Raw genomic sequence first — 46,025 nt, 5'->3', positions numbered from 1 at the left:
ACCGAGTCCGAGCAGATGGTCAGGCAACTCCGGGCCCAGGGCGCGGAGGTCTGGTACGTGCTCGCCAAGGACGAGGGCCACGGCATCTACAAGAAAGCCAACCAGGAGGCCGTGCGGGCCACCGAGGCGGTGTTCCTGAAGAAGGTGCTAGGCGTCGAGTGACGGGCCCCTTTCCCCCGCGCTCGGCGGAAGGGAGGGCCTACGCCTCGCCGACGGTCTCGAACATGCAGGCGGCGATGGCCTCCTGCGGGGTCTTGGCGCCGCGGAGCAGGAAGTCGAACGCCGGGAAGAAGCGGTCGGCGGCCTCGACGGCCACGTCGATCATCGCCGCAGCCTGGGCCAGGCTGGGCTGCTCGCCGGTCATCAGCGCCATGCCGTGCCGGAAGATGATCTCGCCCTCGTCCCACAGCTCGAAGTGGCCGAGCCAGACGCGCGGGTTGATGGTGGCGATCAGTTCCTGGGCCGTCTGGCGCTGGGCTTTCGGAACCGTGAGGTCCATCGACAGGCACAGTTGCAGCGTGTCGCCCTCGGGACGCCAGGCGAACCACAGCTCGTAGTCCTTCCAGTCGCCGGCCAGCGTGAAGGCGAGGTCGCCGTCTTCGGTGCGGTCGAAAGGCAGATTTTCGGCTGTCAGAACGTGCTCGACCACATCGAGCGGATCGTTCGTCAGGACGACGCTGTCGTCGGTCTGTGAGGTGTCCATCAAGACCCCTTTCGACACGGACGGGAGACGGAACGCCGCCCCCGAATCGTCCGCAAGGTCGAACTTAAGCTGTTTCGCGATTCAAGTGTCAGCGGGTTCTTGCGACAAGCGAGCGCGTTTCGCGCGCCGTGCGACGTTTTCACGACGACTTCGCTGCTTTTCCGCTCGCCCTGGCCGGCTTCGCCGCCTTCAACGCCTCGATTTCGGCCCGCAGCGTGGCGATCTCCGCCTTCAGCGCATCGAAATCCTCGCGGCGCACGAGGTCCATCTCGGCGACGAGGCGGTCTGCCTGACCGCGGAAGGCGGCCTTGGCTTCGTCGCCGGCGGCCTGGGCCAGGCCCATGGCGGCGGTGCTCAGCTTGGCGATCTCGTCGAGGATCGGGTTTTGAGTCTGCATTCGTCTCTTTCGGACCCTGTAGGTCAGGTCCCTCCGCGCTTCTATATGGGCCTTCGGGGATGAAAGCGAAGACCTTCTCCGCTAGACCCTCAGCTCCCCGACGCCGCAGCAGGACAAGCCGTGCCGTTCCCGAACATCGACCCGATCCTCGTCCACCTCGGGCCCTTCGCCATCCGCTGGTACGCGCTGGCCTACATCGCGGGCATCCTGCTGGGCTGGCGCTACGCCGTCGGGCTCCTGAAGAACGAGAGCCTCTGGACGCGGCGCCCCCCGCCGCTCACGCCCGATCAGATGGACGACCTGATCCTCTGGATCGCCATCGGCGTGATCGGCGGCGGCCGGCTGGGCCACGTACTGTTCTACACGCCCTCGATGATCTGGACCGATCCGATCGGCATCTTCCGAACCTGGGAAGGCGGCATGAGCTTCCACGGCGGGGCGATCGGCGTGGCGGTGGCGCTGGTGGTCTTCGCCTGGCGCAACAAGCTGGACCTGCTCCGGATCGCCGACGTGGTGGCGCCGGCCTATCCGATCGGCCACTTTCTCGGCCGCTGCGCCAACTTCATCAACGGCGAACTCTGGGGCCGCGAGGCCCCGGCGGACCTGCCCTGGGCGATCCGCTTCTGCAACGAGCAGATCAAGGCGACCTTCGGCTACTGCCCGGCGGGCGACGTCCCGCGGCATCCCAGCCAGCTCTACGAAGCCCTGTTCGAGGGGCTCGTCCTGTTCCTGATCCTGCGCTGGGCGACGCACGTCGCGAAGCTGGGCAACCGGCGCGGCGTCATCGCGGGCATGTTCGTCATGTTCTACGGCCTGTTCCGGATCGCCATCGAGACGGTGCGCGAGCCCGACGCCGGCATGCCGGACTTCCCGCTGGGCCTGACGATGGGGATGATCCTGTCGATCCCGATGGTGCTCGCGGGCGCCTGGCTGATCTGGCGCGGCATGCGTGAGGCCCTGCCGGAACCGGCCGCGCAGGCGTCTTGAGCCTGAAGGACAAGCTGGCGGCGCAGATCGCCCAGACCGGGCCGCTCACCGTGGCCCAGTACATGAGCGCCTGCCTGCACGACCCGCAGTTCGGCTACTACGCCACGCGGCCTGCGCTGGGCGAGGCGGGCGACTTCCTGACCGCGCCGCTGGTCAGCCAGATGTTCGGCGAACTGATCGGCGTCTGGGCCGCCTCGGCCTGGACGCTGATGGGCGAGCCCGAGCGGTTGACGCTGGTGGAGATGGGTCCGGGCGACGGCACGCTGATGGACGATCTCCTGCGCGCCGGACGCGCCCTGCCCGGCTTCCTCGAGGCGGCGGACGTGTGGCTGGTGGAGACCTCGGCGCCGCTTCGGGCGCGACAGGCCGAGACCCTGGGCGGGCGGGTGCGCTGGGCCGAGAGCCTCGACGAGGTTCCGGGCGGCGAGCCCATGCTGGTGATCGCCAACGAGCTGCTGGACTGCCTGCCGGCGCGGCAGTTCGTGAAGACCGCCGTCGGCTGGGCCGAGCAGGTGGTGGGCCTGGGCGACGGCTGGGCGCTGGCGTTCGGCCGCGTGCCGACCGGCGAGCCGCTGCCGGACGCGCGCGAAGGCGCGGTGGCCGAGATCTCCGGGCCGCAGATGGCGCTGGGCGCGGCGCTGGGCGCACGGCTGGCGCGGGACGGGGGCGCGGCGCTGCTGATCGACTACGGTCGCGACGCGCCGGGGTTCGGCGACACGCTGCAGGCGCTCCGGCGCCACGCGAAGGTCGACCCGCTGGACGGCCCCGGGGAGGCCGACCTGACGGTCTGGGCCGATTTCCCGGCCGTGATGGCGGCCGCGGAGCGCGAGGGCGCGGCCACGGGGCTCATGAGCCAGGCCGCGTTCCTGGCCCGCATGGGCATAGGCGAGCGCGCCGAGGCGCTGGTGCGCGCGCGGCCCGACAAGGCGCCGGTGATCGGCCGCCAGCTCCACCGCCTGGTCGGCGGCGACCAGATGGGCGACCTCTTCAAGGTCTGCTGCCTGCATTCGCCGGACTGGACACCGCCCGCGTTCGAGGAGGATTGAGCGCCCATGAGCGCGCTCCCCGTCCTGACCTCGCCGCTGCTGGACCTGCCGGGCGTCCGGCATGCGTTCTTCACGCGGCAGGGCGGCGTATCGCAGGGGATCTACGCGTCGCTGAATGTCGGCGTGGGATCGAAGGACGATCCGGCCGCGGTGACCGAGAACCGGGCGCGGGCGGCGGCGCACATGGGCGGGCCGCTGGTGAGCGCCTATCAGGTGCATTCCGCCACAGCGCTGGTGGCCGACGGGCCCTGGCCGGCCGGGCCGCCGCAGGCCGACGCGGTGGTGACGGCGACGACCGGCGTGGTCTGCGGCGCGCTGGCGGCGGACTGCGCGCCGATCCTCATGGCCGACCCGCAGGCCCGTGTCGTGGCAGCCGCCCACGCCGGCTGGCAGGGCGCGCTGAACGGCGTCGCCGAGGCGGCGCTGGCGCGGATGGTGGGCCTGGGCGCCGACATCGGCCGGATCGTCGCGGTGGTCGGGCCCTGCATCGGGCCCGACAGCTATGAGGTCGGCCTGGAGTACGTGGCGCGCTTCACCCACGTCGAGCGGCGCTACGAACGGTTCTTCTCTGGCGGCGCCACACCCGACAAGCGGCAGTTCGACCTGCCAGCCTTCGTCCTGATGCGGCTGCGCGAGGCCGGCGTGACGCGCTGCGAATGGATCGGCCGCGACACCTGCGCCGAGGCCGGCCTCTTCTTCTCGAACCGCCGCGCGTTCAGGCAGGGCGAGCCGGACTACGGCCGCCTGCTGTCGGCGATCGTGCTGACCTAGAACCCTCGGCTGCAGACCTCGGACCGGCCTGAGCGCCGGATCGCCTAGTAGACCGGCGCGTGCGCCGCCTGCCGCGCGCCGGCGGGCGTCAGCGCCACGCGTTCGCCGTCGAGGGCCGCCAGCAGGTCCTTGGCGGCCAGGCCCGCGACGGCGCTCGCCAGTTGTTCGGCGCCGAAATCGCCGATGCGGCGCGCCCCTTCGAAGAGCTGCTCCTGCGCCACCGCCTGGCCCGCGGCGAGGTCGTCGAGGCGCGCGGCCGACAGCAGCGCCCACTCGGCGTCGTTCAGCAGCATCTGCGGCGGCGGCGCGGGGGCCGCGACCGCCAGCGGCGGCGGGCGCTCGGTCCCGGGCTGCAAGTGAGCGAGCATGGCGGCGGCCAGCTCCCGCTCCCCGGAGACCGGCCTGTCGCAGCCGTGCTTCCTGAGATGCTCGACCTCGGCGTCGGAGTGCGCCCGGGCGATGATCTCCAGCTTCGGGTTGACGCGCCGCGCCTCCTCGGTGACGCCGCCGGCCTCGAAGCCGTCGGGGGCGGTGCAGATCAGCCGGTGCGCCGCGCCCACGCCGGCGATGGCCAGGACGCGGGGATCGGCGGCGTTGCCGTCGATGACCTCGAAGCCAGCGTCCCGGGCGCGCTGGCCCGCCTTCTCGTCGACTTCGATGACCAGGAACGGCCGGCCGGCGGTCTCCAGGCCCTCGGCCACCGCGGCGCCGACGCGGCCGAAGCCCACGACGACGACATGCTCGGTCAGCGCGGTGGGCAGCGGATCGTTGGCAGGGGCCGGCTCCGCGACCTCGGCCGCGCCCGGTCTGGCCGCCTTCGCGCGCATGCCCAGGACGGCGGCAAAGATCAGCGGGTTCAGCAGGATCGAGACGATCGCGCCGCCCAGGATCAGGTCGCGGCCCGCCTCGGGCAGCAGCTTCAGCTCGAAGCCGAGCGTGGCCAGGATGAACGAGAACTCGCCGATCTGGGCCAGCGAGGCGGCGATGGTCAGGGCCGTGGCGTTGTCGTGACGGAAGCCACGGACGATGAGCCAGGCGGCCAGCGACTTGCCGACCACGATGATCGCCACCGTGGCCAGCAGCGCCCACGACTGCTCGACCAGGACCATCGGGTTGAACAGCATCCCGACCGACACGAAGAACAGCACCGCGAACGCGTCGCGCAGCGGCAGCGTCTCTTCGGCCGCGCGCTGGCTGAGTTCGGACTCGGCCAGGATCATGCCGGCGAAGAAGGCCCCCAGCGCGAACGATACGTCGAAGAGCAGGGCCGCGCCGAACGCCACCCCCAGCGCGATGGCGAAGACCGCGAGCCGGAACAGCTCCCGCGAACCCGTGTGCGCGGTCCAGTGGAGGACCCATGGAATGACCCGACGCCCCACGATCAGCATGAAGGCCACGAAGGCGACCACCTTGCCGATGGTGGTCGCGAGCGGGACGAGCCATCCGGAGAAGACGCCGGTCGATGCGCCGGAGGCGGTGAGCGCGCCGGCCAGGGCCGGGATCAGCACCAGGGCCAGCACCATCGCGAGGTCTTCGACGATCAGCCAGCCGACGGCGATGCGGCCGCGTTCGGTCTGGACGATGCGGCGCTCCTGCAGGGCGCGGAGCAGCACCACGGTCGAGGCGACCGAGAGGGCGAGGCCGAAGACGAGGCCCGCCATCGGCGTCCAGCCCAGTGCGTAGGCCAGCCCCATGCCGAGCGCGGTCGCGACGGCCATCTGCCCGACGGCGCCGGGGATCGCGATCCTGCGGACCGAGAGCAGATCCTTCAGCGAGAAATGCAGCCCCACGCCGAACATCAGCAGGATGACCCCGATCTCCGCGAGTTCCTGCGCGAGGTTCTGATCGGCCACGAAGCCGGGGGTGAACAGTCCGACCAGGACGCCCGCGGCCAGGTATCCCACCAGCGGCGAGATGCGGAACCGGTGGGCGAGCGCGCCGAGCCCGAACGCGATGGTCAGACCGGCGACGATCGTGGCGATCAGGGGCGTGTGGTGGGGCATTGGGCTCCGGGGGCGAGGCGTCGATGCGTGGCGTCGATTTCCCGCTTAGCCGTCCCGGGCGTGCGTGGCCAATAGCGCCCCCGTGATCGGGTCGCGAAATCCTCTGGGCGCAAGGGCTGGACTCAGGCGAAGGCGCTGGTATTAGCCCGCGCATTCAAGCCCTGGGGTTCCGATGAAGCTGCTCGCCGGCAACTCGAATCGTACGCTGGCCCAGGCGGTCGCATCCCATCTGGATGTGCCCCTCTGCCGGGCCCAGGTGAAGCGGTTCGCCGACAACGAGGTCTGGGTCACCATCGACGAGAACGTCCGCGGCGAGGACGTCTTCATCCTGCAGTCGACCAGCTACCCCGCGAACGACCATCTGATGGAGCTGCTGGTCTGCATCGACGCCCTGAAGCGGGCGTCGGCGCGGCGGATCACGGCGGTCACCCCCTACTTCGGGTATGCGCGCCAGGATCGGAAGACCGGCGGCCGCACGCCGATCTCGGCCAAGCTGGTCGCCAACCTGATCACCCGCGCCGGCGCCGACCGGGTGCTGACGATGGATCTGCACTCGGGCCAGATCCAGGGGTTCTTCGACATCCCGACCGACAACCTCCTGTCGGCGCCGCTGCTCGCGGCCGACATCAAGGACAACTACGAAAAGCCGAAGGACATCCTGATCGTTTCGCCCGACGTGGGCGGCGTGGTCCGGGCGCTGGCCGTCGCGAGCCGGCTGAACGCCGACCTGGCCATCGTCGACAAGCGCCGCTCGGGGCCCGGCAAGAGCGAAGTCGCCAACATCATCGGCGACGTGACGGGGCGCCGCTGCATCCTCTTCGACGACATGATCGACGGCGGGGGCACCCTCTGCAACGCCGCCCAGGCCCTGGTCGACGGCGGCGCGGCCGAAGTCAGCGCCTACTGCAGCCACGGCGTGCTCTCGGGCGCGGCGGTGGAGCGGGTGGAAGCCTCGGTGCTGAAGGAACTGGTGGTCACCGACTCCATCGGCGCGCCGCAGCACATCGAGTCGTCGACCAAGATCCGCTACGTGAGCTGCGCCAGCCTGATCGGCGAGGCGATCCGCCGCATCGCCAACGAAGAGAGCGTGTCGAAACTGTTCGACTGAGGGACCCGCTCGGGTGAACCGGCTCCGGCCGAGCTTGCCCGAACCGGCGAACGGCGGTTAAGCCAGGGACCGTTCGGGGGCGAATGTCTGAGAATCACCGCTCGCAAGAGGGGGAAGGTCGCCTGATGCTGCTCCGTATTCCGCTCCGCTCCGCCGTTCCGGCCGTGCTGCTCGCCGCAGCACTGGCGAGCTGCGCCGAGGCGCCCCCCCCCCGGATCGCGCCGCCGCCGCCGGCGGCGCCTTCGGTGTCGCTCTCGCCGCGGCTGGTGGAGATGGCCAGCGCCTACAAGAGCTACATCGACCGAACGACGGCCATCGCGCCCACCTTCTCCGACGCCGACAGCGTGCAACGCTCGCTCACTACGGGCGTCGCCTCCGAGCCGACCCAGATGGCGAGGGGCGCGATCGCCTACGCCGCCGTCGTCGCCCTGCAGGACCGGACGTTCGTGGAAGGCGTTCGCGTGTACGCCAAGGACACGGCCCAGCGACGCCAGATCGCCTACGAGATCCTGAAGGACCCGGCCTATGCGGTGGGCATCCAGGGCTCGGCCAGCGCGGCGGGCCTGGTGATCGCCGCGCTCGGCGGCGAGGCCCAGCGGCTCTATGACGGCGGCAAGGCGGTCAAGCAGTCGGCTTACGACGTCCAGAAGCAGCCCTGGTCGAAGGGCGACATCCCCGCCCGTGAAGCGCGGCTCGCCAACGCCAAGAGCGCCGGGGCGTCGGCGATGCGCGGTGACGTCGAGCAGACAGCGCGGCTGCAACAGGCCTCGACCGGGTCGCCTACGCTGGGCGTGACGGCGACCACCGCGTCGCCGCCCTACACGCCCACGGTGATCCGCGGACTCGCCGTGGCGGCGCTCGCGGCGCTGGGAGAGGCCGGCGACGCCAATTTCGACCAGGTCACCGCGCTGGTCGCCGAGCCCAACACCGGCCAGTGCATGAACATGGCCAAACTCAACCTCTATCAGTGCCTGGCCGTGGCGCGCCCGAACTACGAGGACGTCTTCTGCCTGGGGCAGCACGCGATGATGGACACCGGCCGCTGCATGATCCGTGCGGCCGGCCTGCCCGAACCCTACGAGGCCAGGTTCATCCCCAGCGCCGCCTCGGTGGCGAAGGGCTACAACCAGCCCAAGAAGCCTGCGCCAAAGAAGAAGCGGAAAAGCTAGGGCCGTCGGCGGTTCGCTCGAGCGTCGAAGGCTCGGGCCCCGGCTTGGGAACAGACCATTCGGCTTCCCGACCTCGGACCGGCCTGAACGCCGAAGGGTCCAGGCGAAACGCCGCGGGACGGCCGGAGATCGCCCCCACAAAGGCCGGACTGGGCCGTTGCGCCGGCCGGACGTTTTGTGTATCTACGCGCACCCAATTCGACCCGTAAGGGTGTGAAGCCCGTCGCCGCGCGCGAGTCGCGCGGCGGTTTCGTTTTGAAGGCAAGGCCATGGCCGAGATCGTTTTGAATGTTGAAGTGCGCGAGCAGACCGGGACCGGCGGCGCGCGTGCGACGCGCCGCTCGGGCATGGTGCCCGGCGTCCTGTATGGCGGCGCCAAGGATCCTGTGGCCATCGCCGTGAAGTCCAACGAGTTCCGCAAGGCGCTCTACACGGGCAAGCTGCTGGGCCACCTGGTGACCCTGAAGTACGGCAAGGAAACCCAGCCGGTCATCGCCAAGGCGGTCGACATGCACCCGGTGACCGACGAGCCGTGGCACTTCGACCTCTACCGGGTCGACGAGCACCAGCAGATCAAGATCGACGTCAACGTCCACTTCTCGAACGAAGAGGCCTCGCCGGGCCTGAAGCGCGGCGGCGCGCTGGGCGTGACCCTGCACTCGGTCACGGTGTCGTGCCACGCCGACTCGATCCCGGAAGAGATCGTGGTCGACCTCACCGGCCTGGAAATCGGCGACACGGTGCGCGTCTCCGACCTGAAGCTGCCCGCGAAGGTGGAAGCGGCGATCGACGGCGACCTGGTCGTGGCCTCGATCAGCGCGCCGAAGACCGGCCTCGAGGAAGAGACGGCCGAAGGCGCCGAAGGCGAAGGCGAGGCGTAAGCCCTCGCCCTTTCCGAGGGGCTCATGCTGCTCATCGCGGGGCTGGGGAATCCCGGCCCGACCTACGCGAAGAACCGCCACAACATCGGCTTCATGGCCGTGGACGAGATCGCGCGCCGCTGGGGATTCTCCGCGGCGCGTTCGCGTTTCCAGGCCCAGGTGATGGAAGGCGCGATCGACACGCCCGCGGGCGCGGTCCGCACGCTGCTGATCAAGCCGCAGACTTGGTACAACGAGAGCGGCCGCTCGGTGGGCGAGGCGCTGAAGTTCTTCAAGCTGGACCCGGCCCTGGACCTCGTCGTGTTCTACGACGAGATCGACCTGGCCCCCGGCCGCTTCCGGATGAAGGCCGGCGGCGGCGCGGCCGGCAACAACGGCGTGCGCTCGATCACCAGCCAGGTCGGGCCGCACTTCCGCCGTGCGCGACTGGGCACCGGCCATCCCGGCGACAAGGCGCTGGTCCACGGCCACGTCCTCTCCGACTTCCACAAGGCCGACATGCAGTGGGTCGAACCCCTGCTGCAGGCCTGCGCCGACGCCGCCCCCCTGCTGGCCGCGGGCGAGGACGAGAAGTACCAGGCGGAGGTGATGCGGCTGGCCCCGGCGGAAAAGATGGATCCGCGGAAGCGTCGGGACGAGGACTGATGGGCGCGCTGCTTTCGATGTTCCCGCTGTGGATGGTGGGCCTCTGGCTCCTGGCGTGCATCGCGCTCTGCGTTCACGCGGTGCGGACCGGCCGCGAGATGTTCTGGCTCTGGGTCATCCTGGTGTTCCAGCCGATCGGCGCGATCGTCTACATCGTGGCCATCCTGCTGCCGGAGCAACTGCGCGGCGCAGGCGCCCAGCGGCTGGGCGCGGCGGCGCGCGACGCGCTGGACCCGGGCCGGGAGTACCGCGAGGCCAGGCAGGCGGTCGAGGAGACGCCGACGGTCCGCAACCAGTCGCGGCTGGCGCACGCCGCGGCGGCGCTGGGGCGGTTCGACGAGGCCGAGCGGCTCTATGCCGAGGCTGCCCATGGCATCCACGCCGACGACCCCGCCCTGCTGCTGGGCCGGGCGAACGCGCTCCTGGAACTGAACCGCGGCGAAGAGGCGGTGGCGACGCTGGAGCGGTTGACCGCAGAGCCCGAGGGCCACACGCCGGCCGCCACCCTGGCCTTCGGCCGCGCCTACGACGCCGTGGGCCGCACGGCCGAAGCCGAGACCTTCCTGCGCGACGCCGCCGAGCGCGTGCCGGGCTTCGAAGGCATGGCGCGGCTGGCGGCCTTCCTGCGCCGCCACGGCCGCCGCGCCGAGGCGCAGGAGATCGTCGCCGACCTGGACCGGCGGATGGCGAAGCTGCGGGGGCCCTTCCGCAAGGAGGCCCACCACTGGCGCGAGCTGGCGGCGCGGGACGCCTGAGGGGCGAACCCGCGCCGGTGCTGCATCACATGCGGTGCAGGGCGCAGAGCTTGTTGCCGTCGGGATCGCGCAGGTAGGCGAGGTACATCTTGCCCATGCCGCCCTCCCGCACGCCAGGCGGCTCCTCGCAGGACGTCCCGCCGGCCGCGACGCCGGCGTCGTGCCAGGCCTTCGCCTGCTCGGGCGACGAACAGGCGAAGCCGATGGTGCCGCCGTTGGCGTGGGTGCAGGGCTCGCCGTTGATCGGCTCCGACACCGCGAAGACGCCGCCGTTGTGCATGTAGAACATGCGATGGCCGTCCACCATCGAGGGGCCGGCGCCCAGGGTGGCCATGAGCGGGTCGTAGAACTTCTTGGCGCGGGCCAGATCGCTCGTGCCGACCATGATGTGCGAGAACATGTGGGTTCCTCCGGTTGGAAGCGGACCATGCAGGGTTCACCCGCGCGGAAGGCAAGGGCCGCTCGCAGCCGCGTGGCGCCACGGCGGTAGGACCGCGCCGCGGGCTGTGCTAAGCGCGGCGCCTCTCAGAAGGAACTCAAGCTACCCATGGCCCTGAAAGTCGCCATCGTCGGCCTGCCGAACGTGGGCAAGTCGACGCTCTTCAACGCCCTCACCCAGACCGCCGCGGCGCAGGCCGCCAACTATCCGTTCTGCACCATCGAGCCCAACACCGGCGACGTGGCCGTGCCCGAGCCGAGGCTGGACAAGCTGGCCGCCGTCATCCCGTCCAAGGAGATCATCCCGGCGCGGATGAACTTCGTGGACATCGCGGGCCTGGTGCGCGGCGCGTCGAAGGGCGAAGGCCTGGGCAACCAGTTCCTGGCCAACATCCGCGACTGCGACGCGGTGGCCTTCGTCGCCCGCTGCTTCGTCGACGACGACATCACCCACGTCGAGGGCAAGATCGACCCGCTGGCCGACCTGGAGACCGTCGAGACCGAGCTGATGCTCGCCGACCTCGAGAGCCTGGAGAAACGCGTCGTCAACCTGGAGAAGCGCGCCAAGGCGGGCGACAAGGAGAGCGCCCAGACGCTCCGCATGGTCCAGATGGCGCTGAAGGAGCTGAACGCCGGCCGGCCGGCCCGCAAGGCCGAGGTTTCCGCCGAGGACGAGAAGGCGTGGCGGATGCTGCAGCTCCTGACGTCCAAGCCCGCCCTGTACGTCTCCAACGTCGACGAGGCGTCGGCGGCCACCGGCAACGACCTCTCGAAGGCCGTGGCCGAGCGCGCGAGCCGCGACGGCGCCGACCATGTGGTGATCTCGGCCCAGATCGAGAGCGAGATCGCCCTGCTGGACGCCGAGGAGCGCGCCGAGTTCCTGGAGACCATGGGCCTCAGCGAACCCGGCCTGAACAAGCTGATCCGCGAGGCCTATCACCTGCTGGGCCTGCACACCTACTTCACGGTCGGCCCGAAGGAGGCCCGCGCCTGGACGATCCACAAGGGCGACACCGCCCCGCAGGCCGCCGGCGTGATCCACACCGACTTCGAGAAGGGCTTCATCCGCGCCGAGACCATCGCCTACGAGGACTATGTGAACCTCAAGGGCGAAGCGGGCGCCCGGGAGGCCGGGAAATTCCGTCAGGAAGGCAAGGAGTATGTCGTCCGCGACGGGGACGTGATGAACTTCCGCTTCAACGTCTAGGACGGCTTCGGACCGCAGGAGAGGATTTCGAGATGGGCGAGACGATCAAGCTGGCCGGCGCCGACGGTTTCGAGTTCACCGCCTATCACGAGCCCGCGTTCACGCCGCACAAGGGGGGCGTCATCGTCATCCAGGAGATCTTCGGCATCGACCGCCACGTGCGCGCCGACGTCGAGCGCTGGGCCAAGATGGGCTACGAGGCGATCGCGCCGGCGATGTTCGACCGCCTGCAGCGTGAGTTCCACGCCGAGCACGACGACGCGGGCATCAAGGCCGGCATCGAGAAGGCGCGGGCCACGCCGCTGGAGCAGGCGCTGGGCGACATCGCCGCCTGCCGGGACTTCCTGGCGAAGCATGGCGGCAAGGTCTGCGTGGTGGGCTACTGCTACGGCGGCTCGCTGACGTGGCTGGCGGCCTGCAACGTCGAGGGGATCGCCGCGGCGTCCAGTTACTACGGCTCGATGGTGCAGGCGAACGCGGCGCTGAAGCCTGGGTGCGCGACGATCGTACACCTTGGCCGCACCGACCCCGGCATACCGGCGGACGACGTCGCCACAGCCGTCGGCCAGCACAATCCGGACGTGCCGGTCTACATCTACGAAGGCGCCGGCCACGGCTTCAACAACGACAGCCCCGAGCGCTACAACGCCGAAGCCGCCGACCTGGCGCGCCACCGCACCCTCGAGCTGTTCGACAAGGCCTAGGCGCGGTGGGCGAGACCGTCCAGGTCGCGAGCCCGGTCGACGGCTTCCGCTTCGACACCTATCGCGCCGCGCCGACCGAGGCGAGGCGCGGCGGGCTCGTCATCTGCCACGCGATCTGGGGCGTGACCCCACACTTGCGGGACCTCGCCGACACGTTCGCCGCGATCGGCTACGAGGTGCTGCTCCCCAGCCTGTTCGACCGCAGCCGGCGCGGCTTCGCCGAACGCGACACGGATCCGGCCCTGCAGACGCGCCAGAACGGCATGGCGCAGGCCAGCGGCTGGGGCGTGGCCGTCCTGGATGCGGTGCAGGGCGCGATCGACGCGCTCGCGCCGCCGGTGTTCGCCATGGGCTTCTGCTTCGGCGGCAACGTGGCCTGGCTGGCGGCGTCGCGCTGCGGTGGGCTGGCGGCGGTCTCGGCCTTCTACGGCGGCCAGATCGCGACCTTCCTGGACGACACGCCGAAGATCCCGACCATCCTGCACCTGGGCAAGACTGACCCGCTGATCCCGCCCGCCGACGTCGAGGCCATCCGCGCGGCGCATCCTGACCTGCCGGTCTTCGTCTACGAGGCCGGCCACGCCTTCATGGCCCCGAACGGGTTCCATGAGGACTCGGCGCGGCTGGCGCGCCTGCGGACCCTGCAACTCTTCGCACGGAGCGGCGGCGCGCGCGGCGAGGCGTAGGCAGCGCCGCCGACAGCCCCCGGCGCGCGCGACGGCGCCGGGGGCTCAGTCCTGCGCCTCGATCTGCTTCTTCACCTCGGGGTGGCGCTCCAGCACGCGGACCAGAAGCGCCTGGGCGGCCAGGATCCCGATGCCCGCGGCATAGCCGGAGAAGACGCCCGCGGGATATCGGCCGCCGTTCGCCGCGTTCGAGATCTGCCAGTACATGAAGGCCGCGGCGGCGGTCAGCAGGACCACGCCGCCGACGATCGAGCGGACGCTCTGCCCAAAGCCGGCCTGGAAGCTCATCCAGACGTAGCGCGTGAGCGGACGGCGGATGACGCCCAGCGCCAGCGGGAGCGCGAGCGAGAGGCTGAGGAAGATGCCGGGCCAGAGCAGCGTGCGCTGGGCGATCAGCACGGTCTCGCCCGGCAGGCGGTTGAAGGCGTGAACCACCGCCCCGGCATAGATCAGCGCCGCCGTCGCGACGGTGAGATCCTCGGTGCGCTTGAAGTTCCGCCAGGCGGGCGTATGGGCCATGCCCTCGAATGTAAGGCCTCGCGCGGCGGGTATAAGGCGGGAAAGCCCCGCGTCCCGCGGTATGGTGAGGCCGGTGGTCCGGTTGAGTCTCCTCGGTGTCGGATGGATCGCGGCGGCGGCAGGGCCCGCCGCCGCGGGCGAAGTCGCGTGCCGCTACGAGGCGGGCGTGATCACGGCGCCTTCGGTCGTCGCAGGGATCGCGGGGGACTACATCATCGACACGGGCGCGCCGCTCACCACGCTGGACGAGACTCAGGCGCAGGCGGCGGGCTTCGACGGCGCGACGGCCGCCGGCGACGTGCAACTGGCCGGCGCGCGGATGGTCGCGCGACCGCTCAGGATCGCGCCGCTGGACATCCGCACCTGGAACCTGCCCACACCGGCCCCGGGCGTGATCGGGGCGGACGTGCTGAAAGGCTATGTGGTCGACGTGACCTACGCGCCGTGCCGCCTGCGGCTGTCGCCGCCCGGCGAGGCGCCGGCGTTCAGGGGCGAGGCGCTGGCGCTTGGCTGGGACGCCGGTCGCCCGACGGCGGAGGCCGCGGTGGCGGACGGCGCGCACGAGCTCGTGGGCCGCTTCGTGATCGCCACGGGCATGAACGCCCCGATGCGGTTGGCCGACGACGTGGCGGCGGTGCCGGGCGCCGCCAGGCCGGCCGAACTCTATCCTGACGGCGTGTGGCTCGCGCGGCTGCCGGTCGTGCGGTTCGGCGGGGCGGTGGGCCTGGACGTGGCGGCGGGGCTGATGAAGCCCGACGGCGAGGTCGCGGGCGCGCTGGGCGGCCAGGTGCTCGCCAACTTCCGTCTGCGCTTCGACTTCCCGGCGGGAAGGCTGATCGTCGCGCCGGCAAGGTAGCGAGCCTCGCCCGCCTGCTGGTCTTCCGCGGACAAACCCGGGGAAGCGTCCAAACGAAAAGGCCCCGGAGCGATCCGGGGCCTTCGTGTTCCTGCGCGGGGGCCGCCTCAGTGGGCGACGTTGCGCCAGACGCGGCGGTAGCTGAAGTACAGGATGACCGTGAAGATCAGCAGGTAGATCATCGCGCCCAGGCCGAACTGCTTGCGTTCGGTCTGCTTGGGCTCGGCGGCCCAGGCGAGGAAGGCGGTGACGTCCTCGGCCTGTTGCGCCACCGTCGACGGCTTGCCGTCGTCGAAGGTCACCTTCCCGTCGGCCAGCGGAGCCGGCATGGCGATGAAGCCGCCCTTCGGCGCGTGGCCCTGGCCCTTCCAGTAGGGCGCGAGGTCGCCGGCCATGTAGGCGTTGTAGTGCTGGGTCGGCGTCATGGTGAGGCCGGCCGGCGGCGCCAGGTATCCGGTCAGGATCGAGTAGATGTAGTCGGGGCCGCCCTCGCGCGCCTTGGCGATGACCGAGAGGTCCGGGGGCGCCGCGCCGCCGTTCGAGGCGCGCGCGGCCGCCTCGTTCGGGAACGGCTTCGGGAACCTGTCGGCCGGGGTGGCCGGACGCTGGATGACGTCGCCGGTCTCGGAGTCGATGTCCGGGACCTGGATGTCCTTGGCCAGCGACTTCACATAGGGGTTGTCGTTCGGGTTCTTGTACTCCGCGTCGTAGAACGGCCCCGACGATTGCCCGAGGTTGCGGAAGTACATCAGGTCCATGGCGTGGCAGGCCGCGCAGACCTCCCGATAGACCTTGTAGCCCCGTTGCAGTTGGGCGGGATCGAACTTCCCGAAGGGACCGGTGAAGGTCCACTTGGGGTGACGCAGCTCATAGCCTTCGCCCGTGTTGGCCGCGGCCGGACCGGCGACGAGAGCGATCCCCAGAGCAGCGAGCGCGATAGCTTTGCGCAGCATGAGGCTCAGCCCCTCTTTTCAGGCGACGCCGCAGCGCCGGTCGGCGTCGTGGCGGGATGCGACAGGACAGGTTCCGAGATGCCCTCCGGCACCGGCAGCGGGGTTTCCGTCAGGCCGAGGACCGGGAGGATGATCCAGAAGTAGGCGAAGAAGTAGAGCGTCGCCACGCGGCTCAGCCACACCATCGAATTCACGTCGGCGTCGAGCAGCATGAGGCCCGTCGGCGCGCCGATCACCGGATTGTCCGGCAGTTGGCCGCCGCAGTAGCCCAGCACCAGGGCCGCGAGCACGAAGATCCAGAAGTACCACTTCGCGGTCGGGCGGTAGCGCATGGAGCGCACCTTCGACGTGTCGAGCCAGGGGAGCACGAACAGGGTCGCGATGGCGCCGAACATCAGGAGCACGCCGCCCAGCTTGTCCGGAACCGCCCGCAGGATCGCGTAGAACGGCAGGAAGTACCATTCGGGCACGATGTGCGCCGGGGTCACCAGCGGGTTGGCCGGGATGTAATTGTCGGCGTGGCCCAGGACGTTGGGGTTGTAGAACACGAAGGCGCCGAACAGCAGCAGGAACACCCCGATCGCGAAGCCGTCCTTCACCGTGTAGTACGGATGGAACGGAACGGTGTCGGCCTTCGACTTCACGTTCACGCCGGTCGGGTTGTTGTTGCCCGGCACGTGCAGCGCCCAGATGTGCAGGATCACCAAGCCTGCGATCACGAACGGCAGCAGGTAGTGCAGCGAGAAGAAGCGGTTCAGCGTGGCGTTGTCGACCGCGAAGCCGCCCCACAGCCAGGTGGTGATCGGCGGGCCGATGATCGGCAGGGCGCCGAACAGGTTGGTGATCACGACGGCGCCATGGAAGCTCATCTGGCCCCAGGGCAGCACGTAGCCGATGAAGCCCGTGGCCATCATGGCGAGGTAGATCAGGCAGCCCAGGATCCAGAGCACCTCGCGCGGCGCCTTGTAGGAGCCGTAGTAGAGGTTGCGGATCATGTGGAGGTAGACCGCCAGGAAGAACATCGAGGCGCCGTTGGCGTGCATGTAGCGGATGAGCCAACCGTAGTTGACGTCGCGCATGATGCGTTCGACCGACGCGAAGGCGTAGTCCACGTGCGGCACGTAGTGCATCGCGAGCACGACACCGGTGGCGATCTGGAGGCCGAGCATCAGCGCCAGGATGCCGCCGAAGGTCCACCAGTAGTTCAGGTTCTTCGGGGTCGGGAAGTCGAGCGCCGTGTCGTACATGAAGCGCACGATGGGAAGGCGCGTGTCGAGCCAGCGCTCGATGCCGGTCTTGGGCTCGTAGGTGGAAGGTCCGCTCATCGGTTTCAGCCCACCTTGATCTTGGTGTCGGAGAGGAAATCCCAGTCCGGCACGGCCAGGTTCTTGGGCGCCGGACCCTTACGGATGCGGCCGGAGGTGTCGTAGTGCGAGCCGTGGCAGGGGCAGAACCAGCCGCCGTAGTCGCCGCCCCCGAACGTAGGCACGCAGCCCAGGTGCGTGCAGGTGCCGATCAGGACCAGCCACTGGGGCTTGCCCGGCTTGTGGCGCGCCTCGTCCGTCTCGGGGTCGCGCAGTTCCGACAGCGGGGTCGCGACCGCCTTCTGGATCTCGGCGGCGGTGCGGTTGCGCACGAACAGCGGCTTGCCGCGCCACTTGATCACGACCTGCTGGCCCTCGACGACCTTGGAGAGGTCGAACTCGATGGACGCCAGCGCCAGCGTGTCGCCCGCGGGGTTCATCTGGTCGATCAGCGGCCAGGCGATGCCCGCGACGGCGCCGGCGGCGCCCGCGACGGCGGCGATGTGGATGAAGTCGCGCCGGCTTGGATCGGCGTGCGGGTCGGGATTTGCGCCCACGACGGTGTCGGCCACCTTGAAGCTACCCTTCGAAAGGGGCCCGCCGGGCGGTTTGCCCATGAGACCCGAAAGCTCATTACGGCCATCGCCGCCGCGCAAGCGGAAGCGGGCCGTTTCCCGGGACGGTCGGGGGCTGGGCACGCTACACAGAGACGATGCGAACCCTTTGGCCGCGCCCCCGTGATTCGTGCCCCGTCGCCCCGGCCACACCCGATGGCGAGAGGCCTTAGAATGCGTTTGGCGCTTTTTCAACCGGACATTCCGCAAAACCTGGGCGCGGCCATCCGCTTGGCCGCCTGCCTGGGCGTTCCGCTGGACGTGATCGGGCCCTGCGGCTTCCCCCTCAGCGACGCGGCGATCCGCCGCGCGGCCATGGACTACGCGGCCATCGCGGACGTCCGCCGCCACGCCGGGTGGGCGGATTTTCGAGCGGATTCCGCCGGCAAGGGCCGGCTGGTGCTGTTCACCACCAAGGCGGCGGAGCCGTTTCACCGTTTCGCGTTCGAGCCCTCGGACATCCTGCTGTTCGGCCGCGAGAGCGCAGGCGTTCCCGACGACGTCGACGCCGCCGCGGACGCCCGCGTCGTGATCCCGCTGGCGCCCGGCGCCCGCTCGCTGAACGTGGTGACGGCCGCGACGCTGGCGCTGGGCGAAGGGTTGAGGCAGATCAAGGCCTTCCCCGCCCTCCCGGCAGAACAGGCGTCATGACCAACACCACCCTGCCCACCGAGATTCTCGAGCGCCGCGAACGGGCGAAGACCTGGTTCGAGGCGTTGCAGACGCGCATCTGCGCCGAGCTGGAGCGGCTGGAGGACGAAGCCCCGGCCGACCTGTTCCCCGGCGAACCGGGCCGCTTCGAAATGCGGCCGTGGACGCGCGAGACCGGCGTCGGCGGTGGGACCGGCGGATTCCTGAGGGGCCGGCTGTTCGAAAAGGCGGGCGTCCACACCTCGGCGGCGCTGGCCCGCTTCTCGCCCGAGATGGCCGCGACCATGCCGGGCGCCGACAAGGATCCATCCTACGTCTCGGCCTCGATCAGCCTGATCGTCCACCCGCGCAGCCCGCGGGCGCCAACCGTACATATGAACACCCGCTTCCTCTCGACGGCCGAAAGCTGGTTCGGCGGCGGGGCCGACCTCACGCCGATGGTCGACGAGCAACGCAGCCAGGACGCCGACGACGCCAAGCTGTTCCACGCCGCGATGCAGGCGGCCTGCGACGCCTTCGATCCCGAGTGGCACGCGAAGTACAGGGCCTGGTGCGACGAATACTTCTACCTGCCGCACCGGGGCGAGACGCGCGGCGTGGGCGGCATCTTCTACGACCGGCACAACACCGGCGACTTCGAGAAGGACTTCGCATTCACCCGGGCCGTGGGCGAGGCGTTCCTGGACGTCTATCCGAAGATCGTGCGCCATCGCATGGCGGAGCCGTGGAGCGAGGCCGACCGTCAGCAGCAACTGGTGCGACGCGGCCGCTACGTCGAGTTCAACCTGCTGTACGACCGGGGCACGATGTTCGGCCTGAAGGCCGGCGGGAACATCGAGACGATCCTGTCGTCGATGCCACCGGTGGCGGCGTGGACCTGAGACCTGGATGACGACGCTGGCCGAGCGACTGGGCTACGGCCCCGACGAGAAGCTCCTGATCGTCAACTGCGACGACCTGGGCAGCTCCGCTTCAGCCAACCGCGCGATCGCCGATGTCGTTGACCGCGGGCTGGCCACCAGCGCGACCCTGATGGTCCCCTGCCCCTGGGCGCTGGACGGCGCGGCGCGGGCCAGGAACGGCGGCATCGGCGTGCATCTGACCCTCACCTGCGAGTATCCGGCCTACCGCTGGCGCTCGCTGACGAACGCGGCCTCGCTGCACGACGAGACGGGCTACATGCCCGCGACGATCCAGGCGGTCTGGGACAATGCCGACCTGGCCGATGTGCGCGCCGAGTGCCGGGCGCAGATCGAGCAGGCCCACGCCTGGGGCGTCGACGTCACGCACCTCGACGCGCACATGGGCACCATGCAGCTCGACCCGCGCTATTCGGCGATCTTCCTGGAGCTGGCGGCCGAGCATCGCCTGCCGGTGCGGATGTTCGGGACGCGGGTCGAAGAGACGTTCGGGTTCGCCGCGCGGCAGCCGGCGAGCGACGCGGGGGTGGTCTACCCTGACCACACCATCGACATCTGGGCGCGGTCGCGCGGGGCGTTCGCCGAGCGGATGGCGCGCCTGAAGCCCGGCGTGACCGAGGTGTTCTTCCATCCGGTCGAGGACGGGCCCGAGTTGCGCGGCTACGACCTGAGGGAGCCGGACATCCGGGTCGGCGACTACGCCGAGATGCTGTCGCCCGGCTACCGCGAGGCGATCGAGGCGGCCGGCGCAAGGCTGATCAGCTTCGCGCCGCTGCGCGACCTGATGCGGGCCGCCTGATGGTCGAGGTCCGTCCCTACCGCGGAGGCGACCTGCCGGCGCTCTACGACATCTGCCTCAAGACCGGCGACGACGGCGCCGACGGCACGCACCTCTACGCGGACCACCGGATCATCGGCGAGATCTTCGCCGCGCCCTACGGCCTGCTGGAGCCGCAGCACGCGTTCGTGGCCGAGGACGAGCAGGGCGTCGCCGGCTACATCCTGGGCACGGCCGATACGCGCGCCTTCGAGGCGCGGCTGGAGGCCGAGTGGTGGCCGGCGCTGCGGGCCCGATATGCCGACACCGCCGGCGTGCCGCTGCGCGAGCGCACCCGCGAGCAGTGGGACGCCTACTACATCCACCACCCGCCCGCGAACCCGCAGGCCGTGGTCGATCTCGCGCCGGCGCACCTGCACATCGACCTCTTGCCGCGGCTGCAGGGCAAGGGCGTCGGCAAGCGGCTGATGGACACCTGGCTCGCCGCCATCGGTGGGCGCGCCCACCTGGGCTGCCAGCCGCCCAACGTGCGGGCGCAGCGCTTCTACGAGCGCTACGGCTGGCGCAGGCTGGACGAGATCGGCCCGAAGAGCGTGTGCTGGATGGTGTTCGGCGCCTGAGCGGCCGGCGACGCCTGCGTGGCCTACGAGCCGCGCAGGAAGGCGTTGATCCAGGCGCCGACCCTCGCGCGGTCGTCGGGGCGGCCGAAGCTGGCGATGGCGGCGTCGGCCTGGGCGTCGGGATAGACCCTGCCGCGGCGGGCTTCGATGAGGGCGGCGGCGTAGGCCGGGTCGAACTCGGGATGCGGCTGCATCGAGATGGCCGGCTGGTCGCGCCAGGCGAGCGCGGCGAAGGGCGTGAAGGCGCTGCGGGCGACGACGTCCGCGTGCGGCGGCGCGGCGATCACCTGGTCCTGGTGCGAGGCCGGCAGGCGGATGGCGGTCGCGCCGTCCATCCAGGACTCCTGCGACACCACGTCGTAGGCGTGCTCGCCGATGCCCCAGCCCTTGGGCGACTTGGTCACCTCGCCCCCGAACGCCTGCGCCATGGCCTGGTGGCCGAAGCAGACGCCCACCAGCCTGGCCCGGCCCCTGGCGGCGCGCAGGAAGGCCATCAGTTGGCCGATCCACGGATCGTCGTCATACACGCCGGCCGCCGAGCCCGTGACGATGTAGGCGTCGCAGTCGTCCGGGGCGGCCGGATACTCGCCCTCGTCGGCGGCGTAGGTGACCCAGTCGTAGGCGTCGGGGCCTAGCAGGTTCATGAACATGTCCGGGTAGGTCCCGAACTGCGGGATCGCCGGCTTCGGCGGCCGGCCGGTCTTGAGGATGCCGATCTTCATGGAGGCGCGGGCCGCATCAGTACGCCATCCCCTGGGCCACGGCCTTCAGCTTCTCGATGGCGGAGAACCTGTCGTCGAGGAAGTCGTGGTCGATCCACCAGTCCTCGACCTCCTTCAGCACGCGGCCGACCAGCGGGCCCTTGGGCACGCCGGCATTCATCACGTCGGCGCCGGTGAGCGGCATGGCCGGCGGGCTCCAGCTCTCGGCCAGGGCGATCAGGCCGCGCCACTGCATCGCCGCCGCCGTGCCGGGCGCGGACGCCCAGGCCAGCTTGGCGCGGTCGCGCACGGTCTCCTGGCCCACGGCGTAGACGGCGCGGCGGATCTCGCGCGGGCTCATCCAACTCCTGAGCTCAGGCATCGGCGCCAGCGCCGCGAGGATGCGGTCGCGGTCGTCGTTGGAGAGGCGGACGCGACCGGCGAACCCGCCCGCGGCGACCTGGTCGTCGGGCAGCAGGGCGGCGAGGCGCAGGGTCGGGTCGCAGTCGAAGAGCTGGTCGGCTTCGATGCCCACCAGGCCGTCGAAACGGTCGAGGTCGGCCGGCGCCTTCAGGATCACCTCCAGCACGCCGGCTCCGGCCATAAGGCGCACCGCGTCCCTGGGGTCGTCGGCGGCCAGAAGCTTCAAGAGTTCCTTCGAGATGCGTTCGGCGGCCAGGTGGTCGATCTGGTCCTTGAGCTTCGCGCACGCCGCCAGCGCCGCGGCGTCGGGCGCGCCCCTGCCGAACCAGGCGTGGAAACGGAAGAAGCGCAGGTTGCGCAAGTGGTCCTCGGTCAGCCGCTGCTCCGGGTCGCCCACGAAGACGATCCGGCCGGCGCGCGCGTCGGCCACGCCCTGTCCGGTGGGGTCGAAGATCGAGCCGTCGCGGCGTGCGTAGAGCGCGTTCAGCGTGAAGTCGCGGCGCTGTGCGTCCTGCGCCCAGTCGTCGGTGAAGGCCACCGTCGCACGGCGTCCGTCGGTCGAGACGTCGCGGCGAAGCGTGGTGATCTCGTGCGGCAGCTTCTGATTCACCGCCGTGACGGTGCCGTGCTCGATGCCGGTGGGAACGGCCCGGATGCGGGCCGCCTTCAGGGCGGCCGTCACGCGCTCTGGGGTGAGCGTGGTGGCGATGTCGATGTCGTCGATCGGCCGCCCCAGCAGGGCGTTGCGGACGCAGCCGCCGACGAAGCGGGCGCAGTCCGGCCCGCCCTCGGCTTCCAGGGCGTCGAAGACCGCCGCCGTGGCCGGCGCGGTGATCCAGGGGCGTAGGCCGAGGCTGTCGGTCATGGCTCCCGCCTACTAGGCCAGGGCCGCGCCGTACAGGCGCTCGTAGAGGGCGCGCAGGATGCCGGCGGTGGCGCCCCAGATGTACTGCTCGTCGTGGGTGGTCGCATAGAAGCGGCGCTTCTCGCCGGTGGGCAGCTCGCGCTCGTGCTCCTCGTAGTTGGCCATGTCCATCAGGAAGGCGAACGGGGTCTCGAAGATGTCGGCCACCTCGCCGGGGTTGGCGATGAGGCTGAAACCGGGGCGCACCAGGCCCACGACCGGCGTGATCAGATAGCCCGTGCCGGTCTGGTAGGGCGTCGACAGGCCGATGGGCGCCACGAAGCGCGGCTCCAGTCCGACCTCCTCGTGGGCTTCGCGAAGCGCCGTCTGGACGGCGGTCTCGCCGGGATCGCGGCGTCCGCCGGGCAGCGCGACCTGCCCGGTATGGCGGCGCAGGGTGTCCGCGCGGCGGGTCAGCAGGACGTTCACGCCGGCGTCGCGCTGGACGAGGCCGATGAGGACGGCCGCAGGCGTCAGGTCCCCGATCTCCTGGCCCGACCAGCCGCCGGGCGTCAGGTCGAAGTCGGACCGGCGCCGCCCGTCCGTCGCGGTTTCGTCGTGCAGCGGGTCGAGGTGCTCGGCGATCCAGTCGGCGAGCTCGTGGACGGGGCCGTGGGCGTTCATGCCTCCCTCACGCCGGACCGAGCGCGAACCAGGCGTCGCCGGAGCCGACGCCGAGCATCGGGCCGGCGGGCGTGTCGCGTTCCTCGGCCATCTCCACCAGTTCGTAGAAGACCGGCCGCGCGATCAGGGCCTCCAGGCCGCGGCGGACATGCAGGTAGGGGCGCGGCTCGCCGTCCGGCGCGGTTTCGACGCGGATGGCGTGGTCCGGGCCGGCCACGACCTCGTCGCCGACGTTGGTGAGGAACTTCAGCGCCTCGCCCCCCTTCTCGTCCTGGGCTCGGTCGACGCGGACGGCCACGAACGGCGCATCCTCGACGGTGATCCGCATCTTTTCGACCGGCGTCACGAGATGGAAGCCGTCGGGGTCCTTGCGCAGGACGGTCGAAAAGAGCCGCACGAGCGCCTCGCGCGAGATCACCGCGCCCTCATGGATCCAGCGGCCGTCGGTCTTGATGACGATGTCGATCTCGCCAGCGTGGGCCGGGTTCCAGAGATGGACGGGCGGCAGGCCGCGACCCGGGGCCTGTTCGGCCGCCCGGGCGAAGCCTTCGAGGTTGGAATGGCCGCCGCTCACCCGGGGAAGGTAGGGGCCGGAGGGAGTCGCCTCAAGCTCGGGGGCGAACCGCGCCGTCCAGGGGCACGTCCCGGAACCTGAGCGAGAGAACGCGGTTCGGGTCGACGGGACCGGGCATCGCGACGCCCGGGGCCACGGAGAACCCGGCGCGACCGAAGTAGGGGATGTCGCCGACGAGGACGACGGCGACCTCGCCCGCGGCCCTGGCGGCGGCGCAGGCGCGCTCGACCAGCATCATGCCGAGGCCATGGCGGCGGTCGCCTTCCTCGACGGCGATGGGCCCGAAGAAGGCCACAGGCTGCTCGCCCACGGCCGCGCGCCACATGCGCACCGTCCCGATCACGCGGCCGGCCTCCAGGGCGACGAACGACATCTCGGGCGCGAAATCGGCGAACTCGCGGACCCGCTCCGACGACTTGGCGAAACGGCCGGGGCCGAAGGCGCGGTTCAGCAGCGCCTCGATCTCGGCGGCGTGGGCCGGAGCCTCGTTGGCGAAGGTGAGCGCCGGCGCGGGCCGGCTGGAGCCGGAGGACGTGGGCTCAGGGGGCATGGGCTTGTCTCGGATGCGAGGACGACGTCGCGACGGGGGCGCCCGCCGGGCGGATCAGATGGCGCGCTGGGCCAGCGGACGTCGTCGCATCTGAAGGGCCCTCCGGGCCGTTGGACAAGGACGGCGCAGATAGGGCGAGAGCCGGCCTGCGTCAACGGGATTGCGACGAAGTGCGGCGCAAGGCAGGGTCACCGGCGCCCCATGTCCGAGACGCCCGCGCCACCCGACGCCTCCAGCGACGACGATGTCGTCCCCTCCGCCCGAGCGCTGCTGAAGGAGCGCGACTACCTGGTCTTCTGGGGTACGCGGTGGACCGGCAGCTTCGCGAGCCAGATCCAGAGCGTGGCGATGGGATGGCAGATGTACACCCTGGCCCGGCAGACGCGGTCGGTCGAGGAAAGCGCTTTCCTGGTCGGGATGATCGGGCTGGCGGCCTTCATCCCGGTGTTCCTGCTGACGCTGCCGGCCGGCGAGGCGGCCGACCGCTACGACCGCAAGAAGGTACTGCTGCTCTGCCTGACCGGCGAGATCGTCAGCGTGCTGGCGCTGGCCATCGCCACCGTGAACCAGGTGGCGACGCCCGCCCTGCTGCTGGCGATCGCCGCGCTGTTCGGCGCCAGCCGGGCGTTCTTCGCGCCCGCCAACACGGCGCTTGGCCCCATGCTGGTGCCGCGCAAGCTCCTGCCGCGCGCCATCGCCTGGAACTCCCTGGCCTGGCAGACCGCCTCGATCGCGGGGCCGGCGGCGGCGGGCCTGCTCGTCGCGCGCTCGGCCGAGACGGCCTACTTCACCACCTTCGCCCTCTACGGCCTCTCGGCGACGCTGGTCGTGATGATCCGCGGCAACGCCAAGCCCGACGTGACCCCAGGGTCCCGCTGGCAACTGGTGAAGGAGGGCCTGGCCTACGTCTGGCGGCAGAAGATCGTGTTCGGCGCGATCTCTCTCGACCTGTTCGCCGTGCTGCTGGGGGGCGCCACCGCGCTGCTCCCGGTCTTCGCCCGCGACGTGCTGCACGTCGGACCCGAGGGCTTCGGCATCCTGCGCGCGGGCCCGGCGATCGGCGCGACCGCCGTCGCGCTCTATCTGGCGGCCAACCCGATCCGCCGGCACGCCGGGCGGATCATGTTCCTGGGCGTCGCGGCGTTCGGCGTCGCGACGGTGGTCTTCGGCCTGTCGAAGTTCATCTGGCTGTCGGTCGCCGCTCTGGCGGTGCTGGGCGGGGCCGACATGCTGAGCGTCTACGTGCGCCAGACGCTGGTGCAACTGGTGACGCCCGACCACATGCGCGGGCGCGTCGCCTCGGTCTCCTCGGTGTTCATCGGCGCCTCCAACGAACTGGGCGAGTTCGAAAGCGGGATCGTGGCCCGCCTGCTGGGTCCGGTCGGCGCCGCCGTGTTCGGCGGCGTGGGCGCCGTCATGGTCACCGCGATCTGGGCCCGCCTCTTCCCCGACTTGCGCCGGGCCGACCGCCTCGAATAGAGGTCTCCCATTCATTTGGGAGGATTTCGGTCATGGGCGCATTGGACGGACGCGTGGTCCTGGTCACGGGCGGCGGCAACGGCATCGGGCGGGACTGCGCCCTGATCGCGGCGCAGGAAGGCGCCATGGTGGTGGTCAACGACCTGGGCGGCAGCCTGAAGGGCGAGGACGAGGGCTCCGCGGGCCCGGCCGAGGCGGTCGCCGCCGAGATCCGCGCCGCCGGCGGCAAGGCGGTCTCCAACTCCGACAGCGTGACCGACCTGGACGCCTGCTACGGCATGCTCGAGCAGGCCAAGAAGGAGTTCGGCGGCCTGCACGCCGTGATCAACCCGGCCGGCATCCTGCGCGACGTGATGTTCCACAAGATGAGCGAGGCGGAGTGGGACGCGGTGATCAGCGTCCACATGCGCGGGTCGTTCAACGTGGCGCGCGCCACGATCGAGCACTTCCGCGACCAGAACGACGGCGCCTACATGTTCTTCACCTCGACGTCGGGCCTGTTCGGCAACATCGGCCAGGCCAACTATGGCGCGGCCAAGATGGGCATCGCCGGACTCTCGCGGATCATCGCCATGGAAGGCGCCCGCAACAACGTGCGCTCGAACTGCCTGGCTCCGGTCGCCTGGACCCGCATGACCCAGTCGGTGCCGGTGAAGGACGAGGCCGCGGCGGCCCGCCGCGCGGTGATGGCCGAGAAGGTCCGCGCCGACCAGCCGGCCCGTTTCTCCGTCGCCATGGTGACCCCGGCCGCAGCCCACGTCTCGGGCCAGATCTTCGGCTCGTCGGGCGAGAACATCATCCTCTACAGCCAGCCCCGGCCGGTCGAGACCGTCAGCAAGCCCGAAGGCGAGAGCTGGACGGTGCAGTCGATCCTGGACGAGGCGGTGCCGAAGATGGCTCCCAAGTTCTTCGACCTGAACCGCGGCCCCCTGCCCGGCAACACGCCGGCGCAGAAGCAGCCGGCGTAGGCCCCGGACCTCAACCTCCCGCCCCTGCGTCGGCAGCGGCGGGAGCGTCCGCCATCGCGGCCGCGCCGGGCAGGCGCGGGCGTTTCGTGGCGCCCGCGTTGCGCCGCCTCGCGCGATGAACCTCGGCCTGTCCCACATCGGCACAACGCCCCGCGCCGCAGCCTCCGCGCTGACGCCGGCTGCGCGCGCGCCGGCGGCGGCCGTCGCGACCGACCTGGCGACCGCGGTGACGGCGGTGAAGCCGGTCGTCGCCGTTTCCAGCGCCGCCGCGGCCCGGCAGCAGACCCGCGACCAGGTGATGGCCGAGCAGGGCATCGACCAGCTCGGCCTCTTCCGGATGAGCTCGCAGGATCGCATCCGCGCCGAGACCTCGATCCTGGTCGAGGCGGCCCGCCGCGACCTGGCCGCCGGCAACCAGCGGCGCGCCGAGATCCGACCGAACGGCAACTTCCTCGATCTGCGCATCTGAGCCTTTGGCCCGCGGGGGCGGGTCGGCTATCAAGCCTGCGCCATGAGCCACAACACCTTCGGACACCTCTTCCGCGTGACGACCTGGGGCGAGAGCCACGGGCCGGCGCTGGGCTGCGTGGTCGACGGCTGTCCCCCGGGCCTCCCACTCAGCGAGGCCGACATCCAGCCGTGGCTGGACCGACGCCGCCCGGGCCAGGGCAAGTTCGTCACCCAGCGCCAGGAGCCGGACGCGGTGCGCATCCTCTCGGGCGTGTTCAGCGACGAGCGCACGGACGGACAGGTGACCACCGGCACGCCGATCTCGATGATGATCGAGAACGTCGACCAGCGCAGCCGCGACTACTCCGAGATCGCCCAGGCGTTCCGGCCGGGCCACGCGGACTACGCCTACTTCGCCAAGTACGGCGTGCGCGACTATCGGGGCGGCGGGCGCCAGTCGGCGCGCGAGACGGCGGCGCGGGTCGCGGCCGGCGCGGTGGCGCGCAAGATCCTGGACGGCGTCACCATCCGCGGCGCCGTCGTGCAGATCGGGCCGCACGCGGTGGACCCCGGACGGATCGACTTCGGCGTCACGACCGACAACCCCTTCTGGGCGCCGGACCCTGAGGTCGTTCCCGTCTGGGAGGACCACCTGGAGACGGTGCGCAAGTCCGGTTCGTCGACCGGGGCCGTCGTGGCCGTCGAGGCGACCGGCGTGCCGGCGGGCTGGGGCGCGCCGCTCTATGCCAAGCTGGACGCCGAACTGGCGGCCGCGCTGATGTCGATCAATGCGGCCAAGGGTGTCGAGATCGGCGCGGGGTTCGCCGCCGCCGCGCTGTCCGGCGAGGAGAACGCCGACGAGATGCGGATGGGCAACGACGGCCCGATCTTCCTGTCGAACCAGGCCGGCGGCATCCTCGGCGGCATCTCCACGGGCCAGCCCGTGACGGCGCGCGTCGCCTTCAAGCCGACATCATCCATCCTCAGCCTGCGCCGCAGCATCAACGAGGCCGGCGACGAGATCGAACTCAGGACCAAGGGGCGCCACGACCCCTGCGTGGGCATCCGCGCCGTGCCCGTGGTCGAGGCCATGGTGGCGTGCGTCCTCGCGGACGCATTTCTGCGACACCGCGCTCAACTTGGGCGCGAAGCGTTCGTTCCACCCCGCGGTTGAAACCGACCGCCCGGACTACCCAGCCGGGCAACCGACTGAAGCTTCATAAGAATCTGTTCAGATACCCGCGCTATTCCGTTGACGGAGTCGCGCGGCGCGCCTTATCCACTGTCCCCGTTCACCGAGCGCCGTTTTCGAATTTTCAGTATCCCAGGGAGCCGCGTGCGTTACGAACTCCTCCGAATTCTGGTGGTGGACGACAACCACTACATGCGCGTGCTGCTGGCCGAGATTCTGCGCGCCATCGGGGTGGTCCACATCTTCGAAGCCAACGACGGGGCCGAGGGCCTCCAGGCGATGCGGGACAACACCATCGACATCGTGATGACCGACCTGTCGATGCAGCCCCTGGACGGGATCGACTTCGTGCGGCTGCTGCGCAACTCGCCCGACAGTCCCAACCAGCTCTGCCCCGTGATCATGGTCACCGGCCACTCCACCTTCCAGCGTGTCAGCGAGGCGCGCGATGCGGGCGTCAGCGAGTTCCTGGCCAAGCCGCTCACCGCGCGCGGCGTGATCGAACGGATCCACCAGGCGGTGGAGCATCCGCGCACCTTCGTCCGCACCGGGGACTATTTCGGTCCCGACCGGCGGCGACGGAACGACCCGGGCTACGTGGGCAGGCGCCGTCGCTCGACCGATCCGGTCGAACAGACGGCCGGGTAGGCGTCAGAGGTTGAGCGCGCAGCTCTCGCCGATGGTGGGGCGCGAGACGAGCACGCGCGACAGGCCGGGGAACTGCGGCGTGAGGCGTCCGGCGAAATAGAGGCAGATGTGCTCCAGGGTCGGCCGCTCGAGGCCGGGCTTCTCGTTGAGCAGACCGTGGTCGAGTTCGGCCGCGACGCCCTTCAGCGCCGACTCCAGGTCGGCGAGGTCGGCGACCCAGCCCACCGGTTCCCGGGTCTGGCCGCGCACCGTGGCCTCCACCCGGAACGAGTGGCCATGCAGGTTCGAATAGGGCCTGTGCTCGGGCCCGTCGGCGAAGTAGTGCGCCGCGTCGAAGGTCGCGGCCTTGGTGATCTCGAAGATGGGTTGGGTCATCGCAACGAAATGGGCGGTCCCGAGGTCCGAAGCCTCAGGCGATGCCGAGGTATTTGTGAGTTTGCACGCTTAAACGCCAGCGAGGGTGTTCGAGGCAATAGGCGATGGCCGCATCGGTGTTCGCCTGCCGGTCCGGCCCATCCATGGGCTGCAGCAGGAAGCGCTCGAAATCGAGTCCTTCGAAGCGCTCGGGCGGGGCCTTGGTCTGCGGGAAGACGAGCTTCAGTTCCTGACCGCGCGTCTGGACGACCGGCGCGTCGGCCTTGGGGCTGACGCAGATCCAGTCGACGCCGCCGGGCGCGGGGAGCGTGCCGTTGGTCTCGAGCGCGATCGCGAAGCCGCGGGCGTGCAGCGCCGCGATCAGGGCCTCGTCGACCTGCAGCAGCGGCTCGCCCCCGGTAAGCACCGTGAGACGCTGGTCCGGGCCGCCGGTCCAGGCGGCCTCGACGGCCGCGGCGAGGGCGTCGGCGTCGGCGAACCGGCCGCCGCCCGGGCCGTCCATCCCCACGAAGTCGGTGTCGCAGAAGGTGCAGACGGCCTTGGCGCGGTCGCGTTCCAGCCCGCTCCAGAGGTTGCAGCCGGCGAAGCGGCAGAAGACCGCCGCACGCCCCGCCTGCCCGCCCTCGCCCTGGAGGGTCAGGAAGATTTCCTTGACCGCGTAGCTCATAGGGCCGGCCTGCCCGCCTCGGCCCAGGTGTCGTAGCCCTTCTGGCGCAGCTCGCAGGCCGGGCAGGTTCCGCAGCCGTGGCCCCAGGGATGCAGGGTCCCGCGTTCGCCGAGGTAGCAGGTATGGCTTTCCTCGACCGTGATCGCCACCAGCGGCTCGCCGCCGAGCTGCCGGGCCAGCGCCCAGGTCTCGGCCTTGGTGAGGCGCATGAGCGGGGTGTCGATGCGGAAGTCCTGCTCCATCCCGAGGTTCAGCGTCCGCTCCATGGCGTCGATGGTCGCGCGGCGGCAGTCGGGATAGCCGGAGAAGTCGGTCTCGCACATGCCGCCCACCAGCACCTTGAGGCCGCGGCGGTCGGCAAAGGCGGCGGCGTAGGTCAGGAAAACGAGGTTCCGGCCCGGCACATAGGTCGACGGCAGGCCCTTGCCGGTGATCTCGATGGCCCGCTCCGAGGTCATGGCCGTTTCGCCGATCGTCCCGAAGCTGCGGATGTCCAGCACATGGTCCTCGCCGAGCCGGGGCGCCCACTGCGGGAACTCACGGGCGATGCGCTCGCGCACGCGCCGGCGGGCCTCCAGTTCGACGGCATGGCGCTGGCCGTAGTCGAAACCGAGGGTCTCGACACGATCATGCCGCGAAAGCGCCCAGGCGAGGCACGCCGTGGAGTCCTGGCCGCCGGAAAAGAGCACGAGAGCGCCGTCGTTCATCGGCGCCCATATGGCGCTTTCGCCCCGCTGGGGGAAGCGACGCTAAGGAAACTTCGGTGTCTCGGGCGCCACACTGGCGCTCGCAATCCCTTGCAGGGCTTGGCTTTGCGTTGACACGGCGGCGTGCCGGGCCGAGCTTCGCCGGCGCTGGGTCAGGGGCCGCGCCGCCTCCGCCGCAGCGACGCTTTCGCGGCGTGACGGCGACCAAGGGCCATCAAAAGAGCCCGGTCGCCCTGGGAGGAACGAATGTCAGATACCCGCGCTCTTCGGAGCTTGCTCGCCGTTGGCGTGTCCGCTGCGGCTCTCACGGCCGTCGCGATGCCGGCCATGGCGCAGACCGCCAACTCGAACGTCATCGAAGAACTGGTCGTCACGGCCCAGAAGAAGGAAGAAGCCCTTCAGGACGTGCCGATCGCCGTTTCGGCCTTCGACCAGAACGCACTCGAGAAATCCAAGATCGACGGCGGCCCCAACCTGGTGCTGGCCGTGCCGAACGTGAACTTCTCCAAGGGGAATTTCACCGGCTACAACTTCCAGATCCGCGGCATCGGCTCGAAGCTGGTGGCCGGTTCGGGCGACGCCGGCACCGGCATCCACCTGAACAACGCCCCGCTGATCGCCAACAACCTGTTCGAGACCGAGTTCTACGACGTCGAGCGGGTGGAAGTGCTGCGCGGCCCGCAGGGCACGCTCTATGGCCGTAACGCCACCGGCGGGGTGGTCAACCTGATCACCGCCAAGCCGAAGGACGTGTTCGAGGGCAACGTCCGCGCCGAGTACGGCAACTACAACACCATCAAGGGCCGCGGGATGATCAACATCCCGCTGGGCGACATGTTCGCCCTGCGCGTGGCCGGCAGCTACCTGAAGCGCGACGGCTTCGGGAAGAACCTCGTGACCGGCAACGACGCCGACGACCGCGACCTGTTCGGCACGCGCGCGACGCTGGCCTTCAAGCCGACCGAGAAGTTCCGCGCCTGGGTGATGTGGGATCACTTCGAGGAAGACGACAACCGCTCGCGCATCGGCAAGCAGTTCTGCTCGAAGGACACCGGGCCCGCCAACGTGGGGGGCGTCGGCTTCTCGCCGGTCGCACCGATCGCCCAGATCGAACAGGGCCTGTTCAGCCAGGGCTGCCGCGCCACCTCGCTGTACGCCGCCGACGCGCTCGGCACCGTGAACAGCCAGGCGACCCTGGGCGGCCTGTTCGGCGCCCTCGGCGGCTTCCAGACCGGCGACGCCTACGCCGGCAAGATGCAGACGCCGAACATCCGCGACATCGAGTCGACCTTCGACCCGATCTACAAGTCGAAGACCGACATCTACGAGTTCAACGCGGCGTTCGACGTCGCGGACAACCTGACCCTGAACTGGCTGTCGGCCTACACCTTCTACAAGCTGACGACGCGCCAGGACTACAACCGCTACACGCCGTCGGTGCCGTTCAACACGACGCCCAACCCGGTCAACGCCTTCGCGGCGCTGGGTGCGGCCTACAATTCGATCTACGCCGGCCTCTTTCCCGGCGGCGCGATCAACGATCCGCAGAACGGCCGCTTCAACCGCTTCACCACCAGCGACATCTCGTCGGGCTACACCGAGCAGTGGAGCCATGAGGTGCGCCTGCAGTCGAGCTTCGAGGGCCCGTTCAACTTCAACGTCGGCGGCATCTTCTCCCGCTTCCAGGGGACCGGCGACTACTACGTGATGTTCAACACGGGCACCGGCTTCTACCAGATCAACAACTTCCTCAACACCGGCAACGCCAACTGCACCACCGGCGCGGCGTGCGTGGCGGTCGACCCGAACGCCGATCCCAACCGGTCAGGGCACAACTACTACGACTCCTACGGCCCGTATGACCTGACGTCTTACGCGCTGTTCGGCGAATTCTATTATCAGATGTCCGACAACTTCAAATGGACACTCGGCCTGCGCTACACGGTCGACGAGAAGGACGTCGAGAACCATTCGGTGGTGCTGGGCACCCCCGGCTCCGGCATCGGCTCGCCCCTGCCCGGCCAGGACGCCATCCTGCACGTCAAGTTCAAGAAGCCCACGGGCCGCTTCGGCTTCGACTGGAAGCCGGATCTCGCCCTCACCGACGAGACGCTGGTCTATGCGTTCTACTCGCGCGGCTACAAGTCGGGCGGCCTGAACTCGCCGCCCAGCCCGGGCATCGGCGTCGTTCCGACCTCGTTGATCTTCAAGCCGGAACTGATCGACGCCTATGAGATCGGGACGAAGAACACCCTGCTCAACGGCACGATGCAGTTGAACCTCACCGGCTTCTACTACGACTACAAGAACTACCAGATCAGCCGAATCATCAACCGCGCCTCGACCAACGACAACATCGACGCCGAGGTGAAGGGGCTCGAACTGGAGTCGATCTGGCAGCCGCTGGAAGGCCTGCGGCTCAACGCTGCGATCGGCTACCTCGACACCAAGATCAAGGACGCTTCGCTGGTCGACACCTTCAATCGCACCGGGGGCAACCCGCTGCTGACGGTGGTGAAGTCGAGCTCGGCGTCCAACTGCGTGACCTCGACCGCCTCGGCCGCCCAGGCCCTGGCGATCACCAACGCCGCGAACAATCCGTTCACGCTGCTGGGCGTCTGCACCATCACCTCGGCGGCGGGCGCGGGCACGAACATCGCCGGCACCGGGGCCATCGCCGCCGGCACCAACGCCTTCGGCGGCCTGGTCTCGGAAGGGGTGCCGCAGGACCTGTCGGGCAACGACCTGCCCAACGCGCCGCATTGGACGATCTCGCTGGGGGCCCAGTACACCTGGAACTTCGGCGACTGGGACGCCACGCTGCGCGGCGACTACTATCACCAGACCAAGACGTTCGCGCGGATCTACAACTCCCAGCCGGACGCCATCAAAGCCTGGGACAACGTCAACCTGACGCTGACCGTCAACAACGCCGACATGGGCGTCGAACTGGCCGGCTTCATCAAGAACGCCACCAACGAGAAGGCGATCACCGACTTCTACCTGACAGACGACAGCTCCGGCCTGTTCCGGAACGTCTTCTACACCGAGCCGCGCACCTACGGCGTCTCGGTCACCAAGCGCTGGTAGAACCCGGCGCTCCCAGGGCGACCACTTTCGGGGCGGCGGAGCAATCCGCCGCCCTTTGTCTTGCGCGGGCGTCGCCGCCGGCCCCGACCTCGCCCAACGTCCGGTAGAACCGCGTTTCACGAGTCGGTATGGCGCGAGTTGCATTGCGGGGTTCGCCGAACCGTTATGCACTAAGAGATTGGCGAACCACGTTCACTTTCTCGTCTCACATTCGAAAATGCGGTCTTTTCGCCACAGTCGCGGAAAAGCCTCGTCGGGATCCCGCAACTTATCAGGCTTCAGTTGACCTCCCGCCGGCGGCGCTATGAGGGTCTGCGCCCTCGGTGCGCCTCCCCGCGCCCGTTCCGACAAACAGCCAACGACAGGGCCGCCGGCTCCCCCCGCGCGCGCCTTGGGAGGACCTCTATGTCTCGCAAAACCGCGCCCGCGCGGCGGCTGCTGGCCGCCGGCGCCTCGATCTTCGCCCTCTGCGCGTTCGCGCAGCCCGCGCTGGCCCAGGCCGGCGACGAAGGCGCCACCCTCGAGGAGCTGGTGGTCACCGCCGAAAAGCGCGAGCAGTCGCTGCAGGACGTGCCGGTGGCCGTCTCGGCCTTCACCTCCGAGCGCCGCGACACCGTCGGCATCGTCGGCATCCAGGACTTCGTGAACTTCACGCCGGGCATGAACTATTCCGGCACCGACCGCGTCAGCCTGCGCGGCGCCGGGCGCAACACTTTCTACATCGGCAACGACCCGGGCGTGGCGTCCTACTCGGACGGCTTCTACTCCGCCTCGTCGTCCGAGCTGTTCAAGACGCCGCTCTTCATCGAGCGCACCGAGATCCTTCGCGGCCCGCAGGGCACGCTGTACGGCCGCAACGCCATCGGCGGCGCGATCAACCAGGTCTCCAAGCGCCCCTCCAAGGAGTTCGGCGGCGAGATCCGCGCCAGCTACGGCAACTACGACCGCACCCGCATCGAGGCGGTCGTGTCGCTGCCGGTGGCCGACAACCTGCGCTTCAAGGTCGGCGGCAGCCAGGACCACCAGCGCGACGGCTTCATCAAGAACATCGGAACCGCCAACGACGGCGCCACGATCAAGCGCACCTATTTCGAGTTCCAGGTCGAGGCCGAACCCACCGAGAAGCTGTCGATCTTCGCGCGCTACAACCGCTCGAGCTGGGACGACACGCTGGGCGTCGGCGACCGCCTGAACAACCTGGTCACGCCCTACGACACGACCCGTTCGTTCGGCCTGATCGGCTCGCTCGTGCCCAACCCGCAGTTCGGCTACACGACCCCGAACCCGGGCGTGACGGATTCCTACGTCATGAACACCGACACCGACGGGTACGGCCAGCTCCGCGGCAACCACCTGCTGACGACGACGGTGAGCTACGACCTGGGCTTCGCCGAGCTGAAGTACATCGGCGGCTTCCAGCAGTACAACTACCAGACCGGTGGCGACTACGACGGCGTGAGCCGCGCGGGCTCGATCGCCATTCCCGGCATGGCGGTCCCCTACTTCCCGCAACTGACCACCGACTTCAACGAGCACAAGCGCTACTACTCGAACGAGATCAACCTGACCTCGAACGGCGACGGCCCGCTGCGCTGGATCCTCGGCCTCTACCAGTACGAGGAAGAGTACCGTCAGCGCATCCAGCTCGCTGCGCCGAACCAGGCGCAGCTCGCCCAGCCACTGACCCTGACGGGCGCGCTTGCGGCGGCGAACCCGCTGCGCAACTTCGCCGACACCCAGGCGACGCTGAACTCCAAGGCCTACGCCGTGTTCGGCCAGGCCACCTACGAGATCAACGACCAGTTCGCGGTGACGGCGGGCCTGCGCTACACCAAGGACAAGAAGGACGGGACCGAGCTCCAGCGGCTGATCATCCTGTCGCCGGCGATCGCGGCAGGCGCGGCGGCCTTCGACGTCTCGACCGACGTCGATCCGACGACGCCGGGCGTGCAGAACTTCCGCTCGCTGAAGAATAGCTGGGACGCCGTCACCGGCGTGCTGAACCTCGACTGGACGCCCGACGAAGACACCCTCGTCTATGGCAAGTACAGCCGCGGCTACAAGTCGGGCGGGTTCCTGCTGGGCACGCTCTCGGCGCAGCCGGAAGCCGACCAGGAACAAGTGGACGCCTTCGAACTGGGCCTGAAGAAGACCATCGCGCGCCGGCTGCAGGTGAACGCGGCCGCGTTCTACAACGACTACAAGGACCTGCAGCTCAACCTGTCGCAGTTGAACGCGACCGGCACGGCGGCGGCGAACAACTTCGTCAACGTCGACGCCGAGGCCTACGGCCTGGAACTGGAAGCCATCTGGCGTCCGATCGCCGCCCTCGACCTCTCGGCGAGCTACGGCTACCTGCACACCGAGATCACCAAGGGCTGCTGCTTCTACGATCCGGCGGACCCTGGCGCGCTCGACCCGAACGCGACGCCGTCCGGCGGCTCCGTGCTCTCCAACGGCGCCCGCCTGGTGTTCCAGACGCTGAAGGGCTCGCGAATCTATCAGTCGCCGAAGAACAAGCTGGCGGCCAACGCCAACTACACCTTCGACTTCGCGCCGGGCTCGCTGATCGTGTCGGCCACCTACACCTGGACGGACGAGACCTACTATCAGCCGTTCAAGAGCGCGGCGAACCGGGTGAAAGCCTACGACACGACCGACTTCCGGGCGCTGTGGGTGGACGGCGAGGACCGCTTCACGATCATCGGCTACGTGAAGAACGCCTTCGACCAGAAGGGCTTCACGTCGAACGGCTCGACCACGCCGACGGCGATCTTCGACAGCCCGAACCCGGGCACGACCTCGATCGTGCAGACCCGGACCGCGATCACCCGGGGCCTGATCCAGCCGCGCACCTACGGCGTGGAGCTGCAGTACCGCTTCTAACGCTCTGATCTGGCGCTGTACTTCCTCCTGTAAGCGCCGACTTCCAGGCGGCGAACCGTTTCGGTTCGCCGCCGTTCTTTTGCCCGAGCCACGCCACCGCTCCAGACGCGACCGGACGGCGCGCCCCGGGGGCCGCGGCGTGCCGACGCGAACGCGAATCCGCGTCCCGATCCCCGGATTTAACCTCTACGCAAGTGCTCGCGCGCAGAATGGGTATCCAAGGTTGCTTCGTACCCGGCGGTTCATGTCCCTCCCCGAGTTCTTCTCCGACCGCGTCACGGCCGAGATCCGTCAGCAGATGGAAGGCGTGATGGCGCTCACCGGGCAGCTCGCGCGCCAGCGCCTGACGCCCGACGGCGAGGCGTGCGTGGCAGGCGTGACCGAGGCCGCCGAGACGGTGCTGCGGGTGATGTCGGCGGGGCTCGATCTCAAGAGCGTACACAGCCGCGGCGTCAGCCTCGACCTCGAGCCCGTCCGTCTCCGGGAGGTGATGGACGAGTTGCAGGACCGCTGGCAGCCGCGCGCCGCGGCGGGCGGCGTGACCCTGCTGGTCGCCTACGACGGCGACCCCGATGCGGCGGCCATGACCGACCGCAGGCGCCTGCTGCAGGTCTTCGACGGCTTCATCGGCGAGGCCGTGGCGGCCCAGGCCCGCGGCGCCGTCGAGGCCACGCTGCGCGCCCACGCGGACGACGCCGGCGGCATCCGCCTCGAAGGCCGCGTGCGGGGCCCGCGCGACACCGGCTGGGACGACATGAACCTCGACGCGCGAATCATGAGCATCGAGGCGCGTCTCGGCCTGGAGGTGGCGCTGGGCGCGATGCTGGCCCGCAGCATCCTCGACGGCATGGAGGGCGAGCTGCGCAAGGAGGCCAACGCCGGCGCCTCCGACACCGTGGCCTTCGAAATCCGCCTGGCCCCCGTCGCCGAGCCGGTGGACCAGAGTCCGACCGAGGACGCCGGCCGCGCCGCGCACATCCTGGTCGTCGACGACAACGCCACCAACCGCATGGTCGCCCAGTCCCTGGTCGAGATGTTCGACTGCACCAGCGAGGCGGCCGAGGACGGCGAAGAGGCTGTCGAAGCCGCCCGCTCGGGCCGCTTCGACCTGATCCTCATGGACATCAAGATGCCGCGGATGGACGGCGTCGCCGCCACCCGCGCGATCCGCGCCCTCGGCGGCCCGATCGCCAAGACCCCGATCATCGCGCTCACCGCCAACGCCGATCCCGAGGACGCCGAGGGCTACCTCGCCGCCGGCATGAACGGCGTGGTGGAGAAGCCGATGAAGCCGGAGCACCTGCTGCAGGCGCTCCAGAACGCGCTCGCCCCGCCCGACGAGGCGGCGGCGGCCTGAGGCGCCTCAGTCTCCCGCCGCATCGCCAGCCTGTTCGTCGGCCAGGTTCAGTCCGTCCGCCAAGCGGTTTTGCGGCGCATCGGACGACGGCGCCGCAGCGTCGCGCCCGCGATGCCGAAGCCGGCGAGCATCAGGGCCCAGGCGGCGGGCTCGGGCACACCGCCGCCGTTCGAGCCGCCCGCGGTGAATCTGAAGTTGTCGTAGATCACCCCCTCCTCGTCGCTGGTCCCGTCCAGCGTCAGGCGGGTGAGTCCGGCGAGGTCCGAGAGGTCGATGCGGTTGGTCGCGAAGCCCCGCGTCAGCGCGATGCTTCGGGTCACGAGGCCGGCCGCCGTGACCGCCGAGATGCTGAGGACGCTGTCCCGGTCGTCGACCTGGAAGACATCGAAGCTCAGGCCCGCGGTGGGCGCCGTGAAATCGAGGGTGAGCGCGGCGCGGCAGGCGTTGGTGGCATGCGGGCAGAGGCCACGGTCCAGAAGGCCGTTGAACGTGAATACGCGAAGCCCCGACACGGACGAGAATGCGACGTCCGGATAGCTGAGCGGATTGGCGACTGGGTCCACGAAGCTGGCCGTCTGGTCGCTGAAGTCGATCAGCGTCTCGGCCGCCTGGGCCGAACCGGCCAGACAGGATACCGCGGCGACCGCCGCCATTGTCTGCGCGAGCGCGCGCCGCGCCAGGACCACCTTGAACATTCAACACACTCCCCCATCGCGACGCACTGTCGCCGGCCTTCTGGCCTAGTGCGGCGCAGCCGGACTGGGCCATAGTGCGAACGGACCATGTGGGGATGGCCGCTCGGGCGGCGCGCGAGTGCGGGGTGACGTCGTCGATGGCGGAGAGGGAGGCATTGCCCGAGGCGCTGCTCGACACCCTCTATCGCGTGGCCTCGGACCCCGACACCTGGGAGGAACTGGTCGACGCCCTGCCCGAGACGGCCCTGGACCCCCGCAGCCTGGACCGCGACCTGCAGCGAGGCATCGAGATCGCCCGGCGCGTCTCGTCGCGACCGGCCTCGCCGGCGCCGGCGCGCGCGACCCTGAGGCTGGACGCCCGCCTGGCGGTGCAGGCCCTGGGCGGACAGGCCGCCGACCTCATGGGCGCGATCGCCGTCGGGCGGCGCCTGCCGATGGCCGACGAGGACAGCGAGCATGCCCTAAGGCTGGCGATGGACCGCGCCGGCCGGACGGGGACGGCGGTGATCATGTTCCGCCTGGCCGGTATCGACGGCCCGCTGGTCGGCCGGCTGTCGGCGGAGCCGGCCGGCGTCATGCTGTCCTTCAGCCGCACGGAGACCGGCGACGCGGCCGACGCGCTCGGGCTCACCCCCGCGGAGGCCCGGCTCGTGGGCGCGCTCAGCGACGCGGACGGGCTGAAGGGAGCCGCCGACCAGCTCGGCGTCAGCGTGAACACCGCGCGCAACCAACTGGCGTCGATCTTCGAGAAGCTGGGCGTGCGCAGCCAGGCCGACCTCGCCCGGCTGGTGGGCGAGGTGGCGCGCCATGAGCGGCCGGCGCCGGGCGCCGACGCCGACCCGTGGCCCCGCCGTGAGACCATGATCCTGAGGGACGGCCGACGGCTGGCCTACCGCGTCTACGGTGACGGCTCGGCGGCGCGCAGCGTCATGACCTTCCATGACGGGCTGGGCAGTTCGCTCGTGCCGCTCGAAACCGGCCCTATCGCGCGGCAGGCCGGCCTGCGGGTGATCTCGGCCGAACGGCCGGGCTTCGGCGGCTCGGACCCGTTGCGCGACTACAGCCTGGAGACGGTCGCGGCCGACATGGAGGAACTCCGCGATCGCCTGGCGCTCGCCGAGCCGGCACTGGTGGGCCTGCTCGCCGGCGCCGCGCCGATGCTGGCGACCGCCGCGCGGTTCGGCGCGCGCGCCCGCAAGGCGGTGATCCTGTCGGGACGGCCGCCACGGGAGCCTCGCGACGCCGGCGGCAATCCCCTGCTGCGGTTCCGCGCCAGCATGGTGCGCCATCCCCGCCTGGCCCAGGCCGCCTTCGCGATCCTGGGGACCCGCATCTCGCCGAAGGCGGTCGAGCGCATGCTCCGGCGCGCCGGCAAGGGATCGCCCGGCGACCTGGCCCTGCTGGCCGAGCATCCGGAAATCGCCGCGTTCCTGAGCCGCTCCGCGCTGGAGGCGCTGGAGGGCGGCGGCAGCGGCCCGGCGGCCGAACTGGCGATCAGCGGCGCGGCCCCCTCCTTCCATCTGGCCGGCGTCTCGGCGCCGCTCGAGGTCTTCCACGGCGAGGAGGACGCGCTTTCGCCGCTGGGACTGTTGCAGGCCTATCTCGGCGACCGGCCCTACGCGCTCACCGTCTATCCCGGCATCGGCCAGCTCATGGCTCTCCGCCACTGGGGCGCGATCCTCGCCGGACTGTGAGGCCCGGCGGGCGGTTTCACCTGCAACTTTCTTGCGTCGTCCGGGCCTATTGCGCGGGTGTTCGCAATGACTTAGTCGGCGAGTTCCTGTTTTCGGGGGCGTTTATGTCCGAGGCGAAGAAGGCGGCCGCGCCGCCCTCACTGGAGGCCGTGCGCCAGCGCATCGATGCGCTGGACACCGAACTCCTGCGCCTCATCGACGAGCGCGCCTCGCTGGCGCGCGTGGTGGCCGACGCGAAGCGCGCGGCCGGCGACGGCGACAAGTTCGGCCTGCGTCCCGCGCGGGAGGCGGCGATCCTGCGCCGGCTGATCGGGTCGAAGCGGCAGGCGGCGAGCCCCGGGCTGATCGTGCGCATCTGGCGCGAGCTGATCGGCGACAGCCTGGCGAGCCAGGGGCCGTTCCACATCAGCGTCTGGGGCGGCAAGGATCCCGGCCGCACGGTCGAGCTGGCGCGGAGCCGGTTCGGCGCTGCGCCGCCGCTGGCGCAGGTGGGCAAGCCCGAAGACGCCGTGGCCGCCGCGAAGACCCTGGGCGGCGTCGCGGTCTGCGCGCTGACAGGCGACAGCGCCTGGTGGGGCCGGCTGCTGGCCGAGCCGAAGCTGAGGGTGTTCGCGACGCTGCCGTGCCTGGGCGCCTGGGGCCCGGTCTCGGCGCTGGCCGTGGCGGCGGTGGACGTGGAGCCCACGGGCGACGACGTCACGCTCTGGGTCACCGATGCCCCCGAGCCGGCCGCCACCGTCGAGGAGGCGCTGTCGAAGGACGGGGTCGCCGCGGAGCTGCTCGTCGAGGCGGGCGGGCTGAAGCTGTTCGGCCTGGCCGGGTTCTACCAGGCCGACGACGCGCGGCTGGCCCGCGCCCCCGGGCGCCTGTCCGGCGTAATTGGGGCTGCCCCCGGCCTGCTGGACGTGTAGAAGGGCAACTGGTTTCAATTGAAACGATCCGCCATGCCCGACTCCAGCGACATCCCCGCCGACCGCTCGCGCGCCCCGCGCCCCGTCCCGAAGCCCGGGATCATGGACATCCACGCCTATGTGCCCGGCAAGGCGCAGGCGGAGGGCGTGGCCGACCCGGTCAAGCTCTCGGCCAACGAGAACATCCTGGGCTCCAGCGAGAAGGCCCGCGAAGCCTACGCGAGCGCCGCGGGCCAGCTCCACGTCTATCCCGACAGCCGCGTCTCGATCGTGCGTGACGCCATCGCCGATCACTACCGGCTGGAGCCCGAACGGCTGATCTTCGGCTGCGGCTCGGACGAGGTGTTCCAGCTCCTGAACCAGACGTTCCTGGAGCCGGGCGACAACATGGTGCAGGGCGAGTACGCCTTTGCCGCCTTCGCCATCGGCGCGCGCGCCTGCCAGGCCGAGGTCCGCAGCGCGCCCGAACCCAACCATCGCATCGACGTCGACGAGCTGCTGAAATGCGTCGACGAGCGCACGCGGCTGGTGTTCCTCGCCAACCCCGGCAACCCGACCGGCACCTGGATCCCCTTCTCCGAGGTGCTGCGGCTGCACGCAGCCCTGCCGCCCAGCGTGGTGCTGGTGCTGGACGGCGCCTACTCCGAGTTCGCCACCGACCCGACCTTCCAGGACGGGCTCGACTTCGCGCGGACCGCCGAGAACGTGGTGGTGACCCACACCTTCTCGAAGCTGCACGGCCTGGCCGCGCTGCGGGTGGGCTGGGGCTATGCGCCGGCGGCGATCGCCGCGGCGGTCGACCGCATCCGCCTGCCCTTCAACATCTCGATCCCGGCGCAGTTGGCGGCCGTGGCGGCGATCAGGGACACCGAGTTCCAGGACCGCTCCATCGCCCACGTCGAGCAGTGGCGGCCGTGGCTGACCCAGCAGATCGGCGGGCTGGGGCTGGACGTCGTGGGCCCGTCGGCCACGAACTTCGTGCTGATCGGTTTCCCGAAGAGCGGCAAGACTGCCGCCGCGGCGGACGACTTCCTGAGCGCGCGGGGACTCCTGACTCGCCGCCTGCTGAACTACGGCATGCCCGACCACCTGCGCCTGACGATCGGCCTCGAAGCGCACAACCGCGCCGTCGTCGATGCGCTGGCCGACTTCATGAAGAGCTGAGGATGGTCACGCCGATCTACGCGAAGATGGCGGTGATCGGCTGCGGCCTGATCGGCTCGTCGCTGATCCACGCCGCGCGTGCGGCCGGCGCAGTGGGCGAGATCGCCGTCGCGGAGACGTCCGAGGCTGCGCGGTCGCGGATCGCCGCGCTGGGCCTGGGCGACAGCGTGACCGGCGATGCGGCCGAGGCGGCAAGGGACGCCGACCTCGTGGTCTTCGCCGTGCCGGTAATGTCGATGGCGGCGGCGGCCAGGGCGGCGGCGCCCGGCCTCAAGCCCGGCGCGACGGTCACCGACGTCGGCTCGGTGAAGGCCCACGTGGCCGAGGCGCTGAGCGCGAACTGCCCCGAGGGCGTCTTCGTGATCCCCGGCCACCCCATCGCCGGCACCGAGCAGTCGGGGCCGGACGCAGGCTTCGCCGAGCTGTTCCAGAACCGCTGGACCATCCTGACGCCCGACGAGCGGACCGACGCGCCCTACCGCGAGGCGGTCGATCGGCTGGCGGCGTTCTGGACGGCGATCGGCGCCCGGGTCGAGGAGATGGACGCCCGGCACCACGACCTGGTGCTGGCCATCACCAGCCACCTGCCCCACCTGATCGCCTACAACATCGTCGGCACCGCCCACGACCTGGAGGGCGTCGCCGAGGCCGAGGTGATGAAGTACTCCGCCGGCGGCTTCCGCGACTTCACACGGATCGCGGCGTCCGATCCCACGATGTGGCGCGACGTGTTCCTGACCAACAAGGACGCGGTGCTGGAGGTGCTGGGCCGGTTCACCGAGGACCTGCAGGCGCTCAGCCGCGCGATCCGCTGGGGCGAAGGCGACAAGCTGTTCGACCTCTTCTCGAAGACGCGCGAGATCCGCCGCGGCATCGTGGCCATGGGCCAGGAGAGCGCCGAACCGAATTTCGGCCGCGACCGCGGCAAGCACTGATCCGCCACAATCGCGAAATACCCCCGCAATCTGGCGCGCGCCCCCTCGCGGCGCGACACAACACGGGGAGTTCCCACATGCGCACCATCGTCTTCGCGGCCGCGGCCGCCGCCCTGCTCGCCTCGGCCGGCGCGGCCTTCGCCCAGATGCCGGCCCCGGCCGACCTGATCAAGAACTGGGACAAGGACGGCGACGGCGCGGTCAGCAAGGAAGAATGGACGGCCGCGGGCCGCCAGGCCGAACGCTTCGACCTGATCGACGCGAACAAGGACGGCAAGATCACGGCCGCCGAACTGGAGGCCGCGATGGCCGCCATGCGGCAGCGCCAGGGCGGCTGATCCGCGGAAGATCGGAGGCCGGCCTTGACCGGCCTCTTTTCTGCGCCGATATTCACCCTTATGGGTGAATATCATGGATGAGACGCTGGTAGCGCTCGCCGACCCGACGCGGCGGGCGATTCTGGCGCGGTTGGCGGCCGAGGGCGAGGCGCGCGTGACCGACGTCGCCAGGCCGTTCGCGATCTCGCTGAACTCGGTTTCGAAGCACATCCGGATGCTGGAGCGGGCCGCCCTCGTGCGCCGCCGCGTCGAGGGCCGGACGCACTACCTGACCTTGAACCCCGCCCCGCTCGATGCGGCGGCCGAATGGATCGACGCGCAGCGCCGGCTGTGGAGCTGGCGGCTGGGCGAACTGGAGAAGGCGCTGGATCATGGGTGAGTTCACGGTGACCCGGCGGCTGCGCCATCCGGCCGAGCGCGTCTTCGACGCCTGGCTGGATCCGAAGCTGGCGGCGAAGTTCCTGTTCGCGACGCCGACCGGGCAGATGATCCTGGCCGAGACGGACCCGCGGGTCGGCGGGACCTTCACCTTCGTCGACCGCCGCCCCGATACGGGCGACGTGCTGCACACGGGCGAGTACCTGGAGATCGACCGGCCGCGGCGGCTGGTCTTCACCTTCGCCGTCCCGGCGCACAATCCGAACGCCACGCGGGTCGAGGTCGAGATCGCGCCGACGGCCGACGGCTGCGAGGTGCGCCTGACCCAACGCGACACACCGGACGAGTGGGTCGAGCCGTCGACCAAGGGCTGGACGATGATCCTGGAAGCCCTGGACGCGGCGCTCGGCGCTTGACGCCCTCCCCGGCGCGCGATGGCATCCGGCGCGGGGGGACGCGTGATCGTCGGATTGATCATTCTGGTGCTCGCCTTCGGGGCCATGGCCGTCGTGGGCCTGGAGCTGTGGGTGGCGGTCCGGGACGAGCCGCACTCCTTCTTCAAGGCGTGGATCGCGTGGACGCCGCTGGCGATGGCGGGCCTGGCCGCCCTGATGGCGGGCGCGGGGCGGGAGGCGGCGATCTGGACCGGCCTCATCGGCGGGCCGCTCGCCTACCCGATCTGGCGTGTCAGCCACTACCTCCGCTACGAGATGGGGCCAGACCCGGCGGAGGAAGACGCGAAGGAGAAGGCGCGGATTAAGTACCGCGCCACGGACTTCGGTAGCGGCCGGCCCGGCCACGAAGCACCGGCCGCGGCGCCGCTGCGGTTCCGGCCGGGCGAACTTGCCGTGATCGGGTTTGCGTTCGCCATGGCGGCGGTGGCGTACGGGGCGCTCTACGCGGGCGGGGCCTTCGCGCCGCCGCCGACGCCGCGCGAACTGGTGACGGCCACGCTTGAGCAGCGCGGCTACGTTGCGCCGCGCGTGTCGCGCGTTGCGAGGGGCGGCGCCGAAGCCTGCGCGGGCACGACCTACTACTGGACCGCGGCCGGCGCCGAGGGCGGCGCCTGCGGCCGCGAGGGCGACGACTATGTCACGGTGTGGGTCGAGCGGACCTGGACGCGACCGGGCGCGCTCTCACCCGCCGCGGTCACCCCGAAGCAAGCCCCTTGAGCGTTAGCTCGCTCGCTTCCCGGCGAAATCGGGAGAGGAGCGATCAAGGCGTCGGTGCGGGCAGGAACTCCGCGACCTCCTCGATGGCCTCGACGAGGGTGACGCGCTTCAGCTCCACGCCGTCCGGCAAGCCGCTGAAGAGGCGGGTCGGGCTGGAGGCGTCGAGCATGACGAAGACGCCCTTGTCGTCGGCGCGGCGGATGAGGCGGCCGAAGGCCTGGGCGATGCGGGCTCTCGCGATGGCGTCGTCGTAGGTTTTGTTGCCGAACCTCGCCCGGCGCGACTTGTGCAGGATGTCGGGGCGCGGCCAGGGGATGCGGTCGAAGACCAGCAGGCGGAGCGAGCGGCCGGGGACGTCGACGCCGTCGCGCACGGCGTCGGTGCCCAGCAGGCAGGCGTCCTCCTCGGCGCGGAAGATGTCGACCAGG

At 70.3% G+C, this 46,025-nt stretch carries 51 protein-coding genes; 33 read left to right on the top strand and 18 right to left on the bottom strand.

Annotated elements, in window-relative coordinates:
* Positions 1-15 precede the first annotated feature (15 nt).
* Entirely contained in the window at positions 16-162 is a 147-nt protein-coding gene (locus JNL41_RS15700; protein ID WP_293476538.1) for a prolyl oligopeptidase family serine peptidase, read from the top strand.
* Positions 163-199: 37 nt separating this feature from the next.
* Here JNL41_RS15700 and JNL41_RS15695 read toward each other — a convergent pair whose 3' ends face one another.
* Both JNL41_RS15695 and JNL41_RS15690 read right to left on the bottom strand, forming a co-directional pair.
* Positions 200-703, bottom strand: a complete 504-nt coding sequence (locus tag JNL41_RS15695; protein WP_293476534.1) for a YbjN domain-containing protein — start codon at positions 701-703, stop codon at positions 200-202.
* Positions 704-842: 139 nt separating this feature from the next.
* Complete coding sequence (locus JNL41_RS15690; RefSeq protein WP_293476532.1) at positions 843-1,100, bottom strand: accessory factor UbiK family protein; 258 nt, start codon at positions 1,098-1,100, stop codon at positions 843-845.
* A 120-nt stretch (positions 1,101-1,220) separates the two neighbouring features.
* On the opposite strand from JNL41_RS15690, the gene lgt reads away from it, so the two are divergent.
* Genes lgt through pgeF form a run of 3 tightly spaced genes read left to right on the top strand, consistent with a single transcriptional unit; the run spans position 1,221 to position 3,904 of the window.
* Complete coding sequence (gene lgt / locus JNL41_RS15685) at positions 1,221-2,087, top strand: prolipoprotein diacylglyceryl transferase (RefSeq protein WP_293476530.1); 867 nt, start codon at positions 1,221-1,223, stop codon at positions 2,085-2,087.
* Positions 2,084-3,133: a class I SAM-dependent methyltransferase gene (locus JNL41_RS15680; protein ID WP_293476529.1), complete on the top strand. Its 1,050-nt coding sequence runs from the start codon at positions 2,084-2,086 to the stop codon at positions 3,131-3,133. Before lgt ends, JNL41_RS15680 begins: the two co-directional genes overlap by 4 nt.
* A gap of 6 nt (positions 3,134-3,139) precedes the next feature.
* Positions 3,140-3,904, top strand: coding sequence for a peptidoglycan editing factor PgeF (pgeF, locus tag JNL41_RS15675; protein WP_293476527.1), 765 nt, complete (start codon positions 3,140-3,142; stop codon positions 3,902-3,904).
* A gap of 44 nt (positions 3,905-3,948) precedes the next feature.
* Here pgeF and ybaL read toward each other — a convergent pair whose 3' ends face one another.
* Entirely contained in the window at positions 3,949-5,907 is a 1,959-nt protein-coding gene (gene ybaL, locus JNL41_RS15670; protein WP_293476525.1) for a YbaL family putative K(+) efflux transporter, read from the bottom strand.
* 172 nt (positions 5,908-6,079) lie between these two features.
* Here ybaL and JNL41_RS15665 point away from each other — a divergent pair, with 172 nt between their 5' ends.
* The 5 genes from JNL41_RS15665 to JNL41_RS15645 all read left to right on the top strand — a co-directional run bounded on the left by JNL41_RS15665 (position 6,080) and on the right by JNL41_RS15645 (position 10,465).
* Positions 6,080-7,015, top strand: coding sequence for a ribose-phosphate pyrophosphokinase (locus JNL41_RS15665; RefSeq protein WP_293476523.1), 936 nt, complete (start codon positions 6,080-6,082; stop codon positions 7,013-7,015).
* A 125-nt stretch (positions 7,016-7,140) separates the two neighbouring features.
* The gene (locus JNL41_RS15660) at positions 7,141-8,184 is read left to right on the top strand and encodes a hypothetical protein (protein ID WP_293476521.1); all 1,044 of its coding nucleotides are present in this window, start codon (positions 7,141-7,143) and stop codon (positions 8,182-8,184) included.
* A gap of 269 nt (positions 8,185-8,453) precedes the next feature.
* Positions 8,454-9,065, top strand: coding sequence for a 50S ribosomal protein L25/general stress protein Ctc (locus JNL41_RS15655; protein ID WP_293476519.1), 612 nt, complete (start codon positions 8,454-8,456; stop codon positions 9,063-9,065).
* A 24-nt stretch (positions 9,066-9,089) separates the two neighbouring features.
* Positions 9,090-9,710, top strand: coding sequence for an aminoacyl-tRNA hydrolase (gene pth, locus JNL41_RS15650; RefSeq protein WP_293476517.1), 621 nt, complete (start codon positions 9,090-9,092; stop codon positions 9,708-9,710).
* Positions 9,710-10,465, top strand: coding sequence for a tetratricopeptide repeat protein (locus JNL41_RS15645; protein ID WP_293476515.1), 756 nt, complete (start codon positions 9,710-9,712; stop codon positions 10,463-10,465). Before pth ends, JNL41_RS15645 begins: the two co-directional genes overlap by 1 nt.
* A 25-nt stretch (positions 10,466-10,490) precedes the next feature.
* On the opposite strand, the gene JNL41_RS15640 is transcribed toward JNL41_RS15645, so the two are convergent.
* A complete protein-coding gene (locus JNL41_RS15640; protein WP_293476513.1) occupies positions 10,491-10,865 on the bottom strand; it encodes a VOC family protein in 375 nt (124 codons plus the stop codon).
* Between the two features lie 147 nt (positions 10,866-11,012).
* On the opposite strand from JNL41_RS15640, the gene ychF reads away from it, so the two are divergent.
* From ychF to JNL41_RS15625, 3 genes are read left to right on the top strand one after another with little or no spacing between them, the layout of a single operon-like run.
* Positions 11,013-12,110 carry a redox-regulated ATPase YchF gene (gene ychF / locus JNL41_RS15635; RefSeq protein WP_293476511.1) on the top strand — a complete coding sequence of 366 codons (1,098 nt, stop codon included), beginning with the start codon at positions 11,013-11,015 and terminating at the stop codon, positions 12,108-12,110.
* Between the two features lie 32 nt (positions 12,111-12,142).
* Positions 12,143-12,814, top strand: coding sequence for a dienelactone hydrolase family protein (locus tag JNL41_RS15630; RefSeq protein ID WP_293476509.1), 672 nt, complete (start codon positions 12,143-12,145; stop codon positions 12,812-12,814).
* Between the two features lie 5 nt (positions 12,815-12,819).
* Positions 12,820-13,500, top strand: a complete 681-nt coding sequence (locus JNL41_RS15625; protein ID WP_293476507.1) for a dienelactone hydrolase family protein — start codon at positions 12,820-12,822, stop codon at positions 13,498-13,500.
* A gap of 45 nt (positions 13,501-13,545) precedes the next feature.
* Here the strand turns inward: JNL41_RS15625 and JNL41_RS15620 are convergent, their stop codons facing one another.
* Positions 13,546-14,019 (bottom strand): hypothetical protein, encoded by a 474-nt coding sequence (locus JNL41_RS15620; protein WP_293476505.1) that lies wholly within the window; start codon positions 14,017-14,019, stop codon positions 13,546-13,548.
* A gap of 82 nt (positions 14,020-14,101) precedes the next feature.
* Here JNL41_RS15620 and JNL41_RS15615 point away from each other — a divergent pair, with 82 nt between their 5' ends.
* On the top strand, positions 14,102-14,875 hold the full coding sequence (locus JNL41_RS15615; protein ID WP_293476503.1) for an aspartyl protease family protein: 774 nt from the start codon (positions 14,102-14,104) through the stop codon (positions 14,873-14,875).
* A gap of 107 nt (positions 14,876-14,982) precedes the next feature.
* On the opposite strand, the gene JNL41_RS15610 is transcribed toward JNL41_RS15615, so the two are convergent.
* Genes JNL41_RS15610 through petA form a run of 3 tightly spaced genes read right to left on the bottom strand, consistent with a single transcriptional unit; the run spans position 14,983 to position 17,704 of the window.
* On the bottom strand, positions 14,983-15,828 hold the full coding sequence (locus JNL41_RS15610; RefSeq protein ID WP_293476501.1) for a cytochrome c1: 846 nt from the start codon (positions 15,826-15,828) through the stop codon (positions 14,983-14,985).
* 5 nt (positions 15,829-15,833) lie between these two features.
* Positions 15,834-17,153, bottom strand: coding sequence for a cytochrome b N-terminal domain-containing protein (locus JNL41_RS15605; protein ID WP_293476499.1), 1,320 nt, complete (start codon positions 17,151-17,153; stop codon positions 15,834-15,836).
* Between the two features lie 5 nt (positions 17,154-17,158).
* The gene (gene petA / locus JNL41_RS15600; RefSeq protein ID WP_293476536.1) at positions 17,159-17,704 is read right to left on the bottom strand and encodes a ubiquinol-cytochrome c reductase iron-sulfur subunit; all 546 of its coding nucleotides are present in this window, start codon (positions 17,702-17,704) and stop codon (positions 17,159-17,161) included.
* Between the two features lie 216 nt (positions 17,705-17,920).
* Between petA and JNL41_RS15595 the strand changes: the two genes are divergently transcribed.
* Genes JNL41_RS15595 through JNL41_RS15580 form a run of 4 tightly spaced genes read left to right on the top strand, consistent with a single transcriptional unit; the run spans position 17,921 to position 20,715 of the window.
* Positions 17,921-18,397, top strand: a complete 477-nt coding sequence (locus JNL41_RS15595; RefSeq protein WP_293476497.1) for a TrmH family RNA methyltransferase — start codon at positions 17,921-17,923, stop codon at positions 18,395-18,397.
* Positions 18,394-19,278 carry an oxygen-dependent coproporphyrinogen oxidase gene (gene hemF / locus JNL41_RS15590; RefSeq protein ID WP_293476495.1) on the top strand — a complete coding sequence of 295 codons (885 nt, stop codon included), beginning with the start codon at positions 18,394-18,396 and terminating at the stop codon, positions 19,276-19,278. Before JNL41_RS15595 ends, hemF begins: the two co-directional genes overlap by 4 nt.
* Before the next feature lie 7 nt (positions 19,279-19,285).
* Positions 19,286-20,116 carry a polysaccharide deacetylase family protein gene (locus JNL41_RS15585; RefSeq protein WP_293476493.1) on the top strand — a complete coding sequence of 277 codons (831 nt, stop codon included), beginning with the start codon at positions 19,286-19,288 and terminating at the stop codon, positions 20,114-20,116.
* Positions 20,116-20,715, top strand: coding sequence for a GNAT family N-acetyltransferase (locus tag JNL41_RS15580; RefSeq protein ID WP_293476491.1), 600 nt, complete (start codon positions 20,116-20,118; stop codon positions 20,713-20,715). Before JNL41_RS15585 ends, JNL41_RS15580 begins: the two co-directional genes overlap by 1 nt.
* A 23-nt stretch (positions 20,716-20,738) precedes the next feature.
* Here JNL41_RS15580 and JNL41_RS15575 read toward each other — a convergent pair whose 3' ends face one another.
* From JNL41_RS15575 to JNL41_RS15555, 5 genes are read right to left on the bottom strand one after another with little or no spacing between them, the layout of a single operon-like run.
* Positions 20,739-21,437, bottom strand: coding sequence for a type 1 glutamine amidotransferase (locus tag JNL41_RS15575; protein ID WP_293476489.1), 699 nt, complete (start codon positions 21,435-21,437; stop codon positions 20,739-20,741).
* 16 nt (positions 21,438-21,453) lie between these two features.
* Positions 21,454-22,704, bottom strand: coding sequence for a CCA tRNA nucleotidyltransferase (locus tag JNL41_RS15570; RefSeq protein ID WP_293476487.1), 1,251 nt, complete (start codon positions 22,702-22,704; stop codon positions 21,454-21,456).
* 12 nt (positions 22,705-22,716) lie between these two features.
* Positions 22,717-23,367: a CoA pyrophosphatase gene (locus JNL41_RS15565; RefSeq protein WP_293476485.1), complete on the bottom strand. Its 651-nt coding sequence runs from the start codon at positions 23,365-23,367 to the stop codon at positions 22,717-22,719.
* A 7-nt stretch (positions 23,368-23,374) separates the two neighbouring features.
* Complete coding sequence (locus tag JNL41_RS15560) at positions 23,375-23,941, bottom strand: DUF1285 domain-containing protein (RefSeq protein WP_293476483.1); 567 nt, start codon at positions 23,939-23,941, stop codon at positions 23,375-23,377.
* A 31-nt stretch (positions 23,942-23,972) separates the two neighbouring features.
* Positions 23,973-24,491 (bottom strand): N-acetyltransferase, encoded by a 519-nt coding sequence (locus JNL41_RS15555; protein ID WP_293476481.1) that lies wholly within the window; start codon positions 24,489-24,491, stop codon positions 23,973-23,975.
* A gap of 201 nt (positions 24,492-24,692) precedes the next feature.
* Between JNL41_RS15555 and JNL41_RS15550 the strand changes: the two genes are divergently transcribed.
* From JNL41_RS15550 to JNL41_RS15530, 5 genes are all read left to right on the top strand, one after another.
* Complete coding sequence (locus JNL41_RS15550) at positions 24,693-25,970, top strand: MFS transporter (RefSeq protein WP_293476479.1); 1,278 nt, start codon at positions 24,693-24,695, stop codon at positions 25,968-25,970.
* Between the two features lie 32 nt (positions 25,971-26,002).
* Positions 26,003-26,938, top strand: coding sequence for an SDR family NAD(P)-dependent oxidoreductase (locus JNL41_RS15545; RefSeq protein WP_293476477.1), 936 nt, complete (start codon positions 26,003-26,005; stop codon positions 26,936-26,938).
* A 115-nt stretch (positions 26,939-27,053) separates the two neighbouring features.
* Positions 27,054-27,407: a hypothetical protein gene (locus JNL41_RS15540; RefSeq protein WP_293476476.1), complete on the top strand. Its 354-nt coding sequence runs from the start codon at positions 27,054-27,056 to the stop codon at positions 27,405-27,407.
* Positions 27,408-27,449: 42 nt separating this feature from the next.
* A complete protein-coding gene (aroC, locus tag JNL41_RS15535; RefSeq protein ID WP_293476474.1) occupies positions 27,450-28,562 on the top strand; it encodes a chorismate synthase in 1,113 nt (370 codons plus the stop codon).
* Between the two features lie 162 nt (positions 28,563-28,724).
* Positions 28,725-29,228 carry a response regulator gene (locus tag JNL41_RS15530; protein ID WP_293476472.1) on the top strand — a complete coding sequence of 168 codons (504 nt, stop codon included), beginning with the start codon at positions 28,725-28,727 and terminating at the stop codon, positions 29,226-29,228.
* Positions 29,229-29,231: 3 nt separating this feature from the next.
* On the opposite strand, the gene JNL41_RS15525 is transcribed toward JNL41_RS15530, so the two are convergent.
* The 3 genes from JNL41_RS15525 to queC are packed head-to-tail and all read right to left on the bottom strand — an operon-like array spanning position 29,232 to position 30,977.
* On the bottom strand, positions 29,232-29,603 hold the full coding sequence (locus JNL41_RS15525; RefSeq protein WP_293476470.1) for a 6-carboxytetrahydropterin synthase: 372 nt from the start codon (positions 29,601-29,603) through the stop codon (positions 29,232-29,234).
* 34 nt (positions 29,604-29,637) lie between these two features.
* Entirely contained in the window at positions 29,638-30,270 is a 633-nt protein-coding gene (gene queE, locus JNL41_RS15520; RefSeq protein WP_293476468.1) for a 7-carboxy-7-deazaguanine synthase, read from the bottom strand.
* The gene (queC, locus tag JNL41_RS15515) at positions 30,267-30,977 is read right to left on the bottom strand and encodes a 7-cyano-7-deazaguanine synthase QueC (protein ID WP_293476466.1); all 711 of its coding nucleotides are present in this window, start codon (positions 30,975-30,977) and stop codon (positions 30,267-30,269) included. The genes queE and queC overlap by 4 nt, the downstream gene beginning before the upstream one ends.
* A gap of 327 nt (positions 30,978-31,304) precedes the next feature.
* On the opposite strand from queC, the gene JNL41_RS15510 reads away from it, so the two are divergent.
* The 3 genes from JNL41_RS15510 (at position 31,305) to JNL41_RS15500 (ending at position 38,310) form a co-directional block, all read left to right on the top strand.
* Complete coding sequence (locus tag JNL41_RS15510) at positions 31,305-34,067, top strand: TonB-dependent receptor (RefSeq protein ID WP_365698373.1); 2,763 nt, start codon at positions 31,305-31,307, stop codon at positions 34,065-34,067.
* 405 nt (positions 34,068-34,472) lie between these two features.
* Positions 34,473-36,953: a TonB-dependent receptor gene (locus tag JNL41_RS15505; RefSeq protein ID WP_293476463.1), complete on the top strand. Its 2,481-nt coding sequence runs from the start codon at positions 34,473-34,475 to the stop codon at positions 36,951-36,953.
* 244 nt (positions 36,954-37,197) lie between these two features.
* Entirely contained in the window at positions 37,198-38,310 is a 1,113-nt protein-coding gene (locus tag JNL41_RS15500) for a response regulator (RefSeq protein WP_293476461.1), read from the top strand.
* A gap of 47 nt (positions 38,311-38,357) precedes the next feature.
* Here the strand turns inward: JNL41_RS15500 and JNL41_RS15495 are convergent, their stop codons facing one another.
* Entirely contained in the window at positions 38,358-39,005 is a 648-nt protein-coding gene (locus JNL41_RS15495; protein ID WP_293476459.1) for a PEPxxWA-CTERM sorting domain-containing protein, read from the bottom strand.
* Positions 39,006-39,142: 137 nt separating this feature from the next.
* On the opposite strand from JNL41_RS15495, the gene JNL41_RS15490 reads away from it, so the two are divergent.
* The 8 genes from JNL41_RS15490 to JNL41_RS15455 all read left to right on the top strand — a co-directional run bounded on the left by JNL41_RS15490 (position 39,143) and on the right by JNL41_RS15455 (position 45,597).
* Entirely contained in the window at positions 39,143-40,699 is a 1,557-nt protein-coding gene (locus JNL41_RS15490) for an alpha/beta fold hydrolase (protein WP_293476457.1), read from the top strand.
* Between the two features lie 104 nt (positions 40,700-40,803).
* The gene (locus JNL41_RS15485) at positions 40,804-41,610 is read left to right on the top strand and encodes a chorismate mutase (RefSeq protein ID WP_293476455.1); all 807 of its coding nucleotides are present in this window, start codon (positions 40,804-40,806) and stop codon (positions 41,608-41,610) included.
* 33 nt (positions 41,611-41,643) lie between these two features.
* Complete coding sequence (locus JNL41_RS15480; RefSeq protein WP_293476453.1) at positions 41,644-42,774, top strand: histidinol-phosphate transaminase; 1,131 nt, start codon at positions 41,644-41,646, stop codon at positions 42,772-42,774.
* A 2-nt stretch (positions 42,775-42,776) separates the two neighbouring features.
* Positions 42,777-43,709 (top strand): prephenate/arogenate dehydrogenase family protein, encoded by a 933-nt coding sequence (locus tag JNL41_RS15475; RefSeq protein WP_293476451.1) that lies wholly within the window; start codon positions 42,777-42,779, stop codon positions 43,707-43,709.
* 77 nt (positions 43,710-43,786) lie between these two features.
* Complete coding sequence (locus JNL41_RS15470; RefSeq protein WP_293476449.1) at positions 43,787-44,047, top strand: EF-hand domain-containing protein; 261 nt, start codon at positions 43,787-43,789, stop codon at positions 44,045-44,047.
* Positions 44,048-44,120: 73 nt separating this feature from the next.
* Positions 44,121-44,426, top strand: coding sequence for a metalloregulator ArsR/SmtB family transcription factor (locus JNL41_RS15465; protein ID WP_293476447.1), 306 nt, complete (start codon positions 44,121-44,123; stop codon positions 44,424-44,426).
* Positions 44,419-44,841 carry an SRPBCC domain-containing protein gene (locus JNL41_RS15460; RefSeq protein WP_293476445.1) on the top strand — a complete coding sequence of 141 codons (423 nt, stop codon included), beginning with the start codon at positions 44,419-44,421 and terminating at the stop codon, positions 44,839-44,841. The genes JNL41_RS15465 and JNL41_RS15460 overlap by 8 nt, the downstream gene beginning before the upstream one ends.
* A gap of 42 nt (positions 44,842-44,883) precedes the next feature.
* Positions 44,884-45,597 (top strand): hypothetical protein, encoded by a 714-nt coding sequence (locus tag JNL41_RS15455; RefSeq protein ID WP_293476443.1) that lies wholly within the window; start codon positions 44,884-44,886, stop codon positions 45,595-45,597.
* 43 nt (positions 45,598-45,640) lie between these two features.
* On the opposite strand, the gene JNL41_RS15450 is transcribed toward JNL41_RS15455, so the two are convergent.
* On the bottom strand, positions 45,641-46,025 hold a 385-nt coding region (locus tag JNL41_RS15450), incomplete at its 5' end, for a helicase C-terminal domain-containing protein (RefSeq protein ID WP_293476441.1).

It is taken from the genome of Phenylobacterium sp., from assembly GCF_016793285.1.
Lineage (GTDB): Bacteria > Pseudomonadota > Alphaproteobacteria > Caulobacterales > Caulobacteraceae > Phenylobacterium.
Note: the sequence above shows the minus strand (reverse complement) of the source record. Positions and strands in the feature narration are given on the sequence as shown.

Bases quoted from the DNA above. Each gene is read 5' to 3' on its own strand.
- JNL41_RS15700 (WP_293476538.1), top strand. From the start codon at position 16: ATGGTCAGGCAACTCCGGGCCCAGGGCGCGGAGGTCTGGTACGTGCTC.
- JNL41_RS15695 (WP_293476534.1), bottom strand. From the start codon at position 703: ATGGACACCTCACAGACCGACGACAGCGTCGTCCTGACGAACGATCCG.
- JNL41_RS15690 (WP_293476532.1), bottom strand. From the start codon at position 1,100: ATGCAGACTCAAAACCCGATCCTCGACGAGATCGCCAAGCTGAGCACC.
- pgeF (WP_293476527.1), top strand. From the start codon at position 3,140: ATGAGCGCGCTCCCCGTCCTGACCTCGCCGCTGCTGGACCTGCCGGGC.
- ybaL (WP_293476525.1), bottom strand. From the start codon at position 5,907: ATGCCCCACCACACGCCCCTGATCGCCACGATCGTCGCCGGTCTGACC.
- JNL41_RS15665 (WP_293476523.1), top strand. From the start codon at position 6,080: ATGAAGCTGCTCGCCGGCAACTCGAATCGTACGCTGGCCCAGGCGGTC.
- JNL41_RS15660 (WP_293476521.1), top strand. From the start codon at position 7,141: ATGCTGCTCCGTATTCCGCTCCGCTCCGCCGTTCCGGCCGTGCTGCTC.
- JNL41_RS15655 (WP_293476519.1), top strand. From the start codon at position 8,454: ATGGCCGAGATCGTTTTGAATGTTGAAGTGCGCGAGCAGACCGGGACC.
- pth (WP_293476517.1), top strand. From the start codon at position 9,090: ATGCTGCTCATCGCGGGGCTGGGGAATCCCGGCCCGACCTACGCGAAG.
- JNL41_RS15645 (WP_293476515.1), top strand. From the start codon at position 9,710: ATGGGCGCGCTGCTTTCGATGTTCCCGCTGTGGATGGTGGGCCTCTGG.
- JNL41_RS15640 (WP_293476513.1), bottom strand. From the start codon at position 10,865: ATGTTCTCGCACATCATGGTCGGCACGAGCGATCTGGCCCGCGCCAAG.
- ychF (WP_293476511.1), top strand. From the start codon at position 11,013: ATGGCCCTGAAAGTCGCCATCGTCGGCCTGCCGAACGTGGGCAAGTCG.
- JNL41_RS15630 (WP_293476509.1), top strand. From the start codon at position 12,143: ATGGGCGAGACGATCAAGCTGGCCGGCGCCGACGGTTTCGAGTTCACC.
- JNL41_RS15620 (WP_293476505.1), bottom strand. From the start codon at position 14,019: ATGGCCCATACGCCCGCCTGGCGGAACTTCAAGCGCACCGAGGATCTC.
- JNL41_RS15610 (WP_293476501.1), bottom strand. From the start codon at position 15,828: ATGCTGCGCAAAGCTATCGCGCTCGCTGCTCTGGGGATCGCTCTCGTC.
- JNL41_RS15605 (WP_293476499.1), bottom strand. From the start codon at position 17,153: ATGAGCGGACCTTCCACCTACGAGCCCAAGACCGGCATCGAGCGCTGG.
- JNL41_RS15595 (WP_293476497.1), top strand. From the start codon at position 17,921: ATGCGTTTGGCGCTTTTTCAACCGGACATTCCGCAAAACCTGGGCGCG.
- hemF (WP_293476495.1), top strand. From the start codon at position 18,394: ATGACCAACACCACCCTGCCCACCGAGATTCTCGAGCGCCGCGAACGG.
- JNL41_RS15585 (WP_293476493.1), top strand. From the start codon at position 19,286: ATGACGACGCTGGCCGAGCGACTGGGCTACGGCCCCGACGAGAAGCTC.
- JNL41_RS15580 (WP_293476491.1), top strand. From the start codon at position 20,116: ATGGTCGAGGTCCGTCCCTACCGCGGAGGCGACCTGCCGGCGCTCTAC.
- JNL41_RS15575 (WP_293476489.1), bottom strand. From the start codon at position 21,437: ATGAAGATCGGCATCCTCAAGACCGGCCGGCCGCCGAAGCCGGCGATC.
- JNL41_RS15570 (WP_293476487.1), bottom strand. From the start codon at position 22,704: ATGACCGACAGCCTCGGCCTACGCCCCTGGATCACCGCGCCGGCCACG.
- JNL41_RS15565 (WP_293476485.1), bottom strand. From the start codon at position 23,367: ATGAACGCCCACGGCCCCGTCCACGAGCTCGCCGACTGGATCGCCGAG.
- JNL41_RS15555 (WP_293476481.1), bottom strand. From the start codon at position 24,491: ATGCCCCCTGAGCCCACGTCCTCCGGCTCCAGCCGGCCCGCGCCGGCG.
- JNL41_RS15550 (WP_293476479.1), top strand. From the start codon at position 24,693: ATGTCCGAGACGCCCGCGCCACCCGACGCCTCCAGCGACGACGATGTC.
- JNL41_RS15545 (WP_293476477.1), top strand. From the start codon at position 26,003: ATGGGCGCATTGGACGGACGCGTGGTCCTGGTCACGGGCGGCGGCAAC.
- JNL41_RS15540 (WP_293476476.1), top strand. From the start codon at position 27,054: ATGAACCTCGGCCTGTCCCACATCGGCACAACGCCCCGCGCCGCAGCC.
- aroC (WP_293476474.1), top strand. From the start codon at position 27,450: ATGAGCCACAACACCTTCGGACACCTCTTCCGCGTGACGACCTGGGGC.
- JNL41_RS15525 (WP_293476470.1), bottom strand. From the start codon at position 29,603: ATGACCCAACCCATCTTCGAGATCACCAAGGCCGCGACCTTCGACGCG.
- queE (WP_293476468.1), bottom strand. From the start codon at position 30,270: ATGAGCTACGCGGTCAAGGAAATCTTCCTGACCCTCCAGGGCGAGGGC.
- queC (WP_293476466.1), bottom strand. From the start codon at position 30,977: ATGAACGACGGCGCTCTCGTGCTCTTTTCCGGCGGCCAGGACTCCACG.
- JNL41_RS15510 (WP_365698373.1), top strand. From the start codon at position 31,305: ATGGCGCAGACCGCCAACTCGAACGTCATCGAAGAACTGGTCGTCACG.
- JNL41_RS15505 (WP_293476463.1), top strand. From the start codon at position 34,473: ATGTCTCGCAAAACCGCGCCCGCGCGGCGGCTGCTGGCCGCCGGCGCC.
- JNL41_RS15500 (WP_293476461.1), top strand. From the start codon at position 37,198: ATGTCCCTCCCCGAGTTCTTCTCCGACCGCGTCACGGCCGAGATCCGT.
- JNL41_RS15495 (WP_293476459.1), bottom strand. From the start codon at position 39,005: ATGTTCAAGGTGGTCCTGGCGCGGCGCGCGCTCGCGCAGACAATGGCG.
- JNL41_RS15490 (WP_293476457.1), top strand. From the start codon at position 39,143: ATGGCGGAGAGGGAGGCATTGCCCGAGGCGCTGCTCGACACCCTCTAT.
- JNL41_RS15485 (WP_293476455.1), top strand. From the start codon at position 40,804: ATGTCCGAGGCGAAGAAGGCGGCCGCGCCGCCCTCACTGGAGGCCGTG.
- JNL41_RS15480 (WP_293476453.1), top strand. From the start codon at position 41,644: ATGCCCGACTCCAGCGACATCCCCGCCGACCGCTCGCGCGCCCCGCGC.
- JNL41_RS15475 (WP_293476451.1), top strand. From the start codon at position 42,777: ATGGTCACGCCGATCTACGCGAAGATGGCGGTGATCGGCTGCGGCCTG.
- JNL41_RS15470 (WP_293476449.1), top strand. From the start codon at position 43,787: ATGCGCACCATCGTCTTCGCGGCCGCGGCCGCCGCCCTGCTCGCCTCG.
- JNL41_RS15465 (WP_293476447.1), top strand. From the start codon at position 44,121: ATGGATGAGACGCTGGTAGCGCTCGCCGACCCGACGCGGCGGGCGATT.
- JNL41_RS15460 (WP_293476445.1), top strand. From the start codon at position 44,419: ATGGGTGAGTTCACGGTGACCCGGCGGCTGCGCCATCCGGCCGAGCGC.